This window comes from Mesorhizobium hunchu, from assembly GCF_040081975.1.
GTDB lineage: Bacteria > Pseudomonadota > Alphaproteobacteria > Rhizobiales > Rhizobiaceae > Mesorhizobium > Mesorhizobium hunchu.
In genome coordinates, this window is the sequence record NZ_JBEBMG010000006.1 from 1 (window position 1) to 53626 (window position 53626).

At 64.1% G+C, this 53626-nt stretch carries 63 protein-coding genes, 1 tRNA gene and 1 riboswitch (1 of these 65 cut by a window edge); of the genes, 37 read left to right on the forward strand and 27 right to left on the reverse strand.

What is annotated here, in order from left to right:
• From ABMA46_RS12075 to yghU, 3 genes are all read left to right on the forward strand, one after another.
• On the forward strand, nt 1-172 hold a 172-nt coding region (locus ABMA46_RS12075; RefSeq protein WP_348999620.1), incomplete at its 5' end, for a transposase.
• Nucleotides 173-373: 201 nt separating this feature from the next.
• The gene (locus ABMA46_RS12080; protein ID WP_348999648.1) at nt 374-1585 is read left to right on the forward strand and encodes an MFS transporter; all 1212 of its coding nucleotides are present in this window, start codon (nt 374-376) and stop codon (nt 1583-1585) included.
• A gap of 291 nt (nt 1586-1876) precedes the next feature.
• Nucleotides 1877-2749 (forward strand): glutathione-dependent disulfide-bond oxidoreductase, encoded by an 873-nt coding sequence (gene yghU, locus ABMA46_RS12085; RefSeq protein ID WP_348999649.1) that lies wholly within the window; start codon nt 1877-1879, stop codon nt 2747-2749.
• A gap of 34 nt (nt 2750-2783) precedes the next feature.
• On the opposite strand, the gene ABMA46_RS12090 is transcribed toward yghU, so the two are convergent.
• Nucleotides 2784-2966 carry a YegP family protein gene (locus ABMA46_RS12090; protein ID WP_348999650.1) on the reverse strand — a complete coding sequence of 61 codons (183 nt, stop codon included), beginning with the start codon at nt 2964-2966 and terminating at the stop codon, nt 2784-2786.
• Nucleotides 2967-3105: 139 nt separating this feature from the next.
• Complete coding sequence (locus ABMA46_RS12095; RefSeq protein WP_348999652.1) at nt 3106-4452, reverse strand: MFS transporter; 1347 nt, start codon at nt 4450-4452, stop codon at nt 3106-3108.
• A 236-nt stretch (nt 4453-4688) separates the two neighbouring features.
• Between ABMA46_RS12095 and cyoA the strand changes: the two genes are divergently transcribed.
• From cyoA to ABMA46_RS12155, 12 genes are all read left to right on the forward strand, one after another.
• Nucleotides 4689-5891, forward strand: coding sequence for a ubiquinol oxidase subunit II (cyoA, locus tag ABMA46_RS12100; RefSeq protein WP_348999654.1), 1203 nt, complete (start codon nt 4689-4691; stop codon nt 5889-5891).
• 10 nt (nt 5892-5901) lie between these two features.
• Complete coding sequence (gene cyoB / locus ABMA46_RS12105) at nt 5902-7899, forward strand: cytochrome o ubiquinol oxidase subunit I (protein WP_348999655.1); 1998 nt, start codon at nt 5902-5904, stop codon at nt 7897-7899.
• A gap of 6 nt (nt 7900-7905) precedes the next feature.
• Nucleotides 7906-8532 (forward strand): cytochrome o ubiquinol oxidase subunit III, encoded by a 627-nt coding sequence (cyoC, locus tag ABMA46_RS12110; RefSeq protein ID WP_348999656.1) that lies wholly within the window; start codon nt 7906-7908, stop codon nt 8530-8532.
• The gene (gene cyoD, locus ABMA46_RS12115; RefSeq protein WP_348999658.1) at nt 8529-8924 is read left to right on the forward strand and encodes a cytochrome o ubiquinol oxidase subunit IV; all 396 of its coding nucleotides are present in this window, start codon (nt 8529-8531) and stop codon (nt 8922-8924) included. The genes cyoC and cyoD overlap by 4 nt, the downstream gene beginning before the upstream one ends.
• On the forward strand, nt 8921-9745 hold the full coding sequence (locus tag ABMA46_RS12120; RefSeq protein ID WP_425475733.1) for an SURF1 family protein: 825 nt from the start codon (nt 8921-8923) through the stop codon (nt 9743-9745). The genes cyoD and ABMA46_RS12120 overlap by 4 nt, the downstream gene beginning before the upstream one ends.
• Before the next feature lie 38 nt (nt 9746-9783).
• Nucleotides 9784-11100 carry an ATP-binding protein gene (locus ABMA46_RS12125; RefSeq protein WP_349000123.1) on the forward strand — a complete coding sequence of 439 codons (1317 nt, stop codon included), beginning with the start codon at nt 9784-9786 and terminating at the stop codon, nt 11098-11100.
• Nucleotides 11090-11677 carry a response regulator transcription factor gene (locus ABMA46_RS12130; protein ID WP_348999659.1) on the forward strand — a complete coding sequence of 196 codons (588 nt, stop codon included), beginning with the start codon at nt 11090-11092 and terminating at the stop codon, nt 11675-11677. Before ABMA46_RS12125 ends, ABMA46_RS12130 begins: the two co-directional genes overlap by 11 nt.
• A 158-nt stretch (nt 11678-11835) precedes the next feature.
• Nucleotides 11836-12201, forward strand: coding sequence for a lysozyme inhibitor LprI family protein (locus ABMA46_RS12135; RefSeq protein WP_348999660.1), 366 nt, complete (start codon nt 11836-11838; stop codon nt 12199-12201).
• Nucleotides 12202-12215: 14 nt separating this feature from the next.
• Nucleotides 12216-12599, forward strand: coding sequence for a hypothetical protein (locus tag ABMA46_RS12140; RefSeq protein ID WP_348999661.1), 384 nt, complete (start codon nt 12216-12218; stop codon nt 12597-12599).
• A 74-nt stretch (nt 12600-12673) separates the two neighbouring features.
• Entirely contained in the window at nt 12674-12880 is a 207-nt protein-coding gene (locus ABMA46_RS12145) for a YodC family protein (RefSeq protein ID WP_348999663.1), read from the forward strand.
• Between the two features lie 146 nt (nt 12881-13026).
• Nucleotides 13027-13176: a hypothetical protein gene (locus ABMA46_RS12150; RefSeq protein WP_348999664.1), complete on the forward strand. Its 150-nt coding sequence runs from the start codon at nt 13027-13029 to the stop codon at nt 13174-13176.
• 112 nt (nt 13177-13288) lie between these two features.
• A complete protein-coding gene (locus ABMA46_RS12155) occupies nt 13289-13459 on the forward strand; it encodes a hypothetical protein (RefSeq protein WP_348999666.1) in 171 nt (56 codons plus the stop codon).
• A gap of 466 nt (nt 13460-13925) precedes the next feature.
• Here ABMA46_RS12155 and ABMA46_RS12160 read toward each other — a convergent pair whose 3' ends face one another.
• The 7 genes from ABMA46_RS12160 to ABMA46_RS12190 form a co-directional block, all read right to left on the reverse strand.
• Nucleotides 13926-17726: a vitamin B12-dependent ribonucleotide reductase gene (locus ABMA46_RS12160; protein WP_348999667.1), complete on the reverse strand. Its 3801-nt coding sequence runs from the start codon at nt 17724-17726 to the stop codon at nt 13926-13928.
• Nucleotides 17727-18435: 709 nt separating this feature from the next.
• Nucleotides 18436-18711: a hypothetical protein gene (locus ABMA46_RS12165; protein WP_348999669.1), complete on the reverse strand. Its 276-nt coding sequence runs from the start codon at nt 18709-18711 to the stop codon at nt 18436-18438.
• A gap of 114 nt (nt 18712-18825) precedes the next feature.
• Nucleotides 18826-19317, reverse strand: a complete 492-nt coding sequence (locus ABMA46_RS12170) for an NUDIX hydrolase (protein WP_348999671.1) — start codon at nt 19315-19317, stop codon at nt 18826-18828.
• 239 nt (nt 19318-19556) lie between these two features.
• Nucleotides 19557-20054: a xanthine phosphoribosyltransferase gene (gpt, locus tag ABMA46_RS12175; RefSeq protein ID WP_348999673.1), complete on the reverse strand. Its 498-nt coding sequence runs from the start codon at nt 20052-20054 to the stop codon at nt 19557-19559.
• Nucleotides 20055-20237: 183 nt separating this feature from the next.
• A complete protein-coding gene (locus tag ABMA46_RS12180) occupies nt 20238-20675 on the reverse strand; it encodes a 6,7-dimethyl-8-ribityllumazine synthase (RefSeq protein ID WP_348999675.1) in 438 nt (145 codons plus the stop codon).
• 83 nt (nt 20676-20758) lie between these two features.
• A riboswitch (FMN riboswitch) is annotated at nt 20759-20919 on the reverse strand.
• Between the two features lie 98 nt (nt 20920-21017).
• Nucleotides 21018-21848, reverse strand: coding sequence for a universal stress protein (locus tag ABMA46_RS12185; protein ID WP_348999677.1), 831 nt, complete (start codon nt 21846-21848; stop codon nt 21018-21020).
• 84 nt (nt 21849-21932) lie between these two features.
• A complete protein-coding gene (locus tag ABMA46_RS12190; protein WP_348999678.1) occupies nt 21933-22673 on the reverse strand; it encodes a competence/damage-inducible protein A in 741 nt (246 codons plus the stop codon).
• A 138-nt stretch (nt 22674-22811) separates the two neighbouring features.
• Between ABMA46_RS12190 and ABMA46_RS12195 the strand changes: the two genes are divergently transcribed.
• Together ABMA46_RS12195 and wrbA are read left to right on the forward strand one after the other, a co-directional pair.
• Entirely contained in the window at nt 22812-23828 is a 1017-nt protein-coding gene (locus ABMA46_RS12195) for an alpha/beta fold hydrolase (RefSeq protein ID WP_348999680.1), read from the forward strand.
• Between the two features lie 103 nt (nt 23829-23931).
• A complete protein-coding gene (gene wrbA / locus ABMA46_RS12200; protein ID WP_348999682.1) occupies nt 23932-24531 on the forward strand; it encodes an NAD(P)H:quinone oxidoreductase type IV in 600 nt (199 codons plus the stop codon).
• Between the two features lie 95 nt (nt 24532-24626).
• On the opposite strand, the gene ABMA46_RS12205 is transcribed toward wrbA, so the two are convergent.
• The 4 genes from ABMA46_RS12205 to ABMA46_RS12220 all read right to left on the reverse strand — a co-directional run bounded on the left by ABMA46_RS12205 (nt 24627) and on the right by ABMA46_RS12220 (nt 26544).
• A complete protein-coding gene (locus ABMA46_RS12205) occupies nt 24627-24878 on the reverse strand; it encodes a DUF2188 domain-containing protein (RefSeq protein ID WP_348999684.1) in 252 nt (83 codons plus the stop codon).
• Between the two features lie 27 nt (nt 24879-24905).
• Complete coding sequence (locus ABMA46_RS12210; RefSeq protein ID WP_348999686.1) at nt 24906-25166, reverse strand: DUF982 domain-containing protein; 261 nt, start codon at nt 25164-25166, stop codon at nt 24906-24908.
• Nucleotides 25167-25240: 74 nt separating this feature from the next.
• Nucleotides 25241-26344: an NADH:flavin oxidoreductase/NADH oxidase gene (locus tag ABMA46_RS12215; RefSeq protein WP_348999687.1), complete on the reverse strand. Its 1104-nt coding sequence runs from the start codon at nt 26342-26344 to the stop codon at nt 25241-25243.
• 115 nt (nt 26345-26459) lie between these two features.
• Nucleotides 26460-26544: transfer RNA gene (locus ABMA46_RS12220), tRNA-Leu, on the reverse strand.
• A 552-nt stretch (nt 26545-27096) separates the two neighbouring features.
• Here ABMA46_RS12220 and ade point away from each other — a divergent pair.
• Nucleotides 27097-28905, forward strand: a complete 1809-nt coding sequence (gene ade / locus ABMA46_RS12225; protein WP_348999689.1) for an adenine deaminase — start codon at nt 27097-27099, stop codon at nt 28903-28905.
• 148 nt (nt 28906-29053) lie between these two features.
• Here ade and ABMA46_RS12230 read toward each other — a convergent pair whose 3' ends face one another.
• Both ABMA46_RS12230 and ABMA46_RS12235 read right to left on the reverse strand, forming a co-directional pair.
• Nucleotides 29054-30220, reverse strand: a complete 1167-nt coding sequence (locus ABMA46_RS12230; RefSeq protein WP_348999691.1) for an alpha/beta hydrolase — start codon at nt 30218-30220, stop codon at nt 29054-29056.
• Between the two features lie 93 nt (nt 30221-30313).
• Nucleotides 30314-31381 carry an alpha/beta hydrolase gene (locus ABMA46_RS12235; protein ID WP_349000125.1) on the reverse strand — a complete coding sequence of 356 codons (1068 nt, stop codon included), beginning with the start codon at nt 31379-31381 and terminating at the stop codon, nt 30314-30316.
• 244 nt (nt 31382-31625) lie between these two features.
• Here ABMA46_RS12235 and ilvA point away from each other — a divergent pair, with 244 nt between their 5' ends.
• Nucleotides 31626-32882, forward strand: coding sequence for a threonine ammonia-lyase IlvA (ilvA, locus tag ABMA46_RS12240; RefSeq protein ID WP_348999692.1), 1257 nt, complete (start codon nt 31626-31628; stop codon nt 32880-32882).
• The gene (locus tag ABMA46_RS12245; protein WP_348999694.1) at nt 32879-33436 is read left to right on the forward strand and encodes a DUF1697 domain-containing protein; all 558 of its coding nucleotides are present in this window, start codon (nt 32879-32881) and stop codon (nt 33434-33436) included. The genes ilvA and ABMA46_RS12245 overlap by 4 nt, the downstream gene beginning before the upstream one ends.
• A gap of 9 nt (nt 33437-33445) precedes the next feature.
• Here the strand turns inward: ABMA46_RS12245 and ABMA46_RS12250 are convergent, their stop codons facing one another.
• Both ABMA46_RS12250 and gloA read right to left on the reverse strand, forming a co-directional pair.
• Nucleotides 33446-33739, reverse strand: coding sequence for a DUF2218 domain-containing protein (locus tag ABMA46_RS12250; RefSeq protein ID WP_348999696.1), 294 nt, complete (start codon nt 33737-33739; stop codon nt 33446-33448).
• A 55-nt stretch (nt 33740-33794) separates the two neighbouring features.
• Entirely contained in the window at nt 33795-34235 is a 441-nt protein-coding gene (gene gloA / locus ABMA46_RS12255; RefSeq protein WP_348999698.1) for a lactoylglutathione lyase, read from the reverse strand.
• A gap of 237 nt (nt 34236-34472) precedes the next feature.
• On the opposite strand from gloA, the gene ABMA46_RS12260 reads away from it, so the two are divergent.
• From ABMA46_RS12260 to ABMA46_RS12275, 4 genes are read left to right on the forward strand one after another with little or no spacing between them, the layout of a single operon-like run.
• The gene (locus ABMA46_RS12260) at nt 34473-35039 is read left to right on the forward strand and encodes a cold-shock protein (RefSeq protein WP_349000127.1); all 567 of its coding nucleotides are present in this window, start codon (nt 34473-34475) and stop codon (nt 35037-35039) included.
• A 50-nt stretch (nt 35040-35089) separates the two neighbouring features.
• A complete protein-coding gene (locus tag ABMA46_RS12265) occupies nt 35090-35665 on the forward strand; it encodes a DUF192 domain-containing protein (RefSeq protein WP_425475734.1) in 576 nt (191 codons plus the stop codon).
• 21 nt (nt 35666-35686) lie between these two features.
• Nucleotides 35687-36454 (forward strand): alpha/beta fold hydrolase, encoded by a 768-nt coding sequence (locus ABMA46_RS12270; protein ID WP_348999700.1) that lies wholly within the window; start codon nt 35687-35689, stop codon nt 36452-36454.
• A gap of 5 nt (nt 36455-36459) precedes the next feature.
• The gene (locus tag ABMA46_RS12275) at nt 36460-36960 is read left to right on the forward strand and encodes a GNAT family N-acetyltransferase (protein WP_348999702.1); all 501 of its coding nucleotides are present in this window, start codon (nt 36460-36462) and stop codon (nt 36958-36960) included.
• A gap of 7 nt (nt 36961-36967) precedes the next feature.
• On the opposite strand, the gene ABMA46_RS12280 is transcribed toward ABMA46_RS12275, so the two are convergent.
• Entirely contained in the window at nt 36968-37564 is a 597-nt protein-coding gene (locus tag ABMA46_RS12280; protein WP_348999703.1) for an HD domain-containing protein, read from the reverse strand.
• Complete coding sequence (locus ABMA46_RS12285; RefSeq protein ID WP_348999704.1) at nt 37561-38340, reverse strand: enoyl-CoA hydratase-related protein; 780 nt, start codon at nt 38338-38340, stop codon at nt 37561-37563. The genes ABMA46_RS12280 and ABMA46_RS12285 overlap by 4 nt, the downstream gene beginning before the upstream one ends.
• A 123-nt stretch (nt 38341-38463) precedes the next feature.
• On the opposite strand from ABMA46_RS12285, the gene cysE reads away from it, so the two are divergent.
• The 3 genes from cysE (at nt 38464) to ABMA46_RS12300 (ending at nt 40221) form a co-directional block, all read left to right on the forward strand.
• Nucleotides 38464-39312, forward strand: coding sequence for a serine O-acetyltransferase (gene cysE, locus ABMA46_RS12290; protein WP_348999706.1), 849 nt, complete (start codon nt 38464-38466; stop codon nt 39310-39312).
• A 160-nt stretch (nt 39313-39472) separates the two neighbouring features.
• On the forward strand, nt 39473-39676 hold the full coding sequence (locus ABMA46_RS12295) for a DUF3126 family protein (RefSeq protein WP_348999708.1): 204 nt from the start codon (nt 39473-39475) through the stop codon (nt 39674-39676).
• A gap of 14 nt (nt 39677-39690) precedes the next feature.
• Nucleotides 39691-40221: an ATP-binding protein gene (locus tag ABMA46_RS12300; RefSeq protein WP_348999710.1), complete on the forward strand. Its 531-nt coding sequence runs from the start codon at nt 39691-39693 to the stop codon at nt 40219-40221.
• A 27-nt stretch (nt 40222-40248) separates the two neighbouring features.
• Here ABMA46_RS12300 and ABMA46_RS12305 read toward each other — a convergent pair whose 3' ends face one another.
• Nucleotides 40249-40989: a hypothetical protein gene (locus ABMA46_RS12305; RefSeq protein WP_348999712.1), complete on the reverse strand. Its 741-nt coding sequence runs from the start codon at nt 40987-40989 to the stop codon at nt 40249-40251.
• Between the two features lie 105 nt (nt 40990-41094).
• Between ABMA46_RS12305 and ABMA46_RS12310 the strand changes: the two genes are divergently transcribed.
• Both ABMA46_RS12310 and ABMA46_RS12315 read left to right on the forward strand, forming a co-directional pair.
• The gene (locus ABMA46_RS12310) at nt 41095-41442 is read left to right on the forward strand and encodes a DUF6949 family protein (protein ID WP_348999714.1); all 348 of its coding nucleotides are present in this window, start codon (nt 41095-41097) and stop codon (nt 41440-41442) included.
• A gap of 18 nt (nt 41443-41460) precedes the next feature.
• Entirely contained in the window at nt 41461-41988 is a 528-nt protein-coding gene (locus ABMA46_RS12315) for a gamma carbonic anhydrase family protein (protein ID WP_348999715.1), read from the forward strand.
• 32 nt (nt 41989-42020) lie between these two features.
• Here the strand turns inward: ABMA46_RS12315 and ABMA46_RS12320 are convergent, their stop codons facing one another.
• The 4 genes from ABMA46_RS12320 to ABMA46_RS12335 all read right to left on the reverse strand — a co-directional run bounded on the left by ABMA46_RS12320 (nt 42021) and on the right by ABMA46_RS12335 (nt 45590).
• Complete coding sequence (locus ABMA46_RS12320) at nt 42021-43127, reverse strand: helix-turn-helix transcriptional regulator (protein ID WP_348999717.1); 1107 nt, start codon at nt 43125-43127, stop codon at nt 42021-42023.
• Nucleotides 43128-43350: 223 nt separating this feature from the next.
• Nucleotides 43351-43953, reverse strand: a complete 603-nt coding sequence (locus ABMA46_RS12325) for a transglutaminase-like cysteine peptidase (RefSeq protein ID WP_348999719.1) — start codon at nt 43951-43953, stop codon at nt 43351-43353.
• A gap of 234 nt (nt 43954-44187) precedes the next feature.
• The gene (locus ABMA46_RS12330; protein ID WP_348999721.1) at nt 44188-44805 is read right to left on the reverse strand and encodes a PilZ domain-containing protein; all 618 of its coding nucleotides are present in this window, start codon (nt 44803-44805) and stop codon (nt 44188-44190) included.
• A gap of 134 nt (nt 44806-44939) precedes the next feature.
• Complete coding sequence (locus tag ABMA46_RS12335; RefSeq protein ID WP_348999723.1) at nt 44940-45590, reverse strand: PAS domain-containing protein; 651 nt, start codon at nt 45588-45590, stop codon at nt 44940-44942.
• Between the two features lie 430 nt (nt 45591-46020).
• On the opposite strand from ABMA46_RS12335, the gene ABMA46_RS12340 reads away from it, so the two are divergent.
• The 7 genes from ABMA46_RS12340 (at nt 46021) to ABMA46_RS12375 (ending at nt 51152) form a co-directional block, all read left to right on the forward strand.
• Nucleotides 46021-46677 carry a rhomboid family intramembrane serine protease gene (locus tag ABMA46_RS12340; protein WP_348999725.1) on the forward strand — a complete coding sequence of 219 codons (657 nt, stop codon included), beginning with the start codon at nt 46021-46023 and terminating at the stop codon, nt 46675-46677.
• 100 nt (nt 46678-46777) lie between these two features.
• On the forward strand, nt 46778-47209 hold the full coding sequence (locus ABMA46_RS12345) for a CBS domain-containing protein (RefSeq protein ID WP_348999726.1): 432 nt from the start codon (nt 46778-46780) through the stop codon (nt 47207-47209).
• Nucleotides 47210-47344: 135 nt separating this feature from the next.
• Nucleotides 47345-48844 (forward strand): Asp-tRNA(Asn)/Glu-tRNA(Gln) amidotransferase subunit GatB, encoded by a 1500-nt coding sequence (gene gatB / locus ABMA46_RS12350; RefSeq protein WP_348999728.1) that lies wholly within the window; start codon nt 47345-47347, stop codon nt 48842-48844.
• A 16-nt stretch (nt 48845-48860) separates the two neighbouring features.
• Entirely contained in the window at nt 48861-49346 is a 486-nt protein-coding gene (locus tag ABMA46_RS12355) for a GNAT family N-acetyltransferase (protein WP_348999730.1), read from the forward strand.
• Between the two features lie 98 nt (nt 49347-49444).
• Nucleotides 49445-49843, forward strand: coding sequence for an NADH:ubiquinone oxidoreductase subunit NDUFA12 (locus ABMA46_RS12360; RefSeq protein WP_348999731.1), 399 nt, complete (start codon nt 49445-49447; stop codon nt 49841-49843).
• A gap of 126 nt (nt 49844-49969) precedes the next feature.
• The gene (locus ABMA46_RS21370; protein ID WP_425475735.1) at nt 49970-50719 is read left to right on the forward strand and encodes a DUF2155 domain-containing protein; all 750 of its coding nucleotides are present in this window, start codon (nt 49970-49972) and stop codon (nt 50717-50719) included.
• A 70-nt stretch (nt 50720-50789) separates the two neighbouring features.
• Nucleotides 50790-51152: a hypothetical protein gene (locus ABMA46_RS12375; RefSeq protein ID WP_348999735.1), complete on the forward strand. Its 363-nt coding sequence runs from the start codon at nt 50790-50792 to the stop codon at nt 51150-51152.
• A gap of 25 nt (nt 51153-51177) precedes the next feature.
• Here ABMA46_RS12375 and ABMA46_RS12380 read toward each other — a convergent pair whose 3' ends face one another.
• A complete protein-coding gene (locus ABMA46_RS12380; RefSeq protein ID WP_348999736.1) occupies nt 51178-52116 on the reverse strand; it encodes a threonine/serine dehydratase in 939 nt (312 codons plus the stop codon).
• 54 nt (nt 52117-52170) lie between these two features.
• On the opposite strand from ABMA46_RS12380, the gene ABMA46_RS12385 reads away from it, so the two are divergent.
• Nucleotides 52171-52473, forward strand: coding sequence for an ArsR/SmtB family transcription factor (locus ABMA46_RS12385; protein WP_348999737.1), 303 nt, complete (start codon nt 52171-52173; stop codon nt 52471-52473).
• A gap of 9 nt (nt 52474-52482) precedes the next feature.
• Here ABMA46_RS12385 and aat read toward each other — a convergent pair whose 3' ends face one another.
• Together aat and accC are read right to left on the reverse strand one after the other, a co-directional pair.
• On the reverse strand, nt 52483-53094 hold the full coding sequence (gene aat / locus ABMA46_RS12390) for a leucyl/phenylalanyl-tRNA--protein transferase (protein ID WP_348999739.1): 612 nt from the start codon (nt 53092-53094) through the stop codon (nt 52483-52485).
• Nucleotides 53095-53148: 54 nt separating this feature from the next.
• Nucleotides 53149-53626: the 3' portion of an acetyl-CoA carboxylase biotin carboxylase subunit gene (accC, locus tag ABMA46_RS12395; protein WP_348999740.1), read on the reverse strand. Its footprint extends 875 nt past the window's final position; the window shows 478 of its 1353 coding nt (coding positions 876-1353); the start codon falls outside the window, past its right edge — the gene reads right to left on this strand; its stop codon occupies nt 53149-53151.

The following is a 53626-nucleotide window of genomic DNA, read 5'->3' on the forward strand; positions in this document are numbered from 1 at the left end:
CCGGAAAATCCCGTATCCTTACGACAAGGCGCTCTACCGCCAGCGCCACAAGGTCGAGAACCTCTTCGCCAAGCTTAAAGACTGGCGGCGCGTCGCCACCCGCTACGACCGATGCGCCCATACCTTCTTCTCCGCAATCTGCATCGCCGCAACCGTCATCTTCTGGCTCTGAAACAATGAGTCCTGAGCCTAGGCACAACTCGTTCTCTTTCGAAAAGCCGCGATCCGGTCTTCCCGGATGCGTCCGGGAAAAATATCCTCCCTTCGACCGATCGGAATGTCGGTTCGGCCGAAACCCGCGCGTCCTTGAGATACGATGTGACGTGCCCGTTCGCTTCGTCACGCCCTCGGCTCGAAGACATGGAGGATGGTCATGGCTGGTTCCTATCGATGGGTGATCGTCGCGGCGGGCGGCGTTCTCTCCTGTGTCGCCGCCGGAGCGGTGTTCTCGCTTCCGGTGTTTCTTCTGGCGATGTCGCGTGAAACGGGCTGGTCGGTGACCGGCATCTCCAGTGCCATGACCATCGGCTTTCTCGCCATGGCGTTCGCCAGCATGATCTGGGGGAGCCTGTCGGACCGGTACGGGCCGCGGCCTGTCGTGCTGGCCGGCTCCGTCATCCTGGCGGGGAGCCTTGCGCTGGCCAGCCGCGCGCCGTCGCTGATCGCCTTTCAGCTTCTGTTCGGCCTTCTCACCGGCGGTGCGGTCGCCGCGATCATTGTGCCGATGATGGCGGCCGTGACAGGCTGGTTCGACACGCAGCGCAGCCTCGCCGTCTCACTGGTTTCCGCCGGCATGGGCATGGCGCCGATGACGATGTCGCCGCTGGCCGCATGGCTGATCACCCAGTACGACTGGCGCACCGCCATGCTTGTCATCGCAGGTGTCTGCACGGTCGTCATGATCCCGACGTCGCTTCTGGCGCGCCGTCCCCCACGCATGGAGGACGAGCAGACGACAAACGGCGAATCTCCACAGCCCCTGTCCGGCATGACTGTGGCCCAGGCAGTGCGCTCGCCGCAATTCATCGTGCTGCTGGTCGCGAATTTCTTCTGCTGCGCCACGCATTCGGGGCCGATCTTCCATACCGTCAGCTATGCGGTGACCTGCGGCATACCGATCGGCATTGCCGTTTCCATCTACAGTGTCGAGGGCTTTTCCGGCATGTTCGGCAGGCTGGCCTTCGGCATCATGGGCGATCGCTTCGGCGCCCGGCGCGTGCTGGTTGCCGGGCTTCTGGCGCAGGCATTTGGCGTGCTCGCCTATGCGTTCGCCGGCCAACTCGGCCAGTTCTACGGCGTCGCGGCCGTCGTCGGTTTCATCTATGCAGGCGTGATGCCGCTCTACGCGGTTATCGTGCGTGAGAATTTCCCGGCGAGCATGATGGGAACCATCATCGGCGGCACTGCCATGGCCGGCAGCCTCGGTATGTCGACCGGGCCGCTGCTCGGCGGGCTGATCTACGACAACCTCCAGAACTACGCCTGGCTCTACGTCGGCTCTTGGGGAATGGGCATAGCCGCCTTCGTGATCGCCATGATGTTCAAGCCGTTCCCGAAGCCCGCGCTTGCGCCGGCAGCGGCCTGACTTGCACAAACGCGGGCTCCAGTGAGGGGCAGCGGTTTATTCAAGCGACAGGCCGCCGCTCCTGGCTGGTCACTGGCCTCTGGTTGGAGACGGCCCCGACGGTCGCACCCGCCTCTCGCCGGAGTTCCGCCCTGTCGCCTGCCGATATTTCTTGCACTCTTGCCGGCACGGTTTCCGCAAATCATTCATTTGTTCAAAAACTATTGGACTTGACCGGTTGAATCGGAACCGGCACGGCTTATGTCTTTGGGGCGAAGCCGCGCCGCCCGCTTCCAAATTGGGGATTTGAAAATGACTGAGACCTATACGCCGCCGAAAGTCTGGACATGGGAAAAAGGCAATGGCGGCCAGTTCGCCAACATCAACCGGCCGGTTTCGGGCGCGACGCATGAAAAGGAATTGCCGGTTGGAAAACATCCCTTTCAGCTCTATTCGCTTGGCACGCCGAACGGCCAGAAGGTCACCATCATGTTCGAGGAACTGCTGGCGGCGGGCCACACCGGCGCCGAGTACGACGCCTGGCTGATCGACATCGGCAAGGGCGACCAGTTCGGCTCGGGCTTCGTCGAGGTCAACCCCAACTCCAAGATCCCGGCGCTGCTGGATCGCTCCGGTCCGGCTCCGGTGCGGGTCTTCGAATCCGGCGCGATCCTGATGTACCTGTCGGAAAAATTCGGCGGCGCCTTCCTGCCCAGCGAGCAGCCGGCGCGCGCGGAGGCGCTCTCCTGGCTGTTTTGGCAGATGGGCTCGGCCCCGTTCCTCGGCGGTGGCTTCGGCCACTTCTACGCCTACGCGCCGGTCAAGATCAAATACGCGATCGACCGCTACGCCATGGAGACCAAGCGCCAGCTCGACGTGCTCGACAAGCGCCTGGCCGACAACGAATACGTCGCCGGCTCCGAATACACCATCGCCGACATGGCGATCTGGCCGTGGTACGGCGGCTTGGTGAAGGGTTGGCAGTACGGCGACGCGGCGACGTTCCTGTCCACCGACGAGTACAAGAACGTGAACCGCTGGGCGAACCAGATTTTCGCCCGTCCCGCGGTGACGCGCGGCCGCAAGGTCAATCGCACGTCCGGCGATCCGGCCAGCCAGCTTCGCGAACGCCACGACGCTTCCGACTTCGACACGAAGACGCAGGACAAAGTCGCCGCCGAATAGCGGCCTTCAACCGGCCTGGCCCCGCCCCGCGGGATCAGGCCGGATTGCAGGTCATGCCATTGCGGCGGGCGTTGTCGATACAATCCTGCCTGTTGGAATAGCCTTGCGTCGATGCGCCGACGATCCGGCCGTTCGATGCCGTGCGCCGCCAACGCCAGCCATCGTTGCCATAATAGATTTCCCAGGTGTCGCCGTTCTTGTCAGTGCAACTTGCCATTGCAAGGTCTCCTTTCGAGACCTTTGACGTATTGCGATTCGGCCGGGGTCTTCCACGAATTGACTGCAACCATAAATAGCACATGTCGGCCGCAGCGGTTGCAGGCGCCGGGTTGGCTAAGGGCTACGCGCGCAGCCACTCACTCCATGTCCGCCGGGTCCTGAGTGGGGCGGTTGCGGGCGACCCACAGCGCCAGAAGCGTGCAGATCGCGCCTGACAGCAGGTAGGCGCCGGCGGCGATCAGGCCGAAATTGCCGGCGAGCAGCAGTGCCGCCAGCGGCGCGAAGCCCGCTCCGAACATCCATGCCAGGTCGGACGTGACGGCCGAGCCCGTATAGCGATGCCCGCGCGAGAAGCTCGACGCCACGGCGCCCGACGATTGTCCGAAGCTCAGGCCGAGCAGGATGAAGCCAACGACCATGAAGGCGCTTTCGCCGACGATGCCGGCATCGAGAAGTTGCGGCGCGAAGCCGCTGAAGGCGGCGATGGCGACTGCCGATCCGCCGAGCAGGGCGCGGCGGCCGATGCGGTCGGCGACGAGCCCGGACGCGACGATGGCGCCGACGCCGAAGACGGCAGCGACGGCCTCGATGATGAGGAAGCGTTCCGGCCCTTCATCGGTGAAAAGGAACACCCATGACAGCGGAAACACGGTGACCATGTGGAACATGGCGAAACTCGCCAGCGGCGCGAAGGCGCCGGCGACCACGTTGCGGCCTTCCGCCCTGATGGTTTCCCTGATGCGGGTGGGCTGCAGGTCGCCGCTCTCGAACAGTCTCGAGAATTCGGGAGTGACCACGATGCGCAGGCGCGCGAACAGCGCCACCACATTGATGGCGAAGGCGACGAAGAAGGGATAACGCCAGCCCCACGAGAAGAAATCGTCGGCCGAGAGGTTGGCGACGAAGAAGGCGAACAGCGAGCTGGCCACGATGAGGCCGATCGGCGCGCCGAGCTGCGGGATCATGGCATAGAAGCCGCGCCGGTTCGGCGGCGCGTTCAGCGCCAGCAGGGAGGGCAGGCCGTCCCATGTGCCGCCGAGCGCAAGTCCCTGTCCGATGCGTGTCAGCGCCAGCAGCCAGATCGAGATCGCGCCGACATCGTCGTAAGCCGGCAGGAAGGCCATGGCGACGGTCGACGTTCCGAGAAGGAACAGGGCGATCGTCAGCTTCGAACCGCGCCCATAGGCGCGATCGACCGCCATGAAGATGACGGTTCCGAAGGGACGGGCGACGAAGGCGAGGGCGAAGATAGCGAAGGAGTAGAGCGTTCCCGCCAGGGGCTCGTGGTTCGGAAACACCAGTTTCGGGAACACGATCACCGAGGCGATCGCATAGACGAAGAAATCGAAGAATTCCGACGTCCTGCCGATAATCACGCCGACGGCGATGTCGCCCGGATTGACCCTGCCGTGATGCGAGCCGACCAGCCCGGAGGCGTCTCCAGGGGCTGGACTTGTGTTTTTGGCGGTCGAAACGCTGGCCATCAGTTCCGCTTCAGCTCGATTGATATTGTATTCGCAACGGCGATGATTACCATCCCCCAGGTGCGCGGCCCCAAGGTGCATGACCTTTGCCTTGCGCTCTTGTGCCGAAATCGGCCCAGGCGGGGCATTGGACAAATTGTCCAATGTCGCCGACCCGGCCGTCCCGGTAGCCGTCTGCTCATGCCGCAACCCGATATGGAAGGCGGCCCGATGATTCAGTTGTCGAAGGCAGCGTTATGAGACGTTTCAAAACCCTGCTCCTGTTGCCGCTGGCCGGATTGCTCGGCGGTTGCAATCTCGTCGTCCTGTCGCCGGCCGGGGACGTGGCCATGCAGCAGCGCGATCTCCTGGTCGTGTCGACGCTGCTGATGCTGCTCATCATCGTCCCGGTCATGGCGCTGACGGCCCTGTTTGCCTGGCGCTACCGGCACACCAATACGGCTGTGCCCTATGAACCGGACTGGGACCATTCGACGAAGCTCGAGCTTATCATCTGGGCAGCGCCCCTGATGATCATCATCTGCCTCGGCGCCTTGACCTGGCTGGGAACGCATCTTCTCGACCCTTACCGGCGCATCGATCGCCTGGCGCCCGGCCAGCCCGTCGCGCAGGAGCAGAAGCCGCTGTCGGTCGAGGTCGTGGCGCTCGACTGGAAATGGCTGTTCATCTATCCCGACTACGGGATCGCGTCGCTGAACGAGCTGGCCGCGCCGGTCGACCGGCCGATCGATTTCCGCATCACCTCGTCCTCGGTGATGAATTCCTTCTATATTCCCGCCCTCGCGGGGCAGATCTACGCTATGCCCGGCATGGAGACGAAGCTTCACGCCGTCATCAACGATCCGGGCACCTATACGGGCTTCTCGGCCAACTACAGCGGCGCCGGCTTTTCCGGCATGCGCTTCGCCTTCCACGGGCAGTCGGCGGAGGACTTCGACAAATGGGTGGCAGCCGCGAAGGCCGACGGCGAGACGCTGGACCGTGCCCGCTACCTCCAGCTTGAAAAGCCCAGCGAGAACGTTCCGGCGCAGACCTTCGCCTCCGTCGACGCCGATCTCTACAACGCCATCCTCAATATGTGCGTCGATCCCGGCAAGATGTGCATGAGCGAGATGATGTCGATCGACGAGAAGGGCGGTCTCGGGCTTGCGGGCGTGCGCAACACGCTGCCGCTGGAATACGACAAATATGCGCGCCGCGGCGCGGTCTTCGGCCCACGGCCATCCTATGTGGCGGGTATCTGCACGGCCGAGGAGGCTGCTGCGGCCGCCCGCGCCGGCCGCGAGGCCAGCGCATCGCAGTCGCAGCCTCTTCTGCGCGACCTGTCGCCCGTTCGCGGCTTCGGCCTGATCCGGCCGCGCGCCGGTGGCGGCACCTCGCAGGACCGTCATGCGCAGACCGAGCCCGTTTCGGGCCGGTCGTCGCCACGCGAACTTTGAAGGAAGGCCGATGCCTGACTCGCTCACCAGATTCATTTTCGGCCGGCTTACCTGGGAGTCCTTTCCCTTCCACGAGCCGATTCTCGTCGCCACGTTCGCCGTCGTTGCGCTGGGCGGGATCGCCCTCGTCGGCGTGCTGACCTGGTTCCGCCTCTGGGGGTATCTGTGGAAGGAGTGGTTCACCAGCGTCGATCACAAGAAGATCGGCATCATGTACATGGTGCTGGGTCTCGTCATGCTGCTGCGCGGCTTCTCCGACGCCATCATGATGCGCCTTCAGCAGGCGATCGCCTTCAACGGTTCGGAAGGCTACCTGCCGGCGCACCATTACGACCAGGTCTTCACCGCGCACGGCGTCATCATGATCTTCTTCGTGGCGATGCCCTTCGTCACCGGTCTGATGAACTTCGTCGTGCCGCTGCAGATCGGCGCGCGCGACGTGTCCTTCCCGTTCCTGAACAATTTTAGCTTCTGGATGACGGTCGGCGGCGCCATACTGGTCATGACGTCGCTGTTCGTGGGCGAATTCGCCCGCACCGGCTGGCTGGCCTATCCGCCGCTTTCCAACATCGGCTACAGTCCTGACGTCGGCGTCGACTATTACATATGGGCGTTGCAGATCGCCGGCGTGGGGACGACGCTTTCGGGCATCAACCTGATCTGTACGATCATCAAGATGCGCGCGCCGGGCATGACCATGATGCGCATGCCCGTCTTCACCTGGACGTCGTTGTGCACCAACGTGCTCATCGTCGCCTCCTTCCCCGTGCTGACCGCCGTGCTGGCGCTGCTGGCGCTCGACCGCTACGTCGGCACGAACTTCTTCACCAATGACTTCGGCGGCAATCCGATGATGTATGTGAACCTCATCTGGATATGGGGTCACCCGGAAGTCTACATCCTGATCCTGCCGCTGTTCGGCGTCTATTCCGAGGTCACCTCAACCTTCTCCGGCAAGCGCCTGTTCGGCTACACCTCGATGGTCTACGCCACCGTGGTCATCACCATCCTGTCCTATCTGGTGTGGCTGCATCACTTCTTCACGATGGGCTCGGGCGCCAGCGTCAACTCCTTCTTCGGCATCACCACCATGATCATCTCGATCCCGACGGGCGCGAAGATGTTCAACTGGCTGTTCACTATGTATCGCGGCCGCATCCGCTACGAATTGCCGATGATGTGGACGGTGGCCTTCATGCTGACCTTCGTCGTCGGCGGCATGACCGGCGTGCTGCTGGCGGTGCCTCCGGCCGATTTCGTGCTGCACAATTCGCTCTTCCTCGTGGCGCATTTCCATAACGTCATCATCGGCGGCGTGCTGTTCGGCCTGTTCGCGGCGATCGCCTACTGGTGGCCCAAGGCCTTCGGCTTCAGGCTCCAGCCCTTCTGGGGCAAGGTCTCGTTCTGGTGCTGGGTCGTCGGCTTCTGGCTCGCCTTCATGCCGCTCTACATACTCGGCCTGATGGGTGTGACGCGGCGCATGCGGGTGTTCGACGATCCCTCGCTGCAGATATGGTTCCAGATCGCTGCCTTCGGCGCATTGCTGATCGCCATCGGCATCGCCGCCTTCCTGATCCAGATCTTCGTCTCGATCCGCAATCGCGAGGCGCTCGCCGACCCGACCGGCGACCCCTGGAACGGGCGCACGCTGGAATGGTCGACCTCCTCGCCGCCGCCGGAGTACAATTTCGCCTTCACGCCGGTGGTGCGCGACAACGACGCCTGGTGGGACATGAAGGAGCACGGCTACAAGCGGCCTCTATCGGGCTTCCGGCCGATCCACATGCCGAGCAACACCGGTGCCGGTATCATCCTGGCCGGCTTGAGCGTCGTCACCGGCTTCGCGTTGATCTGGTACATCTGGTGGCTCGCAGCACTTGGCTTCGTGGCGCTGCTGGCCACCGCGATCGGCCACACCTTCAACTATCACCGCGATTTCCACATTCCGGCAGCGGAAGTCGACCAAACGGAAACGGCGAGGACCGAGCTCCTTGCCGCACAGGGCTGATACCGCATGGCATCGATGGCGAAAACGGCCGGTGACGAGCCGGTCTTCTACCTGAAGGACGAGCACGACCACGCCGAAGGCGGGTCGACCATGCTCGGCTTCTGGATCTACCTGATGAGCGACTGTCTCATCTTCGCGATGCTGTTCGCCGCCTATGGCGTGCTGGGCGGCAATTACGCGGCCGGCCCCGCGCCGAAAGACCTGTTCGACCTGTCGCTGGTGGCGCTCAACACCACCATGCTGCTCTTGTCGTCGATCACCTACGGCTTCGCCATGCTGGCGATGAACAGGGACCGCGTGGCGGCGACGCAGGCCTGGCTCGCGGTGACCGGCCTGTTCGGCCTGGCCTTCCTGTCGATCGAGCTCTACGAGTTCCATCACATGATCGCCGAGGGTGCGACGCCGCAGCGCAGCGCCTTCCTGTCATCCTTCTTCACCCTGGTCGGAACGCACGGCCTGCACGTCACCTCGGGCATCGTCTGGATGGTCACGCTGATGGTGCAGGTGGCGCGCAAGGGCCTGATCCCGGCCAACCGTCGCCGCCTGATGTGTCTCAGCCTGTTCTGGCACTTCCTCGACATCATCTGGATCGGCGTCTTCACCTTCGTCTACCTGATGGGGATGCTGCGATGAGCGCCCATGACCACGCCGACCATGATCATGCCGGCCATGACAATCACGCTCATGGCGAGACGACCGGGCACGGCTCGCTGAAAGGCTACCTGACCGGGTTCGTCCTGTCGGTGATCCTGACTGCCGTTCCGTTCTGGCTGGTGATGACCGGGGCGATCGACAACAAGCAGGCCACGGCCTTCGTCATCATGGCGCTGGCGGGCGTGCAGATCGTCGTCCACATGATCTTCTTCCTGCACATGACCCCGTCCTCCGAAGGCGGCTGGTCGATGCTGGCCCTGATCTTCACGATCGTCGTTCTGGTCATCGTCCTGTCCGGCTCGCTGTGGGTCATGTACCACCTCAACGTCAACATGATGCCGTCGATGCAGCACATGCGGGAGATGCCGTGAGCCCGCCGGCGGGCGCAGGCTGTACCCACGTCATGAACGATGCGATCGGAAGCGGAGAGATGGGCGGCAAGGTGGCCGCGGCATCCGTTCGGTCGCTGGCAACCCGCATTTTCCTCGCCGCGCTCGCACTGGCCGGCGTCGCCGTCTTCGTCGCCCTCGGCGTGTGGCAACTCGAGCGCCGGGTCTGGAAACTGGATCTGATCGCTCGCGTCGAGAGCCGCGTCCATGCGCCGGCGGTCGATGCGCCCGGACCTGACGAATGGCCCGCCGTGAACGCCGCCGGCTACGAATACCGCCATGTCCGGCTGACCGGCCGCTTTCTCGACAAGCCGGCCACGCTGGTGCGCGCGGTGACCGACCTCGGCGGCGGCTACTGGGTGCTTTCGCCGCTGCTGACGGACCGCGGCTTCGTCGTGCTGGTCAATCGCGGTTTCATCCCACCGGAGAAGAAGGCCGCGTTCAGCCGGGCAGGGGAGGCGCCCGCCACGGAAACCACCCTGACCGGTCTCCTGCGCATCACCGAGCCGAAGGGCGGTTTCCTGCGCTCCAACGATCCCGCGAGCGAGCGCTGGTATTCCCGCGATGTCGCGGCGATCGCCGTAAGGCGCGGGCTGGGCGATGTGGCGCCATACTTCGTGGACGCCGACGCCGCTGCAGCCAATGCCGACGACGGCTGGCCGCGCGGCGGGCTGACCGTCATCCATTTCCGCAACGCGCACATGGTCTATGCGTTGACCTGGTTCTCGCTGGCGGCGATGCTCCTGCTTGCGCTGGCCAGGCCGTTCCTCGGCAAAGGGCGTGCGGACAGGCGGGACGCGTGATGGACCAGAGAGAGCCGCCCAACTCCGGAACGTCGGTGATGGCATCGCCTGTCGGGGACAGGGTGCCGGCCGCCGCCTCGGCGTCCAATTCCGACGCGACGAACCGCAAGAACCTGCTCCTGCTCATCCAGTTGCGATGGCTGGCCGTGGCCGGGCAGGTGCTGACGATCCTGCTGACGCAATACTGGTACGGGATCGCGCTGCCGCTCGTGCCGATGAGCCTCGTGGTGCTGTTCCTCGTCGCGCTGAACGGCTTCAGCCTTTTGGTGCTGCACGGCCGCGCCCCCGTCACCAATTCGCAGCTCTTCATCGCGCTGGTCTTCGACATGGCGGCGCTGACCATCCAGCTCTATCACAGCGGGGGAGCGGCCAATCCCTTCGTGTCGCTCTACCTCCTGCAGATCACGCTGGGCGCAGCGCTGCTTACCACGCGCTCCACCTGGATCCTGGTGGCGGCGGCGTCTATGTGCTTCGTTTTCCTGATCTACGTCTTCGAGCCGATCACCGTGCCGAGCCACGGCGACGATCTGCTCGAACTGCATATCCGCGGCATGTTCATCTGCTTCGTGCTGGCGGCCGGGCTGATCGTGCTGTTCATGACGCGCATCAACCGCAATCTGCGCGAGCGCGACGCCTTCCTCGCCGATTTGCGCCAGCGCTCGGCCGAGGAAGACCATATCGTGCGCATGGGCCTGCTGGCGTCTGGCGCCGCACACGAACTCGGCACGCCGCTCTCCACCATCTCTGTCATTCTGTCCGACTGGCGCCATATGGGCGCGGTCAAGCGAAACCGCGAGATGGCGGGCGACGTGGAGGAGATGCAGGCGCAGATCCAGCGCTGCAAGCACATCGTTTCCGGCATCCTGATGTCGTCCGGCAATGCCCGCGGCGAGGGTACGATCCGCACCACCGTGCGCAGCTTTCTCGACGGGCTGATGGAGGAATGGAACACCACGCGCCAGCCGTTGGCGATGCCGTGGGAAAACGACTTCAATCCCGATGCGCCGATGGTGTCCGACACCGCGATCAAGCAGGTGATCTTCAACGTGCTCGACAACGCCCTCGAAGCCTCGCCGCACTGGCTGGGCGCAATCGCGGCGCGGCGCGGCGACAGGTTGGTGATTACCGTGGAGGATCGGGGGCCGGGCTTCGACAAGGCTATTCTGGCCGCGCTCGGCCAGCCCTATATGTCGAGCAAGGGCAAGCCGGGGAGAGGTCTTGGCCTGTTCCTTGTCGTGAATGTGCTGCGCAAGCTGGGAGGGGATATTTCGGCCGAGAACCGGCCGCAGGGAGCCCGCGTCACCCTTTCGCTGCCTTTGGCGGCGCTGACCGATGGAGACGAGCATGATACCTGACCGATCCGGGACCGGGAGCGATGCATCCGATGCCGACCCTTCTGCCGCTACTGGCCGATCGCTGGTCATCGTCGAGGACGACACCACCTTTGCGCGCACGTTGAAGCGCTCGTTTGAGAAGCGCGGCTATCAGGTTGTCCTGTGCCCTGACGGGAGCGAATTGGCCGCGGTGCTGGAAACCCTCGCGCCCGACTACGCCGTGGTGGACCTGAAACTGGGCACCGGCTCGGGGCTGGAATGCGTAAAGCTGCTTGCCGCTCGCGATCCCGACATGCGCATCGTCGTCTTGACCGGCTTCGCTTCGATCGCCACGGCCGTCGAGGCGATCAAGCTCGGCGCCTGCCACTATCTCGCCAAGCCCGCCAACACCGACGACATCGAGACCGCCTTCGGCCGCGCCGAGGGGGACGTCTCGGTGCCGCTTTCCAGCCGCCCCACCTCCATCAAGAACTTGGAATGGGAGCGTATCCACGAGACGTTGGTGGAAACAGGCTTCAACATCTCCGAGACCGCCCGCCGTCTCGGCCTGCACCGCCGCACGCTTGCCCGCAAGCTGGAAAAACGCGTGGTGAAGTAGCTCTGTGGCGGTCAGTCGCCGCAACCGACAAGCGGCCACCGGCTGTGCACCTGATCCGCAAATCTAGACCATATGGTAACCGTGTTTGCCATGGATTTATTGTCAGACTTATACTCTGCCGGTTAGCGTCGGTCGTTTCCAATTGAGGGGTGAAACGAATGCGCAGACTGGTCATGGCCTTTGCCGCACTACCATTGTTGGCTGCCGCCGCACTTGCGGACAGCGATCCGGGCGCCGATTTCCAGAAGGCGGACAAGGCGCTCAACTCCACTTTCAGGCAGGTACAGAGCCGACTCTCGGACGATTCCGGCGGCAAGGCGCGGCTCGTCAAGGCCCAGCGGGCGTGGATCGCGTTTCGCGACGCCGAATGCACCTTCCAGTCCAGCGGCGAGGACGGCGGCTCGGCCGCCCCGCTGGTTGTCGCTTCCTGCAAGGCGGAACTGACGACGCAACGCACGAAACAGTTGAAGGCGTATCTGAACTGTCAGGAAGGCGATCTTGCCTGCCCGGTGCCGGCACAGTGATGCGGAGGAACAGCATGCCGAATTTCAGGATGAGATATGTGCTGGTCGCGCTTGTGCCGCTGGCGGTGGCCGGCTGCGTCAGCAGCAAGGAACAGCGCGCGATGGACCGCGACACGTGTTCGTCTTACGGCTACCGGCCCAAAACCGACGCATTCGCCGACTGCATGATGGAGCAGAACACGCGGCGCGCGGACGACGAGCAGCGCTATCTGGACCGCATGCACGCGCAGGAACGGCGCGACAAGGAGCGCAAGAAAGCGCGCCGTCAAAGGGACGACAGCTATATCGACCCGAGGCCGAGCTACGACAGGGACGGCAATCCGAACTTCGATACCAAAGGCAATTACCAGGGATGCCACGGTATCGGTTGTGAGGTCGACAATCCCGACGATGACTAGTCCAGCCACGCCATCCGGCTTGCCGCCTCGGTTTTATGAGCATACCCTCACCAAAGAGGTTGAGGGAGGAAACGATGGCGAACACCTTCAAGATCGGTGATGTGGTCAAGCTCAGGTCCGGCGGCCCCCGGATGACGGTGGCCGAAACCGGCGCCGCTTCGGGCTCGGTCCTGTGCCATTGGTTCAACCGCAACGACGACGTCTGGTCGCCGCAGCACGCCGGGTTCAAGGCGGACCAACTTGTGCAGGTCACCGACGACGCATCGCGCGACTCGGACTAGGACGTTCGAGCGAGAGGCGCAATCCGGCGCTCGGACGGCTCCGATTCTCGAAAAAAGGGCACGAGACGCCGCCGCGTCTTCAACCCTGCTTGCGAACGGGAACTTTCCGGCTCGCCCCTTGTTCCTCAGGGAGCAAGGAGGCTCCCATGGCTGATTATCTCTGGCTTTTCGCCACCGCCGGCGGCGCGTTCATCCTCGGCGCCGCGATCATGTACGGCGTCATGCGCCAGCGCCACCTGTCGTCTGGAGAGCAGGCGAGGCAGGATCGCAAGGTGGACCAACTCTACAATCGATGACGACATGTGTGGCGCGTTCTTGCCGCATCTGCGCTCCTCCTTTCGATCGGCTTGCCGCGCTTGCACCTTCGGTCGTCCGTGGTTAGACAGCGACGGGAATTAAGGGGTATACATGCGGGAAAAACTCGAAAAACTCGCGCAGTTGCTGCGCGACGAGCAGAAGAAGCTCCTGGCCGCCGCCGCCGAGACGAGCGGCCTGCCCAGCCAAAGCGCCCTCCAACGCGTCGCCACGCTCGAACTGAATATCTCGGCGATCGAGAATACGCTGCAGGATATGGGGTAGGGGCGCTGCCGGGCTGGTTGATGCTTCGGGCATCAGTTAGCGCTCTCCCGGGTGAAAGCTCCTCACATCGTCATCCTGGCCAAGCGAGCGAAGCGAGCGCCGAGCCGGGATCCAATCCGTGACCTTGGTGATGTTCCGGAATAGATCCTGGATAACCGAACGCCGCTACGCTCTGTTCGGTTTCCGGGATGACGGCTTCCATATGTTGCGCTTCTAGGACGACGATGCGCTGTGGGAACTGGACGCCGTCTGCAACACCATCATCGCCGATGTGCGGGACGTAAACTTGAAGCCTTGGCGTGATAGGAACACCCTTCATCCGACTTCACGGAGCCTATCCTCGGAATTGCCGAAGGCAATATCCGAGGCTCGGCCACATTCTCCCACAAAAACAGCAGGTGACGTCGACGTTCAGCTTGCCTTCCGACGTTTCAGCGCCTTGTCGACAACCCTAGCTCCGACAGCTTCAGCTACACCCGCTAGTCGCTCCACACGTGTCGCACTTCTCGCAGGTTCCGTTCCGTACCATCGTAAAATTCTGGCACTCCGAGCACATGTTGCCGGTGTAGCCCTGCATCACCGCCTTGGCGCGGCGTTCGGCGGCGAGCGCCTTGGCGGCGGAGGCGTCGGCCTGGGCCTTGTCGGAGAACAGCGCCGTGGTGTCGGACGGTTCCTCGCTCTCGAACAGGTCGGGCAGGTTCTCGTCGGCGATCTCTTCCGCCAGTTCCTTCGCCCGCTCCTCGTAGTCGCGCTTGTAAGCGAGCGCGTCGTCGGAGGCCGGCTTCAGCGCCAGCACGTTGGAGCCGGCGAAGGCCGTCGGCGCGGCGCGGGCAGGAGTTGCGGAAGGCGATCCGGCCTGGCCGCCGAAGCCCTTGGGCTCGCCGCCGGCGCCCGACACCAGCTTCACCGGCGAGGCGCCGCGATAGAGGCCCTTGGAGAAGGGCGTCGTCTTGCCTTCCGAAATGCCGCGGCCGAGCGAAGTCTTGTCGAGATCCGACTGGTCGACGTGGGCGAGGTCGTGGCGCGACAGGTAGGACACGGCAAGCTCGCGGAACACGTAGTCGAGGATCGACGTGGCATTCTTGATCGCGTCGTTGCCGATGACCATGCCGGCCGGCTCGAACTTGGTGAAGGTGAAGGCCTCCACATATTCCTCCAGCGGCACGCCGTATTGCAGGCCGAGCGAGATGGCGATGGCGAAGTTGTTCATCATCGCGCGGAAGGCGGCGCCCTCCTTGTGCATGTCGATGAAGATCTCGCCGAGCCGTCCGTCGTCGAACTCGCCGGTGCGCAGATACACCTTATGCCCGCCGATGACGGCCTTCTGGGTGTAGCCCTTGCGGCGGTTCGGCAGCTTCTCGCGGTCGCGCACCACCTTTTCGACGATGCGCTCGATGATCTTCTCCGTCACCTGCACCGCCCTGGCGGCGGCGGGTGCGGCGACCAGCGCCTCGATGGTGTCGTCCTCGTCATCCTCCTCGTCGGCGATCAGCGAGGCATTGAGCGGCTGCGACAGCTTGGAGCCGTCGCGGTAGAGCGCGTTGGCCTTCAGCGCCAGCTTCCAGGACAGCATGTAGGCGCTCTTGGCATCCTCGACGGTCGCCTCGTTCGGCATGTTGATGGTTTTCGAGATGGCGCCCGAGATGAAGGGCTGCGCTGCCGCCATCATACGGATGTGCGATTCCACCGAAAGATAGCGCTTGCCGATCTTGCCGCAGGGGTTGGCGCAATCGAACACCGGGTAGTGCTCTTCCTTCAGGAATGGCGCTCCCTCGAGGGTCATGGCGCCGCAGACATGGATGTTGGCGGCCTCGATCTCCTTCTTGGTGAAGCCGAGCGCCGGCAGCATCTCGAAGGAGAAGTCGTTGAGCTGCTCATCGGTGAAGCCGAGCGTCGTCTTCACCCAGTCAGCGCCGAGCGTCCACTGGTTGAACACGAACTTGATGTCGAAAGCCGATTTCAGCGCCGCGTTCAGCGCCGCGATCTTCTCGTCGGTGAAGCCTTTTGCCTTGAGCGTGGAAGGGTTTACGCCCGGAGCCTGATTCAAATTGCCGTGGCCGACCGCATAGGCGTCGATCTCGGCGATCTGGCTCTCGGAATAGCCCAGCGTGCGCAACGCCTCCGGCACCGCCGCGTTGATGATCTTGAAATAGCCGCCGCCGGCCAGCTTCTTGAACTTCACCAGCGCGAAGTCGGGCTCGATGCCGGTGGTGTCGCAGTCCATGACCAGGCCGATCGTGCCGGTCGGCGCGATGACGGTGGCCTGCGCGTTGCGATAGCCATGCTCCTCGCCGAGCTCGATGGCGCGGTCCCAGGCGGCCTTGGCATGCTCGCCGAGCGCCGCCTGCTTCAGGTCGGCATGGACGAGAGGCACCGGATTTACTGACAGCTTCTCGTAGCCGTCCTTGTCGCCATGGGCGGCACGGCGGTGGTTGCGCATGACACGCAGCATGTTGTCGGCGTTGCGGTCATAATCAGGGAAGGCGCCGAGTTCGGAGGCCATCTCGGCCGAGGTGGCGTAGGCCGTGCCGGTCATGATGGCGGTGAGCGCGGCACAGATGGCGCGGCCTTCGTCCGAATCATAGGGGATGCCGGAGGTCATCAGCAGGCCGCCGATATTGGCGTAGCCGAGGCCGAGCGTGCGGTAGTCGTAGGAGAGCTTGGCGATTTCCTTCGACGGGAACTGCGCCATCATCACCGAGATTTCGAGCACCATGGTCCACAGGCGCACCGAGTGCTCATAGGCGGCGATGTCGAAATTGCCGTCCGCGTTGCGGTAGGGCAGCAGGTTGATCGATGCCAGGTTGCAGGCCGTGTCGTCGAGGAACATGTATTCCGAGCACGGGTTGGATGCGCGGATGGCGCCGGCCGCCGCGCAGGTGTGCCAGTCGTTCATCGTGGTGTTGAAGTGCAGGCCGGGATCGGCCGATGCCCAGGCGGCGTAGCCGATCTTTTCCCACAGCTCGCGTGCCGGAATCTCTTTGTGAACTTTTCCGTCTATGCGGCGGATAAGCTTCCACGCTTCGTCATTCTCCACCGCGCGCAGGAAGTCGTCCTTGAGCGAGACGGAATTGTTCGAATTCTGACCCGAAACCGTCAGATAAGCCTCCGAATCCCAGTCGGTATCGTAGGTCGAGAACTGGATGGACGTGTAGCCCTGCCGCGCGAACTGGATGACGCGCTGCACGTAGTTCTCCGGCACGGCGTCCTTCTTGGCGTCCTTGACGGCCCGCTTCAGCGCCGGGTTCTTGTTGGGGTCGAAGCACTCGCCATTGTCGGCCTCGCAGTTCACGCAGGCCTTCATGATGGCGTCGAGATGTCTCTTGACGATCTTGGAGCCGGTCACCAGCGAGGCGACCTTCTGCTCTTCCTTGACCTTCCAGTCGATGAAAGCCTCGATATCGGGATGGTCGGCGTCGACGATCACCATCTTGGCGGCGCGGCGCGTCGTGCCACCCGACTTGATGGCGCCGGCGGCGCGGTCGCCGATTTTGAGGAAGCTCATCAGGCCGGACGACTTGCCGCCGCCCGAAAGCCGCTCGCCTTCGCCGCGCAGGTGCGAGAAGTTGGAGCCGGTGCCGGAGCCGTATTTGAAAAGGCGCGCCTCGCGCACCCACAGATCCATGATGCCGCCCTCATTCACGAGGTCGTCGCCGACGGACTGGATGAAGCAGGCATGCGGCTGCGGATGCTCGTAGGCGGATTTCGACTTGGTCAGCTTGCCGGTGAACGGATCGACGTAGAAATGGCCCTGGCCGGGACCGTCGATGCCATAGGCCCAGTGGAGGCCGGTGTTGAACCATTGCGGCGAGTTGGGGGCCACGCGCTGGGTGGCGAGCATGTAGGACAGCTCGTCCATGAAGGCCTGCGCATCGTCTTCCGACTTGAAATAGCCGCCCTTCCAGCCCCAATAGGTCCAGGTGCCGGCGAGACGGGTGAAGACCTGGCGGGCATCGGTCTCGGAGCCATAGCGCTCGTCCTCCGGCAGTTTTGCCAATTCGGCCTCGTCGGCCACAGAACGCCACAGGAAGGAGGGAACAGCGTTCTCCTCGATCTTCTTCAGCCGCGCCGGCACTCCGGCCTTGCGGAAATACTTTTGCGCCAGCACATCGGTGGCGACCTGGGAGAACTGCGCCGGCACGTCGATGTCGGCGAGGCGGAACACCACCGACCCGTCGGGATTCTTGATCTCCGAAATGGCCTTGCGGAATTCGATCTCCGCATAGGGAGACTGCCCCGCCTTGGTGAAGTGCCGCTCGATGCGCATCGTCCTGTCCCTTTGTCTATATATAGCGCTTTGCCAAAGGGATTTCCCGCCCTTTTCGGAAAGCGCAAGTCCACCGTGACCGGCCATCGCAAGGATGCCCGGCTTTCCCGATCGCGCTTGCCCTGGAAATGCCCGCTCTTGCCTCGTGCAAGCCGCCTTTCGGCAAGGGTTTCCGGGACCTGCGCGGGTCCCTCAACTCTGATTTTTTGCCTCGGCGTCATGCCGAGGCGGATCACATTATCTAGCGTCGAACCTATCCGCAAACACTAAATATAGTGTTAACAGACAATTTATTCCAGTCCGACAATGCTCCTTTTTACCGTCATCAAGCCGCAACGACCCACACGCCCGCAAGCCTGCGGTAGAGGCGAAATTGCGAGTGAAAACGCACATAATCCGGGAAAAAGACCGGGCTCGAAACTTTCCGGCCGCGTCCGCAACCAGAACGCATGGCCTATAAAAGGCGACTCGTTCGGAGCCGTCAAGGATTCGTTTTTATCGTTTTTGTGACCCCAACATCTTGTGTGTTGTGTGTGTGGATAACGGGGGAAAAAGCGGCGTGGACGAGCGCCCTGTGTCGACGGCTTTTCGCCAGACGGAATTGCGCATCGTCAAGAAAACGGGAGCGGCATCCGGCAACGGTCCTGTCAGTCGCAAAAGACCCGACCGGTGGGCGCCGGTCGGGTCTTGAATCGCGGTGCGGCTGGACTCAGCTGCAGACAGTGATTCTCTCGACCACCCGCCGGTGGTGTCGCCAATGCGTCACGCGTTTGGTCTCGCAGATCTGGCGGTGGTGCTTGTGATGACGCCACTCGCGGGCATGGCGCCTGTCCCGGTCGCGGTGGCGCCAATGACCGTCTCTGTCCGAAACGCTGCTGGAGTGGGAATACACGTCATGCTTGCGGATGATGATCTCGTCCGCGGAAGCGGCAAACGGCGCGGAAGCGCCGATAGCCAGGGCAACTGCAAAAATCAGGCTTTTCATGATGTCCTCTCGTGACGGTTGGACAATGAAACGATCTGCCTGGCCCTGCCGTTCCCGGCAGCGCGACTTTTTGATGAGGGGGCGTCGGCAGGAAGCCGCTCCGACCTGGGGGCGTCAGGCGGTATAAAGCTCGGGATCGGCCGAAAAGGCGGCGATGATCTCGCCCAGATCCGGCTCCGCGACCTGACGTGCGGCCTCGGCGCCCGAGAACCATCGCCGCTCGCGTTCGCGGCGCTCCTTCCACTTGTCCGCCACATCGATGACCCGCAGCGGATAGACGAGAACCTCGCAAGGCACGTCCTGCCCGTCGGCGAGGGACTTGGCGTAAAAATAGCGGCCGACCTCGACATGGGAGATCGTCCCGGAAAGTCCGGCCTCTTCGCCGGCCTCGCGCGCCGCGGCCTCGCTGAGCGGTTCGCGGGCTTCGGGCCAGCCTTTCGGAAGTACCCAGCGGCGGGTTTCGCGGCTGGTAATGAGCATGATCTCAAGCCCCGATTCGCCGATGCGCCAGGGCAGGGCGGCGACTTGCAGCCGGCAGGGAACGGCGCCGAACAGCCTGCGCACCCTTTCCGCCAGTTGATCGTTCGTCCTTGGCCCGCTCAGCACGACAAGCCCTCGATTCGTTTGCCGTCTTACGAATCCTACGGCCAATTATGCGCAAAAAAAGTAAAAATTCGCGCATATCCCGCCAGAATCGAAGGCAAGGTGCGTTTCCGCCGCCGCAAGGGGTGCGAAAAGCCCATGCGCGATGATCGAAGCGCATGGGGAAAGCCGACCCGCCATCCAGACAGGCTATGTGATTCGTGTGACAGCTTCACATGGGCGGCGGCACCGCCTGCACGGTTCTATCCGGCGTGGTCGTCGGCGATCGGCTTCTGATAGGTGAAACCCATGTCCCAGGGAAAATAGATCCAGGTGTCCTGGCTCACCTCGGTCACGAAGGTGTCGACCAGCGGCCAGCCTTTCGGCTTTGCATAGACAGTGGCGAAATGTGCCTTCGGCAGCATGGCGCGCACCACGCCGGCGGTTTTCCCGGTGTCGGTCAGGTCGTCGACGATCAAGATGCCGGCGCCTTCGTCGGTGAGCAGGGCAGGGGAAATCTCCTTCAGCACCTGCATCTGCCCCTGACTGGTATAGTCGTGATAGGAGGCCACCGAGACCGTCTCGATCACTCGGATCCCAAGCTCGCGCGAGATGATGGCGGCCGGCACCAGCCCGCCCCGCGTGATGCACACAATCGCCCGCCACGGCCCGTTGACGCCCGAGAGCCGCCACGCCAGCGCGCGCGCATCGCGGTGGAACTGGTCCCAGGAAACTGGAAAAGCCTTTTCGGGAAGGGACATCGACGCACTCCGCAGGCGCGCCAGCCGCGCACTCTCGATTGGAATGCGCGCGGAATTAGCCGGAAACGGCCGTGTTTGGCAAGGTGGCGTGCCGACAGCGAACGGTATTTCCACACGGTGACGGATTTTTCTCTCCGCCACGGCGCAAGGCCGGGACGGAGAGAAATCTAGGCGTGTTCGCCGTTACGCCGCTGCCAGCATGGCGCGCGTCCTGCCGATCGTCAGCGCGGCCAGTGCCGCCTCGCGCCCCTTTTGGACGAAATGCTCACGGAAAATGCGCGTATGGTGCTCGGTCTCCTGGTAGTGGTGCGGCGTCAGCGACACCGACAGAACCGGCACGCCGCTGTCCATGCCGGCACGCATCAGGCCGTCGACCACCGCCTGCGCCACGAAATCGTGTCGATAAATGCCGCCGTCTACCACGAAGGCGGCTGCCGCGACTGCCGCGTAGCGGCCCGAAGCTGCGAGATCGCGCGCCAGCAGCGGCATTTCGAAGGCCCCCGGTACGTCGAAGACATCAACCTGCTCGCGGGGAATGAGTTCGAGGAAGCCGTCGAGCGCCCGGTCGACGATATCGGCATGCCAGCCGGCTTTGATGAAGGCGTAGCGGGTGTGTGTCATCGGTATCACCTTTCTCGTAACAGACACGTCACCCAAGGCGATAACGAGCAGGGACCATGCACCTTGCGGCGCCAAGAAAACCCGCGCGTTCTCTTTCATCCGGACTGTAACCGTCGGCCCAGGCATCGCACCTGATCTGCTGACCCTTCCCGAGCCTGTTTCGTCATCGGGAAGGCGCTCGCGGGCTCGCAGGACCTGCCTGCATACCGCCGGTGGGGAATTTCACCCCGCCCTGAGAACGGAGCGAAAGTAGATATGCCGACGGCGCTGCGCAAGAGACCAGTTGCCGGCACGCGCCAAGCCAGAGATGCGAGCTGGATGCGCCTCCCGATCCTGGTGCGGCTAGCGCGACAGGAACGCCGCCACCGCACCGGCACGCAGCACCGAGCGGGTGACGCCGCCGAAGATCAGGCGGCGAAGCCAGGAGTGGCTGTAGGCGCCGAGCACCAGAAGGTCCGCGCCGGTCGCGCTCAGATGGTCCTGGATCACGTCCTCCATGGAGGCGCCGCCCGATTTCACGGCCGCCACCGAGACATTGGCCCCGTGGCGCGACAGGCTGGCCGCGATCTCGCTGCCGGCGTCGACGCTGCCGTCCAGGTCTTCCGGCGGATCGATGATGAGGATTTCGGTCAACTCGGCCTGGACGATGAAGGGCAGGGCGTCGAAGGCGGCCCTCGCAGCCTCGCGGCTGCCGTTCCAGGCGATGAGGATGCGGTTGAAGCTCGTCACCATCGGCCCTGAATGGGGCACGACGAGAACCGGCCGCCCGGCGTCATAGACCAGCGCACCGATATCGGCGGTGGAATCGCCGCCTTCCTCGCCCTGGCCGGCGACGACGAGATCGGCTGCGCGCACGCTCGACAGGGCGGAGATCGCGCTGTCGCCGGAGAATGTCTCGAGGCTGCGCCATTCCAGCGACAGGCCCGATCCTTCGGTCCGCTGCGTGAACTCGGCCTTCAGCTTGCCGGCCCGCTCCTTGTTGAGGTCGGCCGAAACCTGCAGGAATTCGGTGTCCGGAAAGCCGCTGGCGGAGGTGTAGGGCACCGGCATCGCTTCCGCGTGCACACCGATCAGATGCGCTTCGAACTGCCGGGCCAGCGGCAGCGAGCAATCCAGCACGCGCGCCGCGTCGCGTTCGTTCTGAAGGATGGCGACGATGGTCTTGATCGGCATGGCTCTCTCCCTCATTGATCGCATCCCGGCATCATAGCACGGACCGCCGCCCGGAAACGTCTTTTCCGGTGTCGCAGTTCCCGCTCAACCGGCCTTTGCGAGTTCGGCGACCATTGCCTCGACCTCGGCGCGGGCTGCTTCCAGCACCTCGGCGGAGCGCGCGCGCACGACGAGCTCGGTCCAGAATTTTCCGTCGCCATACTTGGGATAGGAGCCGATGATGGTGTCCGGGTGCCGCTTCTGGATTTCGGCCAGCGGCCCGCCGATGACACCTTCGCCGAGCGGGCATTCGACCGATGCCGACAGCATCTTCGTTCCGGTCTTCAAGGTGGGCACGACGTTGTCGAGCATGGCCTGGAAGATCGACGGGACGCCGGCCATGACGTGTACATTGCCCATGCGGAAGCCCGGCGCGATGGAGACCGGGTTGTCGATATGATCGGCGCCGCGCGGCATGCGCGCCATGCGCTTGCGCGCCTCGGTGAACTCGATGCCGCGCTTGGCGTAGCTTTCCTCCAGCATGGCGTAGGCCTTGGCGTCGTATTCGCACGGAACGCCGAAGGCTTTGGCGACCGAATCGGCGGTGATGTCGTCGTGCGTGGGGCCGATGCCGCCGGTGGTGAAGACATAGGTATAGCGGGCACGCACGGCGTTGAGCGCCGCGACGATCTCGTCCTCTTCGTCGGGAACGATGCGGACCTCCTTCAGGTCGATGCCGATGGCGGTCATGATGTCGGCCAGATGGCCGATATTCTTGTCCTTGGTACGGCCGGAAAGGATTTCGTCGCCGATGACCAACATGGCGGCGGTGATGATGTCAGGCATGGGGAGAACTCCGGGAGGTATCGCCGTCAATACCGCGCGGACGTGACCGGGGCAACGCCGGAACGATGGTCGGGTGCTGTCCGGCGTTGTCTCGACGGCAATGCCGGTTAAGCTGCGGCGAATGTTTGGGAGCACGCTTTGGTTTCGATCATTGCCTGGGTGGTGGCTGCGCTTCTGGTTGGCGCGATCGTGATCGTCGCCCGCCTTGTGCTGGCCACGCGCAGGCTCGCCGCCGAGGCGGAAAGAAAGTGCCCGCCGACGGGCCGTTTCGTCGAGGTGGACGGCAACAAAATCCGATATGTCGATCAAGGCGAGGGCAGGCCGATCGTCTTCGTGCATGGGCTCGGCGCGCAGCTTCATCATTTCACCGGCCCGATCTTCGATCGCTTCGGCCCCGGCTATCGGCTGATCGCGTTGGACCGGCCGGGGTCCGGCTATTCCACCCGAGCGCGCGGCGCAACCGGCGCCCTGTCGGAACAGGCTGCTGTCATTCGCCGCTTCATCGAGGAACTTGGCCTGGAGAAACCGCTGATCGTCGGTCACTCGCTCGGCGGCGCGATCGCGCTCGCATTGGCCGTCGAACACCCGGACGCGATCTCGGGCATCGCGCTGCTGTCGCCGCTCACTCATCTGGAGACGGAACTGCGGCCTGAATTCAGGCCTCTCTACATTCCTTTCAGGCTGGCGAGATGGGTCGTCGCCAACACGATCGCAGTGCCGCGCTCCTACCAATATGCCGAGGCGACGCTCGCCTATCTGTTCAACCCGCAAAAGCCGCCGGCGGATTATCCGACCGAAGGCGGCGGCTGGCTGGGGTTGCGGCCCTCTCACTTTTACGCGAGCGCCACCGACTTCACCGCCATTCCGCTCGACCTTGGGCGCATCGAGGCACGCTATGGCGAGATCGACATGCCGGCCGCCCTGATGTTCGGCACGGCCGATCCTATCGTTGGCTTCGCCGAGCATGGCGCGCCGATGGCTGGACGGATCGAAAACCTTGATTTCGAGGTGGTCGAGGGCATGGGCCACATGCCGCACTTCGTCGAGCCGCAGCGTGTCGTCGCCTTCATCCGGCGTGTCGCAAAGCGCGCCTTCGCCGGAGAGCGGGTTGCGCAGGCGGCAGGCAGACGCCCGTCGCACGATGTCGAATCGTGAACAATCCGTGCTCACATCATCGTCTTCCATTGAACGATCTGCCGGTTACATAGAGCGGGCGACGCAAGACGGCGTCGATGGATTTGCAGCAAGGATGACGGCAATGGCGAAAGTGCTTGTTCTCTATTATTCGAGCTTCGGTCACATGGAGCAGATGGCCAAGGCGGCCGCGGAAGGCGCGCGCGAGGCTGGCGCCGACGTGGTCATCAAGCGGGTTCCGGAACTCGTGCCGGAAGCGGTCGCCAAGGCGTCGCATTACAAGCTCGATCAGGAAGCCGAGATCGCCACGCCGGCGGAACTGGAGAACTACGACGCCATCATCATCGGCGCGGCCACCCGTTATGGCGCGATTGCATCGCAGATGAAGAATTTCCTCGACCAGACTGGCCCGCTGTGGGCGAAGGGCGCCCTGCTGAACAAGGTGGGCTCGGTCATGGTCTCGACCGCGACCCAGCACGGCGGCGCCGAACTGGCGCTGATCTCGACGCAGGCATCGCTGCAGCACCACGGCATGATCATCGTTCCGCTGTCCTATGCCTATCAGGGCCAGATGGGCAACGACGTGGTGCGCGGTGGCGCGCCCTACGGCATGACCACGACGTCGGACGGCGACGGCTCGCGCCAGCCTTCGGCGCAGGAACTGGAAGGCGCGAAGTTCCAGGGCAAGCGCGTGGCCGAGATCGCCGCGAAGCTGCACGGCTGACCGCAAGCGCCTCGGACGCAGGCGCTATAAACGATCGAAGGGGAGCGGCACGGCCGCTCCCCTTCGCGATTCCCGCTTCAGGTCGCCGGCGCGACTCAATCCTTGGCGTCGTCGGAAATCTCCGTCTGCGGCCGGTCACGGCCGTCGGCGAGTTCCTGGTGCCACTTGCCCTGTGCATCCTCGTACTGGATGCCGTCGGTCGCCCCTGCGACCTGCTGTTCGGACGAAGCGATCTGCGCGGCGCGCAACGCTTCTGCGTGTGTCGAAAACGTTTCGGAAAAGGTCCCTCCGACCTTGTAGGCCCAGCCTCCGTCATGCTCGACGATATTGTAGGTCAGCGTCGCCATCGATATCTCCAGTGCGGTTCGAACTGTTCAGTGAAGCCTGTCGTCGCTGACAAGCACGTCGGATTCGCGCGCCGCCTCGACGAGGGCGTGGCGCGCGTCGACCGTCGAGCCGCTACCTTCCAGCACTTCGAGGCAGGTTTCAACCGCGAGGTGGTGTCGCGGCCCGCGATTGAGCGGCCACACCGTCATCAGACATTCGGCAGCCTCCTGCGCGCTGGCGATCGAACGGAATTTGCCGACATGGCCGAGCTCGACCACGACCGGCGCCTCGAAAACTTTGGTATCCATCATGGCCGCCAAACGCGAGACGGCCGGAATGGTTGCAGCGCTCTCCATGCCGTGAGTGCCAAAGCAGGCAGAGTCTACCCGGCGGCTTTTTCCCAGTGCTCCATCGTGGTGACGGAGCGCGCCAACTGCGGCGCGGCATGAATCGGTGCGCCGAGCGCCGCCGCCGCGCGCCAGCCCCAGCGCGGATCGGCCAGGAAGGCACGGGCCAGCGCCACCATGTCGGCGCGGCCTTCGGCGAGCACGGCTTCGGCCTGCTGCGGCTCGGTGATCAGCCCGACCGCGCGGGTAGGGATGTCCGCGCCCTTACGGATCGCTTCGGCCAGATCGACCTGGTAGCCGGGACCGGACGGCAGCTTCTGGTGGGGCGAATTGCCGCCCGAAGAGGCGCAGATATAGGCGACGCCTTCCTTTTTCAGCGCCTTCGCGACCTCGACCGCCTCGTCGACGTCGAAGCCGCCATCCACCCATTCCTTGACCGAGAGCCGGGCGCCCAGCATCAGGCCGGGCACGGCTTTCTTCACGGCGCGGGCGATCTCGACGGCGAAACGCATGCGGTTTTCCAGGCTGCCGCCCCAGCGGTCGGTGCGTCGGTTGGACAGCGGCGACAGGAACTGGAAGATCAGGTAGCCGTGCGCGGCGTGCAGTTCGATGAAATCGAAGCCGGCGCGCTCCGCCCGCCGCGCCGCCTCTGCGAAACGGTCGATCAGGCGGTGGATTTCGTCCTCCTCCAGCGCGCGCGGCGTGTGCCATCCCTCGTCATAGGGAATGGCGGAGGCCGACACCGTCTGCCACGGATCCTGGTCCGCCTTGAGCGGTCCGCCGCCTTCCCAGGGGCGCTGGCACGACGCCTTGCGGCCGGCATGGGCAAGCTGGGTGCCGAATTTCGTGCCGGCTGGCGCAACGCGCCGCGCCGCGTCTAGCGCGCGCTTGGCCGCGGCTTCGTTATGATCGGAATAGAGGCCGAGGCAGCCGTGGCTGATGCGGCCGTGCCGCTCCACGTCGGTCATCTCGACCGTCACGATGCCGGCGCCCGACATCGCGTAGCTCATCCATTGCTGCAGATGCCAGTCGGTTGCCGAACCGTCGTCGGCCGAATACTGGCACATCGGCGCGACCGCGAGGCGGTTCGGAAACGTCAGGCCGTCGAGGGTGATGGGCTGGAAAAGCGCGGCTGTCATGGAAGGCTCCGGATGGGATCGGTCGCGGTTATGTAGCGACGGATTTCCCGCTATGCCAGTACGGCCAGCGCGCCTTTTCGGCAGGCCAGCGGATCGTGATGACGAAAGGGTGCGATGGTGCGGACGGCGGGGATCGAACCCGCACGGGCAAGCCCGAGGGATTTTAAGTCCCTTGTGTCTACCAATTCCACCACGTCCGCGTTGTCAGCCTTTTCAGCCGTCGCGTCTCACGCGTCAAGACGCAAGGGTCGGCGGGCGGGAATCGCTCCCCCGATCATACGCGCTCGCCGGACAGTGTGGCTCGCCTGGGCTTGCTGTTGTTCGCAGGCGGGAGCGCGAAACTGCGGGCGGGGCATCCCCCTCTGAACCCGATGTCCTGCGCCGGCAAATGCTCCGCGCCCCCGCAGCCTGCATAGCGCTTGAGGCGAGGGAGCGCGACGTAAACAGGTGCTTAACCTTATGCGTTAAGGTTGACGTCACAGACCCGGCGGCGACTGGTCGGCCCATTTGGGTATGTGTGACGGCGGCTTCAGCGTGAAGCGCTTGTCCGCCGCGCAGCCGGTGACGGCGAGACCGAGAAGCAGGGCCAAGGCTAATCGAAGCATTTCGGTAGAGCATCACGCCGGTCCGCGTTTTGCAAGCCGGCGATATGGCCTGCCACAAGGATTGCGGTCGACGTCGGGCAGCGGTATCGCGCCAACTGGTCAAAGGGCTGCTTCCTTGGCACAGTCCGCGAAACTGGAGTCTGTACGATGCCGCAACGTCCCGCACCCAAACCGAGGCCGTGGTCCGAGATGGCGACGGAACTGGTGGATGTCGCGACCGGCCGCAGGCCGGCCGATCTCGTGGTGCGCAACGGCCGCTGGGTCAATGTCCATTCGGGCGAGATCGTCGAAGGCACCGACATCGCCGTCGTCGGCGGGCGTTTCGCCTATTGCGGTCCGGACGCTTCGCATGCCGTCGGCGAGGGGACCGAGGTGATCGATGCCGGCGGGCGCTATCTCGTGCCCGGCCTGTGCGACGCGCATATGCATGTCGAGAGCGGCATGGTGACGGTGACAGAGTTCTGCCGCGCCGTCATTCCGCACGGCACGACCTCCATGTTCATCGATCCGCACGAGATCGCCAATGTGCTGGGGCTTCCGGGCGTTCGCCTGATGCATGACGAAGCGCTCGCCATGCCCGTCAACGTGCATGTGCAGATGCCGTCCTGCGTGCCCTCCGCGCCGGGACTGGAGAACGCGGGCGCGCAGCTCACCGTCGCCGACGTCGAAGAGGCGATGACGTGGGAGAACATCGTCGGCCTGGGGGAGGTGATGAATTTCCCCGGCGTCGCCGCCAACGATCCGGTGATGGCGGGCGAGATCGCAGCGACCATGCGCGCCGGCCGGACCGTCGGTGGCCACTACGCCTCGCCCGATCTCGGCCTGCCGTTCCACGGCTACGTCGCCGGCGGGCCGGAGGACGACCACGAGGGAACCCGCGCCGGGGACGCCATCGCGCGCGTGCGCCAGGGCATGAAGGCGATGCTGCGGCTGGGCTCGGCCTGGTACGATGTCGCCGAGCAGGTCAAGGCCGTCACCGAAAGCGGCGTCGATCCGCGCAACTTCATCCTGTGCACCGACGACAGTCATTCGGGCACGCTCGTCAACGAAGGGCATATGGACCGTGTGGTGCGTCATGCGATCGCTCAAGGGCTGAAGCCGGTGACCGCGATCCAGATGGCGACGCTCAACACCGCCCAGCATTTCAGGCTGGAACGCGAGATCGGCTCGATCGCGCCGGGCAGGCAGGCGGATTTCCTGATCGTCTCCGACCTGCCGGGAATGACGATCGACGCCGTCTACGCGCGCGGCCGGCTGTTGGCCGAGAAGGGGCGGCTGGCTATCGACATTCCGGCCTATCCGTACCCGCCGGAAGCGAAGAATACGGTGAATCTCGGCAAGAGGCTTTCGGCGCAGGATTTTGATATCGAAGCGCCTTCCGGCGCCAACGAGGTCCGCGTGCGCGTCATCGGCGTGATCGAGAACCAGGCGCCGACCAGGGCATTGGAGGCCGATCTTCCGGTCGAGGACGGGCTGGTGGCGATGGATCGCGCCAACGATGTCTGTCAGATCGCGCTGGTCGAGCGGCATCGCGGCACCGGCGGCGTCACCAATGCCTTCGTCTCCGGCTTCGGCTATCAAGAGGACTGCGCCATCGCCTCGTCGGTCGCACATGACAGCCATCACATCATCGTCGTCGGCACGAACAAGCAGGATATGGCGCTGGCCGCCAATCGCCTCGCCGAGACCGGCGGCGGCGTGGTGCTGTTCTCGAAGGGCCGGGAACTGGCCTTGGTCGAGATGCCGGTCGCCGGCCTGATGTCGGACGAGCGCGCCGAGGTCGTCGCCGAAAAGGCCGGCCGGCTGGTCGAGGCCATGCGCCGGATGGGCTGCACGCTCAACAACGCCTACATGCAGCATTCGCTGCTGGCGCTGGTGGTGATTCCCGAGCTCCGGATTTCGGATGTCGGCCTGGTGGACGTGCGAACGTTCGAGCGGGTGGAAGTCTTCGTGTAGAGGGCCGCTTCATCCCGGCCAAGGGAGCGAAGCGACCGCGAGCCGGGATCCACTCCGTGATCCTGGTGATATTCCGGTACGGATCCCGGATATCCTTTCTCGCTTTGCTCGAAAGCGAATTCCGGGATGACGAACTGAAGACGACTTTTCACTCCCCGCCCGTCACGACCCTCAGCACCTTGAACGGCGTTGTGATGACGATCTCGGCCGCCGACCCCACTGTCTGGCCGATGCCTTTTCCGAGCGTGTCGATCGGCTCGGCGTCGATCGGCGCGGAGGCGAGGCCAGCCGGCACCGCCAGCCGTTCGCCGATCAGTTGCACCAGGAAGGGATTGTCCGCGAACTTGGCGTGGTTCAGCCTGTCGCTGCCCTTCGCGGCGGTCAGGTCCGCGACGACGACGCCGTATTTGGCGAGGTCGGCTGCATCGCCGTAGTCGCCGACGCGCGGCTTCGAGCCCGAGATGATCGAGGACAGTTGCAGCGCCCGGTCGTCGCCGGATAGGAGAACCGTGAACGGCCTGTCGGGCTTGCCGTAGCGGATCATCTGCTTCTTGAACACGTCCACGTCGATGTCCGGCGAGGCGAGGATGACGTAGCCGAGTTTGCCGTTGAGGTCGCGGTTGTTCTCGATGGCGAGTTGGCGCAGGGCCTCCATTGTCACCCATGTGCCCATCGAATGGGCGATGATGTCGATGCTCCTGGCTTTCGTGTGCGCCAGCATCTTGAGCGTCGCTTCCAGATCGTCGCGGGCGGCGTTGGCGCTTTCCTTGTCGTAGACATAGCCCGTTATCTTGCCGGCCGAGGCCCAGGAGAACAGCACCGGCGTACCCGGATATTTGGTGTCGTGGGCGATCTGCGTCACCCGGTAGACGCCGTCGTCGAAGCCGTTGTTGAAACCGTGCACGAAGACGAGCACCCTGTCGCCGCGCTTGGAGATGTTGGCGCTGATCGCTTTCTCGAAGACGCCGGCGTCGCGATAGAAGGTGACGCGCCTTGCCGAAAAATCCTTGGCCGGATCGCTCGGCGCGCGGCCCTTGGCGCGCTCGATGTTGCCGACCTTGTGAATGGCCGGAACCGTCATGTCCACGCGCGCGAAGGCGGTATCGAGCGAGCGGTCGCCGTCGAATACCTGACGCGGGTCCTTGTCCGCCCGTTGCCGCGTGGTGGCGACGAATATCTCGTGCGTTGCGGCGATCGCGGATGCCGGCGCATCGATGGCGACCTTGTTCAAGAGGTCGTGGCTTGGCGAGGTGCCGCAACTCGCGACCATGAGCGCGACGGCGACGAAAGCCAGAATGCGGGAGATGGACGCCATTGTTGACACCGGCCTCGGACTACGCCCCTCCCGCTTAAAGCGGCAAGGGCGCGGGGTCCAGCATTTCCATTCGACCGATTGCCGCGCAGCCGCCTACAGCAGCCCGGCCTTGATCTGCTGGTTGATCATGTTGATGCGGTCGGTCACGTCGCGGTCGGAGGCGTAGCCGTCGTCTTCGCGCAGCCGCTTTCCGAGCAGTTTGACGAGTTCGGGATTGTCGGCGAATTTGGTGTGGTTGAAGCTGTCCGACGCCTTGGCGCTGGAGAGATCGACCACGGTGACGCCATAGGTGGACAGGTCCTTGGCGGCATTCTGGTAGTCACCGACGCGCGGCTGCGAGCCGGCGAGCAGCCCTGAAATCCGCAGCGCCCTGTCGTCGTCGGAAAGCAGCACGATGAACGGCTTGTCCGGCTTGCCGTAGCGGCTCATCTGGCTCTTGAACACGTCCACGTCGATATCGGGCGAAGCGAGCACCACATCGCCGAGCTTGCCGTTGAGGTCGCGGTTGCCTTCGATGGCGAGCTGGCGCAGCGCTTCCATCGTCACCCACGTTCCCATCGAATGCGCCACGATATCGATGCGCCGCGCGCCCGACTGTGCCAGCAGCTTGAGCGTCGCTTCGAGCTGGTCGCGCGCCGCGGCGGCGCTTTCCTTGTCGTAGACGTAGCTGGTGGTGCTGGCGCCCGACGCCCAGGAGAACAGCACCGGCGTGCCCGGATAACCGGAATCGTGCACGATCTGCGTCAGCCGGTAGACGGCGTCGTCGAAGCCGGTGTTGTAGCCGTGCACGAACACCAGCGCGCGGCCACCGCGCGCGGCGAGATCCTTGTTGATGGTCGCCTGGAATTTCTGCGCGCTGTCGAGCCCGACCACCTCCGACGCCATGAAATATTTGGAAGGGTCGTCTGAGGCGCCGCGGCTCTTGCGTTCGATCTGTCCCGTCTGGTGGGCTTTGGGAACGGTGACGTTGACGCGCGCGTAGCTCAGCGTCGCCGAGCGCTCGCCGTCGAACACCTTGTTCAGGCTGCCGGCGCGCTTGCGCGTGGTGGCGACGAAAATGGCGTGGTTGCCAGAAATCTGATCGATCGAGGCCGTGACCACGGCGCTGCCGAGCAGTTCCTCGGTCTGGCGGCCGCCGCAGCCGGCCAGCACCAGTGCCATCACCAGAACAAGGAAAGTCTTTGCACGCACGCGGGAAGCTCAACCGAACAGGCCCTCGGACACCGATCCGAAGGCGGGCCTTTGCCATTTGTCATCGAAAACTCTCCCGACAGGGCAAGTGCGGCCAAAGTAAGTCCGGGCCGGGAGAATGCGGAGGGCGGCGCGCCGCTTGTGCCATGACTGTTGCGCGAAAGTCGAAATGGCGTCAGGAACGGGCGGACTTCGCAGCAGGGGACACGCCGCCATGACCACATTCGCCGACCGGGTCGCCGGTGCCGCAGCGGCGGTGCGCGAGCTTTTCCCCGAAACGCCGCTTCAGGAAAACCCCTATCTGTCGCGCAAGTTCGGCGCACGCGTTCTCCTGAAACGCGAGGACCTGACGCCGGTCCGTTCCTACAAGATCCGCGGCGCCTTCAATTTCTTCCGCAAGGCGCTCGCTACAGGCAAGCCGGCGGAACTTTTCGTCTGCGCCTCCGCCGGCAATCATGCGCAGGGCTTCGCCTATGTGTGCCGGCATTTCGGCAGGAAAGGCGTCGTCTTCATGCCGGTGACGACGCCGCAGCAGAAAATCGACAAGACGCGCCTGTTCGGCGGCGAGTTCGTCGAGATCAGGCTGGTGGGGGACTTCTTCGACGAATGCTATCGCGCCGCGATCGACTTCGCTGCCGAAAGTGGCGGAGAGATGGTGCCGCCCTTCGATCACAAGGACATCATCGAAGGCCAGGCGACGGTCGCCCTGGAAATCGCCGGGCAGATGCCGGACGGAAGCCAACCCGACATCGTCATGCTGCCGGTGGGCGGCGGCGGATTGGCGGCCGGCGTGACCCGCTATCTGTCCGCCGGCGACGCCGGAACGCGCTTCTTCTTCTGCGAACCGGGCGGCGCGCCGAGCCTGAAGGAGAGCCTTGCTGCCGGCCGGCGCGTGAAACTTGCCGGGGTGGACAATTTCGTCGATGGCGCGGCGGTGGCCGAGATCGGCCGCGAACCGTTCCGCTACCTCAAGGATTTTCCCGCCGAATCGGTGCGGCTGGTCCCGGAAAACCGGCTCTGCGCCACCATGATCGAGATGCTGAACGTCGAGGGCGTGGTGCTGGAGCCCGCCGGCGCGCTGGCGATCGACGCGCTCAAGGATTTCCCGAAGAAGGAGATCAGGGGCAGGACCGTGGTCTGCGTCGTTTCGGGCGGCAATTTCGATTTCGAGCGCCTGCCGGACGTGAAGGAGAGAGCGCTGCGCTTCGAGGGGCTGAAGAAATATTTCATCATCCGCTTTCCCCAGCGGCCCGGCGCGCTGCGCGATTTCCTCGAGATGCTGGGGCCGGACGACGACATTGCCCGCTTCGAGTATCTCAAGAAGTCGGCGCGCAATTTCGGATCGGTTCTGATCGGCATCGAGACGAAGGAACGGCGCAATTTCGACCGGCTAACCGCCGGTTTCGAAGCGCACGGCGTCCAGTATCAGGACATCACCGATAACGAGACGCTGGCGAACTTTATCGTATGACGTCCGCGCCGAAAACCTTCTTCGCACTGTTCTCCGGCATCAATGTCGGCGGCAACCGCATCGTCAAGATGGTGGAGCTGAGGGCCTTCTTCGAAGGTTTCGGCTTTACGGGTGTCGGAAGCTACGTGCAGAGCGGAAACGTCGTCTTCCGCTCCGCCAAGGGCGAAACCGATACGCTGGCGAAGACCATCGAAGATGCCTTCGAGGCCAGATGGGGTTTTCACTCACGCATCATGGTACGTGACGCGGCCTGGCTGCGCGGCATGGTCGATGCCAACCCCTATGCGGACCTGGCGGAAGAGCCGAAGAAGCTTCACCTGTTCGTGCTCGAGCGCGAGCCGACCGACGAAGAGACAAAACGGCTCTCCGACAAATGCAAGGGACCGGAGGAGTTCACGGTGCGCGGCGACGCCTTCTATCTGAAGGCGCCGGACGGCATTGGCAGATCCGAATTCGCCGGCCTCATCCCGCGGACGCTGAAAGTGCCGTGCACCTCGCGCAACTGGCGCACGGTACTCGCGCTGCTGGAGATGATGGAAAGCGCCAAAGGGTGATGCGCCGCTTCAGGCGGCCGGATCGCGCTTCCAGGCGAAATCAAGCGCCTCGCGAAAGGCGAAGCGCTTGATGTGGTCGGCGACGACCGTCTCCAGACGCTCCAGCGAGCCGGCGTCCTGGGTCGTCACCGCAATATGCAGGACGGAAGCGTCGGCGTCCATCACCGCGCGGCCGGCCGGCAGGTCGATCTCGCCGTGGTCCGGATCGAACGCGACGGGAAACCTGTGTGCCCAGTGCTTGCATAACTGCTGCAGGTAGCGGCTGGCATGTTCGGTGGCGACGTCTGCGTGGCTGGCGGGCATGGAATTCTCCGACTGGGCGTTCACTTCGGCCGGAGGTAGGTCGGCGGCGGGCGTTTTACCAGTTTCCGGTATTCGCCATCGAGGCCCAAGGCTCGGCCTTTTCCTTCGCGGGGCCTTTCTGCAGCAGTTCGATCGAGATGCCGTCGGGCGACTTGATGAAGGCCATGTTGCCGTCGCGCGGCGGCCGGTTGATGGTGACGCCGTTGTCCATCAGGCGCTGGCAGGTGGCGTAGATGTCGTCCACCTCATAGGCGAGATGGCCAAAATTGCGCCCGCCCTTGTACTCCTCGGGGTCCCAGTTGTAGGTCAGTTCGACCAGCGGCGCCTTCTCCGTCACGCCGCTGTGCTCGTCCTCGGGCGCGGCCAGGAAGATCAGCGTGAAGCGGCCCTGCTCGTTCTCGAAGCGCCGCACCTCCTTCAACCCGAGCTTGTTGCAATAGAAGTCGAGCGACTGGTCGATATCGGTGACGCGGACCATGGTGTGCAGATAACGCATGTTTTCTCTCCTGGCTGGTGCGGCGAACATAGGTTTACCGTCCGGCGGCAGCAACCGTGGGCTAGGGGTTATTGGCCGCCCGGCCCGACAATTTCGCCGATCGTCCAATGAGCCGTGAAAAAACCCGCGGCAGGTCTTGCACACCCCGGAATCGGAAGTGTTAATCTAACGTCAAGAATCAGTTTGCGGCGTGTTGACGAGAAAGAGGGCGCTCTGATGGGGGATAAGGCCTCTTCGATGGGGCAGGACGCGATCGGAACCGTCGGGCGTGACGAGGGTGACGCCACCGATCTGGTCGAGGTTGCCGGCGCTATCAAATGGTTCGACGTGGCCAAGGGCTATGGGTTCATCCTGCCCGATGACGGCCGTCATGGCGACATTCTTCTCCATGTGACGTGCCTGCGCCGCGACGGCTTCCAGACGGCGCTCGAAGGCGCGCGCGTGATGTGCCTCGCCAGGCAGGGCGACCGCGGCCTTCAGGCGTTCCGCGTCCTCTCCATGGATACCTCCACCGCCGTTCATCCTGCCGAGATGCAGGAGCAGCGCACGCATGTGGCGGTGACGCCCGAGAGCGGATTGGAGCGAGCGCTCGTCAAGTGGTTCAACCGCACCAAGGGCTTCGGCTTCCTGACCCGGGGCGAGGGCACAGAGGACATTTTTGTCCATATGGAGACCCTGCGCCGTTATGGCGTCACGGAGCTACGCCCCGGCCAGGTGGTGCTGGTGCGCTTCGGGCGCGGCGACAAAGGCCTTATGGCTGCCGAAATTCATCCCGATATGGGAACCTTGCCGGTCTCGCACTAGGAATCTCCCGCAACAGGGAATTTGCGCGACCTCCATGAGGCGAGGTGTCGATGATTTCTGGAAACTGGCAGGTCGTGGGGCGGTGCGTCCTTGTCGCTTTGACAATGGGTGTGATGGGCCATTTCGGCATTCGCACGGCCTCGGCCGATGGCCAGGCCATGATATTGCCCGTCGATCCGACGCCGCTGGTGGCGGTGACGGGAAAGGGCGAAAAGCGCTTTTCTGTCGAGATCGCCGTGAAGCCGGGTGAGCGATCGGCCGGCCTCATGTTCCGCGAGCACATGGCGCAGGACCACGGCATGCTGTTCGTCTTCGACCAGATGCAGCCGGTCGGCTTCTGGATGAAGAACACCATCCTGCCGCTCGATCTGGTCTTCATCGGCGAGGACGGGCGCATCAAGGCAATCGAGCACGGCGAACCGTTTTCCGAGGCTGTGATCTCGCCGGGCGAGCCCGTGCGCTTCGTGCTTGAACTCAATGCCGGTGTTGCGGCAAGGGATGGCATCGCCGACGGCGATCTTGTCAGGCATCCCGCCATCGTCTCGGCGCCCTTGCCGAGCCGTCCTCCCGCGGCTGTCGGTGATCCGCCGGACGAAGGCGTCGGGAACGGCGGCGTGCCGCAATAACGGAAGGACGATTACCTGCCGATGCAGTCTTTCAATCACGACGGTTTCGAACTCGCCTTTCTCGACCGCCAACCCGATTCCGGTGCGGGCGATCCGGTTCTCCTGATCCACGGTTTTGCGTCCAGCCATTTCGTCAACTGGGTCTCGCCCGGCTGGTTCAAGACGCTGAACGACGCCGGCTACCGTGTCATCGCGCTCGACAACCGCGGTCATGGCTCGTCCACGAAAAGCTACGAACCGTCCGACTATTCGCCGGACAAGATGGCGTCCGACGCCTCCGCGCTGCTGGACCATCTGGGAGTCGGCCGTGCCCATGTGATGGGCTATTCGATGGGCGCGCGCGTGTCGGCTTTCATGGCACTTTCCGATCCAGCCAAGGTCGCGACGCTCGTGCTGGGCGGACTCGGCATCGGCCTTGTCAGCGGCGTCGGCGACTGGGATCCGATCGCGGATGCCTTGCTTGCCGCCGATCCCGCCGCCATCGACCACGCACGCGGCCGCACCTTCCGGGCCTTTGCGGACCAGACCCGCAGCGACCGGCGCGCCTTGGCCGCCTGCATCGTCGGCTCGCGGGACGAGCTGAGCGAAGCGGAAGTCGGGCGCATCGGCCAGCCGACGCTGATCGCCGTCGGCACGAAGGACGACATAGCCGGCTCCGCCGAAGACCTTGCGGCGCTTATGCCGAACGCCACCGCCTTCGCCATCGACGGCCGCGACCACATGCTCTCGGTCGGCGACCGGACTTTCAAGAAGCGCGTTCTGGAATTCTATGCGGCCCATCCGCTCTGACGCGCATGGCCGAGCTTCTGGTTACCTACCTGGACATGAAAGCGCCGCCGGCGGGCAAGCCCCTTGCCGTGCCCGTCGCCGGAGCCGTCGTGGCGCGTGAGCATCTGGACGTCGAGGATTATCTCGACCTCTACCGGGCGGTGGGCCGTCCGCTGGATTGGGACGTGCGGCTGCGCATGCACGAAGCCGAGCTTGCCGCGCTGCTCGACCAGACATCGACCTGGCTGCACATCCTGCGCGTGGACGGCCAGGCCGCCGGCCTGTGCGAGTTCAACGAGGTCGGCCAGGCCGTGGTGGAACTGACCTATTTCGGATTGACCGAGGCGTTCTACGGACGCCGGCTCGGGCCTTATCTGCTCGACCGCTCGCTGCGCTCCGTGTGGTCTCAGCATCCTGAACGCGTCTGGCTGCACACCGACACCAACGATCATCCCAAGGCCCAGTCGGTCTATGGGCGCGCGGGCTTCCAACTGCGCGAGCGGCGCATGGAAAGTTTTCCGGACTGATCTTCTGTCAGCGGCTCAGGGCTTCGAGCGACCGCGCCATGTTCTGCCGCGCCTGCCCCTCGTAGCACTCGCGGAATTCGTCCGTGTGGAAGACGTGCCTTCGATCGAGGAAATGGCGCAACACCGCCGCGCGTCCGGTGCGCCAGTCGGCCTCGTCTACCCAGCCGTACTCGCGCCGAACCGCCTGCTCGTAGGCGTCGAACGCGTCCGGCGCCGCTCCCAGGATCGACAGGTCCATGTCGAGGAACAGCGAGGCGTCGCGATTGTCTGCCGCATTCGCCAGCGGCGGAACCTGATGCGCGGCAGTCGCCTCGATCATCGCCGCGATCCGTTCGATGCGGGCGGTGTCGGCGCGACCGGCAAGGCACGCGCGGGCGAGGGCGGCGCTCCGCGCCTCGTTGTCCTTGGCGCGGCTGTCGTAGACGGCGTCATGGAACCAGATCGCCGCCTCGACCGCTCCGACATCGGAGAGCAGGGCGCGATGCTGCGTCGCCAGCGCCAGCAGCGCGTGGACGTGGTCGAGATTATGGTAGTGGCGCGCGCCGTCGCGGTAGGCTGAGGCGAGCCTGTTCTTCAGTGCGTTGTCTAGCAACGGCGCTGTCATCGCCCGGTGAACGCCGGCTTGCGTTTCTCACGAAAGGCGGCGCGGCCCTCCGTGTAGTCCGCGCTGTCGAAGGTCAGCGCGCCCGCCGCCCGCGCAGCCGCGACGTCGCGCCCGTCGCCGCTCAGAACGGCGCGAATGCCTAGCTTCGAGGCACGAACCGAAAGCGGCGCGTTGGTGGCGACCATGTCTGCAAGTTCAGCCACCCGCGTGTCGAGATCGAGCGCCGGCACGACTTCGAGCAGGAAGCCCGCCGCCAGCGCCTTGTGCGCATCGATGCGCGCCGCGCTGAAAGCGAGATAGCGCGCCATCTGCGGCCCGGCCGCGCGCACGATGTCCTGCATGGCGTCCTGCGGATAGGCGAGGCCGAGCCGCGCGGCCGGCACGGCGAAACTGGCGTCATCGCTCGCCAGCCGGAGATCGGCCGCCGCCGCCAGCCCGAAACCGCCGCCCAGGCAAAGCCCGCGGACCGCCGCAATCACCGGCACGCGGGCATCGCGAACGGCTGCGAAGGCGGCGGAATTGGCCGCTTCATAGGCCTGGGCGCCGTCGCCGTCGCGCAGCGTCGCGAATTCCGAAATGTCCGCACCGGCCGAGAAGTCGCTGCCTGCGCCGCGCAATACGATGACTCGGACCGACGCATCGTCGCAAAATACCCGCAAATGCGTGGTGATCCCCAGCCACATGGCATGGCTGATGGCGTTCTTCCTGTGCGGCCGGTTGAACGTCAACGTGGCGACGCCTGCATCGATCGATGCGATCAAGGCTTCGTTTTCCATGGCCGGTTGAATTTCCGTCATGCGGGCCCAATTGAACAGGCACTAAGGAAATTTGAATTCACCGGTGCCATGATCTGGCTTATACCAGCGGCGCAAGAAGGCAAGCGGCGAGCGGAGACGTTCATGAACACGATCAGCATGGCCCGGCCGGGCGTGTTGCAGAAGGCCGACCCGATCTGGCGCTCGATCCGCGATGAGGCGCTTGACGCGGTGAACCGCGATCCGCTGCTGGCCGCCTTCCTCTATTCCACCATCCTCAACCAGGAGAGCCTGGAGGACGCCGTCATCCATCGGCTGGCGGAGCGGCTGGCGCATCAGGACATCGGCTCCGACCTCATCCGCCAGACCTTCAAGGCGATGCTGGCGGACGACCCCGAATGGTCGTCGGCCGTGCGCGTCGATATCCAGGCCTATTACGACCGCGATCCGGCCTGCGACCGCTTCATCATGCCCGTGCTCTATTTCAAGGGCTTCCATGCCATCCAGACCCACCGGCTGGCGCATTGGCTGTGGAACCAGGGCCGGCAGGATTTCGCGCTCTACCTGCAGAGCCGCTCGTCCTCGATCTTCCAGACCGACATCAATCCGGCCGCGCGGATCGGCAAAGGCATCTTCCTCGACCATGCCACGGGCCTCGTGGTCGGGCAGACGGCGGTGATCGAAGACGACGTGTCGATCCTGCACGGCGTCACGCTCGGCGGCACCGGCAAGGCCGGCGGCGACCGCCATCCCAAAATCCGCCGCGGCGTGCTGATCGGGGCAGGGGCCAAGATCCTCGGCAATATCGAGGTCGGCCATTGCTCGAAGATCGCGGCCGGCTCGGTTGTCCTCTCGCCCGTCCCCCACAACAAGACCGTTGCCGGCGTGCCGGCGCGGGTCGTCGGGGAAAGCGGCTGCGACCAGCCTTCGCGCCAGATGGACCAGCTTCTGCCGTCTCAGTCGATGGACCAGGTCATTTCGTTCGATATCTGAACTTCCGGATGATGCGTTCCGGCAGCGCCGGCTGCGTATCGCCTTGTTGTCGGCGCAGTAGCGGCTCTCTGCCTTTACATGGCCGTTATCGCCATGTCAGAAGCGCGCAGGCAATCGCCACGCCTTCCGGACGTGCGAACCATCGATGCGGAGAAGACTGTTGAAGCCAGACGAAATCAGAAAGCTGGACGCCTATTTCAAGCGCGTCTTCCAGAATCCCCGGCTTGAGGTGAAGGCGCGTCCGCGCAAGGAAGATTCCGCCGAACTCTATGTTGGCGACGAATTCCTCGGCCTCGTCTACAAGGACGAGGAAGAAGGCGATTACAACTTCTCCATGGCGATCCTCGACATCGACCTGGATTGATCGAGGATCGGGCCGTGCGCGCTGGCGAGATCCTGATCCTCACCGGCCCGCCGGGCTCGGGCAAGACCACGACGGCGCGCCGCCTTGTGGCGCTTCCGGGCTCATCGAAGGTTCATCTTCACGCCGACGATTTCTGGCACTTTATCGGTCACGGCGCGGTCGCGCCTTATCTGCCGGAGGCGCATGAGCAGAATCGGGTTGTGATCGACGTGTTGGCCGGCGCCGCCGGGCGCTACGCCTCCGGCGGTTATCTGGTCGTCGTCGACGGGATAATCGGCCCCTGGTTCTTGGACGCCTTCAAGCTGCTCGCCGCGCCTTTGCACTATATCGTGCTGCGGCCCGAACTCGATATCGCAATCGGGCGCTGCCGCGAGCGCGGCGGCGACACTCTGACCGATCCGGAAACGATTGCCGACATGCACGCGCAGTTTTTGCTTCTCGGTCCGCTCGAAAAACATGTCCTGAACACTGCTGACGGTGATCCCGCGCAGGTGCTCGACATGGTTTGCGCCGCGGTGGATACCGGACGCTTCCGCCTGTCCTGAAAAGGAGGCGACGGTTGGGCGATTTGGCTATTTCGACGCGCCGGGCGTCGTCTTCAACAGGCTTTCGGCCTTGGCGGCCACCGCCTTGTCCAGCGCTTGCCAGTTCGCCAGAAAGGCTTCCGGGAAACGATAGGTCAGGCTGAGTTCGTCGCCGACCAGAACATCGCGCTCGCATGGCGCAAGCGATTGGGCCGCCGCTTCGCCGGTGAGGCAGCGGGCAACGAACGGCATCGTGCCGGGCCTGTCGCCCACCACAAGCGTTTCGTCCAGGTATCCGGATTTGCGGATGAACTTGTAGACGGTCGTGCCGGCCGGACCGGGCGCCCCCTGCTTCTCGATCAACTGGCTGTAGATCGGCTCGAAGCGCCCGCTCATGTCGCGCGACATCGTCTGAGGTTCGAAGGACAGGAACAGGACGGTCCTGCGCCCGTCGGTCCCGTTGAAATCGTCGCGGGCGTCCCGGCTGTAGCCGTCCATCTGCGGGTAGCGCAGATAGAGGTCGAGCCGCGAAGCGATGCCGTCGCGGCGCGACTGCTCGAACCGGATCATGTTGGCCGGCGCGACGATGACGTTGTTGCCGATCACGATCTCATACGGCGTCGCATCGTCTGTATAGCCGGCCATGGCGATCGAATGCCCGATCCATTTGCCCGTCAGGCTGATGGCGACCGACACGGCCGCAAGCAGGGCGAAGGCATAGAAGACCTTCATCATCAGCGACGAATCGACAACCCTGAGTTCCGGATTTTCGGATGTGGCTGTCGTCATCTTGGTACCCGGCCTGTCCCTGTACGGCACAATTCCACAGGCATGAAGCTTGCAGGCTTGCCCTTCGCCGCGACTTTGCTGTTTCATGGTAAACGGAGGGTTAAGATGTCTTTGCTCGCGACGACCTTTGCGTTTCTGACCGGCCTGACCGCGTGCGGCCTTGCCAGCACGGTGATGGAGTTGACCTGCGGCCGCCGCCTGGCCTTCATCAAGCCCTATGTGTCACCGGATCATGTCCTGCGGTCATTGGCTGCGACCGCTCTTGCCGGCCCTTTCATGTTGCTCAATGACGCATTGACGGCATGGCGTGAACGGCGTCTCTCCCTGTTCGGCCTGCTGTCGTGCATGGGAACCGCCATGCTATGGGTCCTTGCGCTGGGCGTGCTCGTTCTGGCCGCGTTGTTCGCGGTCACGGGTATGCTGCCGGGCGTCGACTCCATCGCTGCGCGCTGAAACAAACGAGGAGAAGTCATGCCGATCTACGCCCTGGACGGAAGAGAGCCGTCTTTTGCCGAGCGCGACAGCAACTGGATCGCGCCGGACGCGGTGCTGGTCGGAGACGTCTGCGTCGGCGCCAATGTCGGCATCTGGTTCGGCGTCGTCATCCGCGGCGACAACGAGCCCATCGTGATCGGGGCGGATTCCAACGTGCAGGAACACACCGTCATGCACACCGACCCGGGGTTTCCGCTGACGGTCGGCGCCGGCTGCACCATCGGCCACAAGGCGATGCTGCACGGCTGCACCATCGGCGACAACAGCCTGATCGGCATGGGCGCGATCGTGCTCAACGGCGCGCGCATCGGCCGCAATTCGCTTGTGGGGGCCGGGGCGCTCGTCACCGAGGGCAAGGAATTTCCCGACAACTCGCTGATCGTCGGCGCGCCGGCCAAAGCGGTGCGCGTGCTGGATGACGCGTCGATCGCGAAGCTACGAGTTTCGGCGGCGCACTACGTGGCGAACGCCCAGCGCTTCCAGGCGGGGTTGAAGCAGGTCTGAATGCCCACAGGGGGCCGGCGGCACCGGCAGGCTCAGCCGCGGATCGGCAACGAGGTGGTGCTGGCCAGCAGTCGCAGCAACTCCGTTTGCCGCGACGTTGCGGTCTTGGTGAAGACGCTTTTCAACTGCTTGCGCACCGTGTCCTCGGCGACGCCGAAACGCTTGGCGCATTCGCGCAGACTTGCGCCGCCCATGAGGGCGCGGGCGACACGGTTCTCGGCCGGAGACAGATCGAACAGTCCGCTCAGCAGGTCGGCGTGCGGCATCGCCGCCGGTTCGAGCGGCGTTACGACGAGCAGGGCGGCCGTTCGGGCGAACAGATCGTGAGCTTCCCGGCGGATCGGCAGTATATGCAGGACCGCGGCAGCGCTTTCCTCACTTGCCGGCAGCGCGATGGAGGAAACGGGGCCTGCGCTTGAAGCCGCACGTTCCAGACTTTCGCCGAGCAGCGCATGGGCGCCGACGTTGAGAAGCTGGATCTGGTCGCGCGCCTTGATGTCGACCTGTCCCGGCAAAGCTTCGAACAGATCGTTCGCGACCACCACGCGGCCGGTAGCGTCCACCGCCGCGGACGGGAGGCCGAGCTTTGCCATCATGTCCGTAGCTGACCGGGCCTGTTCCAAGTGCATGCGCGCGGCGAGCAGGCCCGCACGCGCCAGATGCGGCCGGAAGCCGTCGAGCAGATCCAGTGTCGCACGGTCGTATGATCCGCGGTCGATATGCCGGCTGAGGTCGAACACGATGAGATCGCCGCTGGGAGTGGGAATGACCGTGCCGGCCGACCAGCCGATCCCCGCCGGCCGCAATATGTCGCGATGGATGGGGCTTGCCTCGATTTCCTCGTCCGTCATGACGTCCTGATCGGTCATGAAGCCGGGGTAGCGTTTGGCGAGGCCGCGTTGAGGTCGAATATTGTATTTCTCGTAGCCGCCTTCGATGAAGCGCTCCATCAGCGGCGTCACGAAGGAACAGGCCGTCCAGTTGAGGGTATGCTTTCCATCTACGGTGAGAAGCAGCCCGCCTTCGCCGTCCGTGGCTCTGGACAGCGCCTGGAGCAGGGCCGGCCAGCGTTCGGGGATGAACGGCGCCTCGTAAATCGCGTCGACCAGAGCGGCTGAATTGTCGTCTCTCTGCGCCATGACGGCTTCGCGCACACCCCGCCGTGTTCCTTGCGGTTGCCCCTCCGAGGCGTCGGTTCAATCCGCCGTACAACTTATTATTTCAATTTGTAACAATTGCTGAGCGAAGGCAATGGCTACGCACCTGAAATAGGCGGAGCCGGCCCGGGGACGGGGCCGGCTCCTTGAACCCGGTCGTTGGGGACGGGGAGGGTGGGGACTCGACCGGGTTTTTCGTTCGTCCTTAGCGGACGCTGGCGACCGCGTCGGCGCGGCCGTCGTTGATGCTGACCCAGACGCCGGAATTCCGTGTCGATTGGCGCTTGAGGTAGGTGTAGTCGGTGTCGGTCCAGGCCACGACCTTCGGCTGGAGGTTGTCGAGGATGAATTCGCCGAGGCTGGTGCGTACCGTCAGCACCGCATGGCCGTCGCCGTTCGGCTGGCGCACCACGGTGATCAGCAGGTCTCCTGCCGGGACGCCCGCCTGAATCAACTCGCGCCTCTTTTCGAGCACGTAGTCTTCGCAGTCGCCGAAACCGCTGTCGGGGTAGGACCAGACTTCTTCCTTGCCCCACATTTCCATGTCGGTGCGCGGCTGGACGCTTGTATTGACGCTGTTGTTGACGGCGATGATCGTCGCCCAGAGCTTGCGCGTCAGGTCGACCGGCGCCTCGGCCGGCGTCACCTGACGGCACTCGTTCGGCAGGCGCTGGCAGAATTCATAGTGGCCGACCGGCTGCGTGGTGCGGCCGCCGGTCTGCATGTAGACCGGCCCCGCCTGTGCCGTCGTCGCCGAAAACACCGCCGCCATTGCAAGCAGCAGAAGCTTTCCCCTTGTCCCCATCATTATGTCGTCTCCCCTGTTGAGGAGACACTGCCACATGCGGATTTATTTGACGCAAAAGCCCGAAGTCATTATTGAGTAAAATACGGAACTATTTATAAATGTATTCGAGGACGATAAGTATAAATATAGTATAGAATATACCTAAAATTTGAACGGTTCCGCTGCGGCCGGCCTGCAGGCATGAAAAAAGCCGGTCTGGAGACCGGCTTCCTCAATTCTCGATAAAATCCGCAGTCAGGATCGCGGCCGGTTGAATTCCGAATCGAGCGTTTCGGGACGCTGGATGACGGCGAACTCGATGGCTATGCCGTCCTCGAAATGGCGCACCACCTGGCCGCGCATGGTTCCAAGCACGACCTGGACGCCGATCGCCGGCTTGACGTCGATCTCGATGGCCGCGCCCGACAGCGAAAGGTCGATGATGCGGCACTGGTACTGGCGCCCGTCCGTCAGTTGCAGAACGCTCATGGGGTTGCGCGGCGCAACGCGCTCGTGGCGGCGATCCTCGGGCAGGTCGAGCTCGTGCTTGTTGGCCAGCCAGGTGAGCTGAGCGGCGAGCTTGTCCTTCTTCCGCTCGGAAGCGATGACGGTCATGGCGAAGCCATCCTGGAGCCGGCGTGTGATGACGCCTTCGATACGGCCGATATGGTCGAGATAGGCGATCACCTTCTCGCCGGGCTGGCCGATGCGTTCGGTGCGAAGCGCGACATTGCCGGGCGACATATCGACCACTTGGCATGGATGCTCGGTCCGATCCTCGAGCATGAAACGGCCATAAATCTTGACCCTGACGCGTTGGAAATTGCGTCTTTCAGCCCTGGACGGCGCTAGGTCGACCGCCGCTGACCTCATGATTGCCTACACCCCATTGGCATTCCGCGCCGTCTGGCGAGGAATTTCAACGCTGAAACTACCAACAAGGAGGTTAACAAAGCAGTAAAAACAACGCGCGAAAGCAGCGCGGCGTTTACTGTTGGAGGTGTACTTTAGTCCATCGGTTGCTCATCGCGCCCGCCCTCCAGCACCACCAGATGACGGATGCGGCGGACGCGGCCGTATTCGCTCATGGTCTGGGGCGTTTCGAGTTCGGTGGGGGCGAGAGAGGGCACCGGGATAGCCGGCCGGTTGGCGAGGAACATCGGTTCCTTGTCCGGATCGATGACGCGGATCGAATCGATCACAGCGTCGACGATCGGCTCGGCGCCGAGCCAGAAGGGCTTTTCGGCCATGCTGATGGCGCCGAGGCAGCGCGGATGCTCAGCGCCGCCGTCCAGCGGCAGCGCCAGAAGCTCGAAGGGGTTGGACCGGCCGGAGCGGGTAAACCCCTCATAGCCCAGCAGCAGAACCGACTTCTGCCGCAGCACCCCGTGCGTCAGCCTCGCCATCAGGCGCTGGTCCTTCTCGCGCCACAGGGACGGGAAGGAAAACCCTTTCAGTTCCCGCCCGTAAATGGCGCAAAGGCGCGTGCCGGCCAGTCGGAACACGGCCTCGTCGCGCGTGTCCTTCTCCAGGATGAACGTATCGGCGAGCAGCGTCTTGATGTCTGCAGGCTCGACCTCGGTGCGTCGCGGCGCGGGGCGGCCGTCGCGCAAACGGTTCCAATATTGGAACAGTGCGATCGTTCCCTCGAAATTCATGCCGGCCTGCTCCCGAAATCTGTCTTGCGGTGTCCCATCGAAGGACAGAAGGGCGGTTTCCCTTCACCTACATGCGTCGCCGAGCATGACCCGTGCCAGTATCGTTAATTCTTGTTCACGGGTCGGGGCCATTAAGGTTAACGAATGGTTTACGTTGCGTGCCGCGAACGGGCGTGAGAGGCTGAAATCACTCCAAAGCCGTCGTCATCGGCTTTCAGTCGAAAGTTTTTCAGGGGAGCAAGGGGGCTCGACCGGCCGTTCAGGGGAAACCCTGGACGGCTTCTTTTTTGCCGATTCGCCGTTTGTGATTCGCGCCGTTCTCTTCTACATGCGGCTGATGTCACAGTCGGATCATGAAACGGCCGGAGAACGGCGCAGCCCTTCGCAGCCTGTCCACGAAAACCGGGCAGGCAGGGAGCCGGTGTTCAACATGCCGGGCCCGGTCCTGGCCATCATCGGTATTTGCGTGGTTGTCCATCTCGTCAGGACCTACGTGCTGACGCTCGGGCAGGATACCGACGTGATCCGATACGGGGCGTTCATCCCGGTCATCTACACCGGCATGTTCGGCTTCGACCTTGCCGCCTTCACCAGCCCCTTCACCTATACTTTCCTGCATGGTGGCTTCACGCATCTGGCGGTCAATTCGATCTGGCTCGCGGCTTTCGGCTCGCCGCTGGCGAACCGGCTCGGCGCGTCGCGCTTCGTCGCTTTCTTCGCGCTGACCGGTGTCGCCGCCGCCTTCTTTTTCTTCGCCGTCCATCCCGATGCGCAGTCGCCGCTGGTCGGCGCCTCCGGCGCGATCTCGGGCATGATGGGCGCCGCCGCCCGTTTCGCCTTCCGCATCGACCGGTCGTCGGGCCAGGCGGCTTTCGGCGGCGATCCGCTGCCTTTCCGGCAGGTTCTGCGCTCGCGCGCCGCCGTGACCTTTCTGGCGGTATGGATGGTCATCAACATCGTCACCGGCTTCGTCGGCTTCGTGCCCGGCAATGAAGGCCAGATCGCCTGGGAAGCGCATATCGGCGGCTTCCTGGCCGGTTTCCTGGGTCTGCGTCTTTTCGACCGCAGGGCCGCTCGCGCCGGCTGAGCGCATCCTCACTTGAAATGCAACCGAACGGGGCGCACTGTGTTCACCGGAATGTGAAGGCCGGTGACGGCTGGCGCCGGCCGCATCAGAGGAGGACGCCATGACTGTTAGGGCAATTCTCGACGCCAAGGGCCACGACGTACTGACGCTCGGACCGAACGAGACGCTTTCCGATGCCATCCGCACCCTTGCCGAGCGCCGTATCGGCGCGCTCGTCATCACCAATGGCGACCGCAAGATCGTCGGCATCCTGTCCGAGCGCGACATCGTGCGGGTGATGGCCAGGGAGGGCGCCGCGGCGCTCGACCTGCCGGTGCGTTCGGCGATGACGCCGAAGGTCAGGATCTGCAACGAGAACCACACGGTCAACGAGGTCATGGAGATCATGACCGAAGGCCGCTTCCGCCATCTCCCGGTGGAGAAGGACGGCCTGCTCCACGGCATCGTGTCGATCGGCGACGTCGTCAAGCGCCGCATCGAGGACGTCGAGCGCGAGGCAGAGGAAATCCGCGCCTATATCGCGACAGCGTGACCGGCCGGATCTGCTGAAAACGGCGCGCCGCCCATGCCTGCGGCGCTTGCCTCGCGTGGCCGTTTGCACTAGGCGAAGACGCACGAGAAAAAATCACGTCAAACGCGTGAAATTCCACCTTTCGGCAGGCCCTGAATGACCATCGCAGATACCCGCACGCCAGATCCCAAGCGCATGATTCCCGGCGCCACCGGCGACTGGGAAGTCATAATCGGCATGGAAGTGCATGCCCAGGTCACGTCGAACGCCAAGCTGTTCTCCGGCGCTTCGACCACGTTCGGTGCCGCGCCCAACGCCAACGTCTCGCTGGTCGATGCGGCCATGCCCGGCATGCTGCCCGTCATCAACGAGGAATGCGTCAGGCAGGCGATCCGCACCGGGCTCGGCCTGAAAGCGGCGATCAACCACAAGTCGGTCTTCGATCGGAAGAACTATTTCTATCCCGACTTGCCGCAGGGCTACCAGATTTCGCAGTTCAAGCAGCCCATCGTCGGCGAAGGCACCGTTACCGTTTCGGTCGGTCCCGACAACAAGGGTCAGTACGAGGATATCGAGGTCGGCATCGAACGCCTGCATCTGGAGCAGGACGCAGGCAAGTCCATGCACGACCAGCATCCGACCATGTCCTATGTCGACCTCAACCGCTCGGGCGTCGCGCTGATGGAGATCGTGTCCAAGCCCGACATCCGCTCGTCGGACGAAGCCAAGGCCTATGTCACCAAGCTGCGCTCGATCCTGCGCTATCTCGGCACCTGCGACGGCAATATGGACGAAGGCTCGCTGCGTGCCGACGTCAACGTCTCGGTCCGGCGTCCGGGCGAGGCCTTCGGCACGCGCTGCGAGATCAAGAACATGAACTCGATCCGCTTCATCGGCCAGGCGATCGAATACGAGGCGCGGCGCCAGATCGCGGTCATCGAGGACGGCGGCACGATCGATCAGGAAACGCGCCTGTTCGATGCGGCCAAGGGCGAGACGCGCTCGATGCGCTCGAAGGAAGAAGCGCACGATTATCGCTATTTCCCCGATCCCGATCTCCTGCCGCTGGAATTCGACCAAGCCTATGTCGATGCGCTGGCGGCCGACCTGCCGGAACTCCCTGACGACAAGAAGGGACGGCTTGTCGAAAAACTCGGCCTGTCGGCCTACGACGCCTCGATCCTCGTTTCGGAAAAGGCCATCGCCGACTATTTCGAGCAGGTGGCTGCGGGCCGTGACGGCAAGCTTGCCGCCAACTGGGTCATAAACGACCTCCTGGGCGCCTTGAACAAAGCCGGCAAGGCCATTGAAGAGACTCCGGTTTCGCCCGACCAGCTCGGCGCGGTCATCGACCTCATCAGGGAAGGCACCATCTCCGGCAAGATCGCCAAGGACCTGTTCGAGATCGTCTGGAACGAAGGCGGCGATCCGAAGGAGATCGTCGAGGCGCGGGGAATGAAGCAGGTCACCGACACCGGCGCGATCGAGAAGGCCGTGGATGAGGTGATCGCCGCCAACCCCGACAAGGTCGAGCAGGCCAGGGCCAAGCCCACCATGGCCGGCTGGTTCGTCGGCCAGGTGATGAAGGCGACCGGCGGCAAGGCCAATCCGCAGGCCGTCAATGATCTGGTCAAGGCCAGGCTCGGCATCGAGTAGATCTTTGGCTTCGGAAGTGTTCGTCCGCACCGCGAGTGAGCGCGACCTGCCGGCAATCAGTGCTTTGCTGGCCGAGACATGGCACGCCACCTACGACGGCCTATACGGCGCCGCCGGCGTCACCGACATCTCGACCAGATGGCACTCCGTCGACTGGCTGCGGCAAATGCTGCGGCGGCCGGGCTCGGAGTTCGTCGTTGCCGATACCGGCGACCTTCTGGCCGGCGCCGGCTACGCCGTGCTGGACGCGGCCGGGGAGGTCGTCGAACTGCAGGAACTGGATGTGCGCCCGGACATGCAGGGGCATGGCGTCGGCGGGCTGCTTCTTGCCGAACTGGAGGCTTCGTTCGTCGATGCCAGTCTCATGCGGCTGGACGTCGAGGCCCGCAACGAGCGGGCCGTGGCCTTCTACCGGGCGAACGGTTTTGCCGAAGTCGGCCGCCGCCCGGCCACGCAATGGGTCGATGCCATGATCGTGACCATGGAAAAGCGGCTGGGTTGACTTGGCCTGCGGCGCAACGCCCCTTGCCATCCTCGCCAGCCGACGCCATAAGCAGGGTGACGAACGGCGGTCGCGCGTCGCGGCCGGAGGCTTTGCAGATGATGAGATTCCTGACCCAGTTCTTCACCTGGTGGAACGGCCAGACGCTGGGGACCCGCTTCAACACCTGGCGTTTTGGAAAGAGCGTCGGCGAGGACCAGTTCGGCAATGCCTATTATGAAGGCGGCACCAATTCCGACGGGCAGACCCGCCGCTGGGTGATCTACAAGGGCTATTCGGAAGCATCAGCCATCCCGCCCGGCTGGCATGGCTGGATCCATCATCGCGTGGACACGCCGCCGTCGGACGAGAACTACAAGCCGCGTGAGTGGCAGAAGCCCTATCAGGCCAATATGACCGGCACCGCCGCGGCCTACCGCCCGAAGGGATCGATCCTCGGTCAGGATCGTCGCCCGCAGGTGACGGGCGATTACGATGCGTGGACGCCGAGCGCCTGAGGTACACATTTGAACCGGCCGCGGTTCGGCTTCTCGCCACATTTTCCGTTTAGCTGGTCCGCTTCGCCGAATGGCCTTAGCCTTGGGCGTCGAGAATCACCGCATGCCCACGGACGGGTCGTTCGCATGAGACGTTTCAACTGCCTTTCGCCCGTTGCCGTGGCTGCGACGCTTGCGATTGCTTTGCCTCTCCAGGCCGCTGCGCAGCGAATGCCCTGGGACCCGCCCGCGGACCAGCCGCCCGCCGAAGTGCCGTTCCAGGTCCAGCCAGACCCCACGCAGGGCCAGCCCATGGGTGAGCCGCCTGCGCAGGACCAGCCCGACCAGAATTCCGCTCCCGATCAGGCCTCCCCCGATCAACCCGATCAGAATCAGCCAGGCCAGGACCAACAGGACCAATCGACCGGCAATCCGCCGGCGCAGGACCAGCCGGCGCCGGCACCGAAGGTCCAGCGCGTCGCCAATCCGGTGGCCGAATTCACCGGCGTGGACAAGATCACCGGCCGCATTATCACTTTCGACGTCTATATCAACGAGACCGTTCAGTTCGGCGCGCTCCAGGTGACGCCGCGCGTCTGCTACTCGCGCCCCGGCGCCGAGGAGCCGAAGACGGATTCCTTCGTCGAGGTGGACGAGATCACGCTGGACAGGAAGATAAGGCGCATCTTCACCGGCTGGATGTTCGCCCAGAGCCCCGGCCTCAATGCGGTGGAGCATCCCGTCTATGACGTGTGGCTGAAGGACTGCAAGCAGAAGTCCGACGTTCCGCCACCTGAAAGCGCCAAGGCCGGCGATACGCCTGCCGCCGAGACGGTGCCCGACTCGGCATCGACTGCCGCGGCTCCGGCCGCCAAGCCGGACAAGCCTGCCAACTGATCTTCCGGAACCGCCGCTTGGCCTGCGCGTTGAAGCGGGCGGTCGGGCGCGAGCGGACGGAGGGTTTTCGATGCTTGCCAGCGAAAATGAGCTTCTCGAGATCGAGAAGGGTTTCTGGACCCTCGGCGAGGCCTATTACAAAGCCCATGCCGACAAGGAGTGCCTGGTTGCCTTTCCCGAGATGGCGAGGGCCATGAGCAATGCCGATCTTGCCGCTACGGCGAAAAGCCCGGACCGCTGGCGCGACATCGAGATCGAGTTGAAGGGCATGGTCGAGCCCGGCAGCGACATCGTCATGCTGACCTACGAGGCGCGCGCCCGTCGCAAGAGCGGCGAGGCCTATGCTGCAATCGTCTCCACAGGCTACGTCAAGCGCGCCGATGGCTGGAAGATGATGTTCCACAGCCAGACGCCGCTGAAGGCTGATCAGTGATGGCTGCTCCCCGGCAGACCGTGCCTTAGCGGAACGAAACCGCGGCGGTGTTGCCGCCGCACACCAGGACGGCGACGCGCTCGCCCGCTTCGGGCTTGTATTTCCCCGAATGCAGTGCGGCGAAGGCGGCGGCGCCGCCAGGTTCGGCGACCACGCGCAACCCGTTCCACAGGGCGAGTTGCGCGGTGCGGATATCGTCGTCCGATACGAGGACCGGCTTCTGTACATAGGCCTTGGCCAGCGGAAACATCAGTTCACCGACGCGCTTCGGCGCCAGCGAGTCGGCGGCGATGCCTTCCGCGCCGCTGTCGACCGGCCGGCCGGCGGCAAAGGCGTCGAACAGGGTCGGCGAGCCTTCCGGCTCGACCGCGACGATCCTGATGCGGCCGGCGAACCAGGCGGCGATACCGCCGATGAGACCGCCGCCGCCGACAGCCACCAGAAGGGTGTGGATGTCCGGGTAGTCCTCCTCGATCTCAAGGCCGAGCGTGCCTTGTCCAAGCAGCGTCTCGATCTGCTCGAAGGCATGCACCTGCAAGGCGCCGCTGCTCGCCGCGAAGGTCTCGCTGGCGGTCAGCGCATCGGCATAGCGCTCGCCGACGACATGGACATTCGCATCGTAGCTGCGGATGCGCTCCAGCTTCGCCGGCGACGAGATGGTGGGGACGAAGATGTTGGCCTGTCTGCCGAGCCGTTGCGCTGCATAGGCCACTGCGGCCCCGTGATTGCCGCCCGAGGCCGCCACGACCCCGGCCGGCGGCACCTCGCGCCTCAGAAGATTGGCGAAGGCCCCTCGCGCCTTGAACGAACCGGAGTGCTGCAGCAGTTCGAGCTTCAGCCGGATCGGGAGAGCCTCTCTGTCGAAATCGGCCATGTCGGCTGCGACCATCGGGGTGCGCCGGACATGAGGTCTTATCGTGCGTTCGACCTCGGCGATGGAACTGGCGGACAGGGCAGGGTGCATGGAGAGATTCCGGCGTGGATTGACATAAGATTAGTAACTTAGCAAAGTAACGAAATGCAAGAGGCGGAAATTCTCAAGGCTTTGGCGAACGAGCGGCGCCTTCAAATCCTCGACTGGCTGAAGGACCCGGTCGCCAACTTTCCGCCGCAGGTAGACGGCGACCTTGCCGGGGACGGCGTCTGCGCGCTCTATATCGCCGAAAAGCTAGGAATCACCCAGCCGACGCTCAGCGAACATATGCGTGTTCTGGTGCAGGCCGGCCTCGTCGATCAAAAACGCATCAAACAGTGGGCCTTCTATCGCCGCAACGAGGAAAGACTGGCCGAGATCAAGGAAAAACTGCTGCAGGCTCTGTAGGGGCTGCGATCAGAAGGTCGCTGTGCCCATCAGCGCTTCGACCAGCATCGCCTCGTATTGGGCGCGCGGCACGTCCACGGCGCCGAAGCGCTTCAAGTGCTCGGTGGTGAACTGGGTGTCGAGAAGGGCGAAGCCGCGTTCGTTCAGCCGTTCGACCAGATGGACGAGGCAGATCTTCGAGGCGTCGGTCTCTTTCGAGAACATGCTCTCGCCGAAGAACACGCGCCCCAGCGACACCCCGTAAAGGCCGCCGACGAGCTGCCCGTTCTCCCATGCCTCGACCGAATGCGCGTGGCCCATGCGATGAAGTTGTACATAGGCTTCGCGGATCGGTGCGTTGATCCATGTCGAGGGGCGCTCCGCACGCTGTTCCGCGCAGGCGTCGATCGTCGCCTCGAAATCGAAATCGAAGCGGATGTCGAACGCGCCCTTGCGCATCGTCTTCGCAAGGCTCTTCGGGATGTGGAAGCCATCGAGCGGAATGATGCCGCGGCTTTCCGGCCGCACCCAGAACACCTCCTGATCCGACGCGCTTTCCGCCATCGGAAACACGCCAGAGGCATAGGCCTTGAGCAGAAGGTCGGTCGGAATGCGATATCCGGGCGCAAAGGGGCGGATCACGGAGAGTCCGCCCTCAAGGTGACGGGACGACGAGCCCGCGCCATCGCCGGCGCCTCAGTGCGCCTCGTTTTCCTTGGCCAGATACTTCTCCAGCCAGTGGATATCGTAGTCGCCATTGGCGATATCGGGATTGCCGACGAGGTCGCGGAACAGCGGCAGCGTCGTGTTGATGCCGTCGACCACGAACTCGTCCAGTGCGCGCCTCAGCCGCATCATGCACTCGACGCGGTTGCGGCCGTGCACGATCAGCTTGCCGATCAGCGAATCGTAATAGGGCGGGATGCGGTAGCCCGAATAGACGCCCGAATCGACGCGAATGCCCAACCCGCCCGGCGTATGGAAATGCGTGATCGTGCCGGGCGAGGGCACGAAGGTGCGCGGGTCTTCGGCGTTGATGCGGCACTCGATGGCGTGGCCGTTGAACTTGATGTCCTCCTGCCGGACCGACAGGCCGCCGCCCGAGGCGACGCGGATCTGTTCGTGCACCAAGTCGATACCGGTGATGGCCTCCGTCACCGGATGCTCCACCTGC

Excerpts from the sequence above, each read along its gene's own strand:
- ABMA46_RS12080 (WP_348999648.1), top strand. The coding sequence starts at position 374 with ATGGCTGGTTCCTATCGATGGGTGATCGTCGCGGCGGGCGGCGTTCTC.
- yghU (WP_348999649.1), top strand. The coding sequence starts at position 1,877 with ATGACTGAGACCTATACGCCGCCGAAAGTCTGGACATGGGAAAAAGGC.
- ABMA46_RS12090 (WP_348999650.1), bottom strand. The coding sequence starts at position 2,966 with ATGGCAAGTTGCACTGACAAGAACGGCGACACCTGGGAAATCTATTAT.
- ABMA46_RS12095 (WP_348999652.1), bottom strand. The coding sequence starts at position 4,452 with ATGGCCAGCGTTTCGACCGCCAAAAACACAAGTCCAGCCCCTGGAGAC.
- cyoA (WP_348999654.1), top strand. The coding sequence starts at position 4,689 with ATGAGACGTTTCAAAACCCTGCTCCTGTTGCCGCTGGCCGGATTGCTC.
- cyoB (WP_348999655.1), top strand. The coding sequence starts at position 5,902 with ATGCCTGACTCGCTCACCAGATTCATTTTCGGCCGGCTTACCTGGGAG.
- cyoC (WP_348999656.1), top strand. The coding sequence starts at position 7,906 with ATGGCATCGATGGCGAAAACGGCCGGTGACGAGCCGGTCTTCTACCTG.
- cyoD (WP_348999658.1), top strand. The coding sequence starts at position 8,529 with ATGAGCGCCCATGACCACGCCGACCATGATCATGCCGGCCATGACAAT.
- ABMA46_RS12125 (WP_349000123.1), top strand. The coding sequence starts at position 9,784 with ATGGCATCGCCTGTCGGGGACAGGGTGCCGGCCGCCGCCTCGGCGTCC.
- ABMA46_RS12130 (WP_348999659.1), top strand. The coding sequence starts at position 11,090 with ATGATACCTGACCGATCCGGGACCGGGAGCGATGCATCCGATGCCGAC.
- ABMA46_RS12135 (WP_348999660.1), top strand. The coding sequence starts at position 11,836 with ATGCGCAGACTGGTCATGGCCTTTGCCGCACTACCATTGTTGGCTGCC.
- ABMA46_RS12140 (WP_348999661.1), top strand. The coding sequence starts at position 12,216 with ATGCCGAATTTCAGGATGAGATATGTGCTGGTCGCGCTTGTGCCGCTG.
- ABMA46_RS12145 (WP_348999663.1), top strand. The coding sequence starts at position 12,674 with ATGGCGAACACCTTCAAGATCGGTGATGTGGTCAAGCTCAGGTCCGGC.
- ABMA46_RS12150 (WP_348999664.1), top strand. The coding sequence starts at position 13,027 with ATGGCTGATTATCTCTGGCTTTTCGCCACCGCCGGCGGCGCGTTCATC.
- ABMA46_RS12155 (WP_348999666.1), top strand. The coding sequence starts at position 13,289 with ATGCGGGAAAAACTCGAAAAACTCGCGCAGTTGCTGCGCGACGAGCAG.
- ABMA46_RS12160 (WP_348999667.1), bottom strand. The coding sequence starts at position 17,726 with ATGCGCATCGAGCGGCACTTCACCAAGGCGGGGCAGTCTCCCTATGCG.
- ABMA46_RS12165 (WP_348999669.1), bottom strand. The coding sequence starts at position 18,711 with ATGAAAAGCCTGATTTTTGCAGTTGCCCTGGCTATCGGCGCTTCCGCG.
- gpt (WP_348999673.1), bottom strand. The coding sequence starts at position 20,054 with ATGTCCCTTCCCGAAAAGGCTTTTCCAGTTTCCTGGGACCAGTTCCAC.
- ABMA46_RS12180 (WP_348999675.1), bottom strand. The coding sequence starts at position 20,675 with ATGACACACACCCGCTACGCCTTCATCAAAGCCGGCTGGCATGCCGAT.
- ABMA46_RS12185 (WP_348999677.1), bottom strand. The coding sequence starts at position 21,848 with ATGCCGATCAAGACCATCGTCGCCATCCTTCAGAACGAACGCGACGCG.
- ABMA46_RS12190 (WP_348999678.1), bottom strand. The coding sequence starts at position 22,673 with ATGCCTGACATCATCACCGCCGCCATGTTGGTCATCGGCGACGAAATC.
- wrbA (WP_348999682.1), top strand. The coding sequence starts at position 23,932 with ATGGCGAAAGTGCTTGTTCTCTATTATTCGAGCTTCGGTCACATGGAG.
- ABMA46_RS12205 (WP_348999684.1), bottom strand. The coding sequence starts at position 24,878 with ATGGCGACGCTGACCTACAATATCGTCGAGCATGACGGAGGCTGGGCC.
- ABMA46_RS12210 (WP_348999686.1), bottom strand. The coding sequence starts at position 25,166 with ATGGATACCAAAGTTTTCGAGGCGCCGGTCGTGGTCGAGCTCGGCCAT.
- ABMA46_RS12215 (WP_348999687.1), bottom strand. The coding sequence starts at position 26,344 with ATGACAGCCGCGCTTTTCCAGCCCATCACCCTCGACGGCCTGACGTTT.
- ade (WP_348999689.1), top strand. The coding sequence starts at position 27,097 with ATGCCGCAACGTCCCGCACCCAAACCGAGGCCGTGGTCCGAGATGGCG.
- ABMA46_RS12230 (WP_348999691.1), bottom strand. The coding sequence starts at position 30,220 with ATGGCGTCCATCTCCCGCATTCTGGCTTTCGTCGCCGTCGCGCTCATG.
- ABMA46_RS12235 (WP_349000125.1), bottom strand. The coding sequence starts at position 31,381 with ATGGCACTGGTGCTGGCCGGCTGCGGCGGCCGCCAGACCGAGGAACTG.
- ilvA (WP_348999692.1), top strand. The coding sequence starts at position 31,626 with ATGACCACATTCGCCGACCGGGTCGCCGGTGCCGCAGCGGCGGTGCGC.
- ABMA46_RS12245 (WP_348999694.1), top strand. The coding sequence starts at position 32,879 with ATGACGTCCGCGCCGAAAACCTTCTTCGCACTGTTCTCCGGCATCAAT.
- ABMA46_RS12250 (WP_348999696.1), bottom strand. The coding sequence starts at position 33,739 with ATGCCCGCCAGCCACGCAGACGTCGCCACCGAACATGCCAGCCGCTAC.
- gloA (WP_348999698.1), bottom strand. The coding sequence starts at position 34,235 with ATGCGTTATCTGCACACCATGGTCCGCGTCACCGATATCGACCAGTCG.
- ABMA46_RS12260 (WP_349000127.1), top strand. The coding sequence starts at position 34,473 with ATGGGGCAGGACGCGATCGGAACCGTCGGGCGTGACGAGGGTGACGCC.
- ABMA46_RS12265 (WP_425475734.1), top strand. The coding sequence starts at position 35,090 with ATGATTTCTGGAAACTGGCAGGTCGTGGGGCGGTGCGTCCTTGTCGCT.
- ABMA46_RS12270 (WP_348999700.1), top strand. The coding sequence starts at position 35,687 with ATGCAGTCTTTCAATCACGACGGTTTCGAACTCGCCTTTCTCGACCGC.
- ABMA46_RS12275 (WP_348999702.1), top strand. The coding sequence starts at position 36,460 with ATGGCCGAGCTTCTGGTTACCTACCTGGACATGAAAGCGCCGCCGGCG.
- ABMA46_RS12280 (WP_348999703.1), bottom strand. The coding sequence starts at position 37,564 with ATGACAGCGCCGTTGCTAGACAACGCACTGAAGAACAGGCTCGCCTCA.
- ABMA46_RS12285 (WP_348999704.1), bottom strand. The coding sequence starts at position 38,340 with ATGGAAAACGAAGCCTTGATCGCATCGATCGATGCAGGCGTCGCCACG.
- cysE (WP_348999706.1), top strand. The coding sequence starts at position 38,464 with ATGAACACGATCAGCATGGCCCGGCCGGGCGTGTTGCAGAAGGCCGAC.
- ABMA46_RS12305 (WP_348999712.1), bottom strand. The coding sequence starts at position 40,989 with ATGACGACAGCCACATCCGAAAATCCGGAACTCAGGGTTGTCGATTCG.
- ABMA46_RS12310 (WP_348999714.1), top strand. The coding sequence starts at position 41,095 with ATGTCTTTGCTCGCGACGACCTTTGCGTTTCTGACCGGCCTGACCGCG.
- ABMA46_RS12315 (WP_348999715.1), top strand. The coding sequence starts at position 41,461 with ATGCCGATCTACGCCCTGGACGGAAGAGAGCCGTCTTTTGCCGAGCGC.
- ABMA46_RS12320 (WP_348999717.1), bottom strand. The coding sequence starts at position 43,127 with ATGGCGCAGAGAGACGACAATTCAGCCGCTCTGGTCGACGCGATTTAC.
- ABMA46_RS12325 (WP_348999719.1), bottom strand. The coding sequence starts at position 43,953 with ATGATGGGGACAAGGGGAAAGCTTCTGCTGCTTGCAATGGCGGCGGTG.
- ABMA46_RS12330 (WP_348999721.1), bottom strand. The coding sequence starts at position 44,805 with ATGAGGTCAGCGGCGGTCGACCTAGCGCCGTCCAGGGCTGAAAGACGC.
- ABMA46_RS12335 (WP_348999723.1), bottom strand. The coding sequence starts at position 45,590 with ATGAATTTCGAGGGAACGATCGCACTGTTCCAATATTGGAACCGTTTG.
- ABMA46_RS12340 (WP_348999725.1), top strand. The coding sequence starts at position 46,021 with ATGCCGGGCCCGGTCCTGGCCATCATCGGTATTTGCGTGGTTGTCCAT.
- ABMA46_RS12345 (WP_348999726.1), top strand. The coding sequence starts at position 46,778 with ATGACTGTTAGGGCAATTCTCGACGCCAAGGGCCACGACGTACTGACG.
- gatB (WP_348999728.1), top strand. The coding sequence starts at position 47,345 with ATGACCATCGCAGATACCCGCACGCCAGATCCCAAGCGCATGATTCCC.
- ABMA46_RS12360 (WP_348999731.1), top strand. The coding sequence starts at position 49,445 with ATGATGAGATTCCTGACCCAGTTCTTCACCTGGTGGAACGGCCAGACG.
- ABMA46_RS21370 (WP_425475735.1), top strand. The coding sequence starts at position 49,970 with ATGAGACGTTTCAACTGCCTTTCGCCCGTTGCCGTGGCTGCGACGCTT.
- ABMA46_RS12375 (WP_348999735.1), top strand. The coding sequence starts at position 50,790 with ATGCTTGCCAGCGAAAATGAGCTTCTCGAGATCGAGAAGGGTTTCTGG.
- ABMA46_RS12380 (WP_348999736.1), bottom strand. The coding sequence starts at position 52,116 with ATGCACCCTGCCCTGTCCGCCAGTTCCATCGCCGAGGTCGAACGCACG.
- ABMA46_RS12385 (WP_348999737.1), top strand. The coding sequence starts at position 52,171 with ATGCAAGAGGCGGAAATTCTCAAGGCTTTGGCGAACGAGCGGCGCCTT.